This window comes from Actinoplanes sp. M2I2, assembly GCF_023544445.1.
Taxonomy (GTDB): domain Bacteria; phylum Actinomycetota; class Actinomycetes; order Mycobacteriales; family Micromonosporaceae; genus Actinoplanes.
The window spans coordinates 338380-384950 of sequence record NZ_JALPVJ010000010.1 but is presented as its reverse complement, the minus strand read 5'-3'; the positions used below and the strand labels follow the sequence as shown (position 1 = coordinate 384950).

The following is a 46571-nucleotide window of genomic DNA, read 5'->3' as shown; positions in this document are numbered from 1 at the left end:
CGCGCCGGCATGCCGCCCACCGGGCCCGGCCGCCCGGGCGCCGCGCCCGCCGGTCCGGCCGGCGCCCAGGCCGCGCGCCGCCCGTCGGCCGGTGGGCGGATCGAGATCCTGGCCATCGGCTCCTCGACCGGCGGCCCCGACGCGCTCACCAAGGTGCTGACCGGCATTCCGGCCGATTTCCCGGTGCCCATCGTCATCACCCAGCACATGCCGCCCGTCTTCACCAAGATGTTCGCCGAACGGCTCGACCGGAGCACGCCGCTGCACGTGGTCGAGGCCGGCGACGGGATGGAACTGACTCCCGGCTGGGCCTATGTCGCGCCGGGCGACCAGCACCTCGTCCTGCACCGCCGGGGCACCGCCACCCTGACCCAGCTCAGCGGCGCGCCCCCGGAGAACTCCTGCCGCCCGGCCGTGGACGTCATGTTCCGGTCCGTGGCAGCGCTGTACCGCGGATCGGCCTACGCCGCCGTGCTGACCGGAATGGGACACGACGGACGGGGTGGTGCGAAAGTGCTGAGAGACGCGGGCGCCGAGGTGCTGGCACAGGATGAGGCCACCTCGGTGGTGTGGGGCATGCCGGGCGCTGTCGTCGGGGCGGGGCTGGCGGACGAGATCCTGCCGCTCGAGCGGATCGCCGCGCACCTGGTCAGCCGGATCAAGACCGGCCGATCGGCGGCGGTGGCCCGATGACGCTGACCCAGTCCGAGTTCGTCTTCGTCTCGCAACTGGTGCGGCGGGAAGCCTCGATCGTGCTCGCCCCGGGCAAGGAGTACCTGGTCGAAGCCCGGCTCATCCCCGTGGCCCGGGCAGTCGGGGCGGCCGGGGTGAGCGAGTTCCTGGCCGACCTGCAGCGCCGGCCCGACCCGGCCAAGCAACGCCGGATCATCGACGCGCTGACCACCAACGAGACGTCCTGGTTCCGCGACCGGGAGCCGTTCGCGGCCCTCAACGACGTCGTCCTGCCCGAGCTGATCAAGTCGCGCTCGGCCACGCGCAAGATTCGGGTGTGGTCGGCCGCGAGCTCCAGCGGTCAGGAGGCGTACAGCCTGGCCATCACGATGCAGGAGAAGCTGCCGCCGGGCTGGAGCTACGACATCATGGGCACCGACATCTCGACCGAGATGGTCAAGCGGGCCGAGACCGGTGAGTACAGCCAGGTCGAGATCAACCGCGGTCTGCCCGCCGCGCAGCTGGTGCAGTACTTCGAGCGGGCCGGCGCGCACTGGCGGATCAACGCGGCGCTGCGCCGCAACGTGTCGTTCCGGCTCATGAACCTGACCACGCCGCTGCCGGCGATGCAGCCGTTCGACGTGATCTTCCTGCGCAATGTCCTGATCTATTTCGACGTCGCCACCAAGCGGACCGTCCTGCAGAACGTGGCGAAGCTCCTGCGCCCGGACGGCTGGCTGTTCCTGGGCGCGGCCGAGACCACGATCGGGATCGACGACAACTACGAGCGGGTGGCCGCCGGCCGCACCTCCGCCTATCGAGTCCGCACCGGGACGCCCGCGGGCGCCCCGAGAAGGGGATGACGCCGATGCGCGCCATGGTGATCGACGATTCCCGCGCGATGCGCATGATCCTCAAACGTATCGTCACGAAGCTGAATTTCGAGGCGGTGGAGGCGGGCGACGGCAAGGAGGCGGTCGATCTGCTGACCGCGATGACCGAGGTGCCGGAGCTGGCCCTCATCGACTGGAACATGCCGAACATGAACGGGCTCGAGTTCGTCATGCACGTCCGGGCCGACCCACGCCTGCGCGAGATGACGCTGGTCATGGTCACCACCGAGAGCGAACAGAGCCAGATCGTCCGGGCACTCGCCGCGGGCGCGCACGAATACGTGATCAAACCCTTCACCGAAGGGGCCATGATCGAAAAACTGGCCCTCCTGGGCCTCGTCCCGACCGGAGCGAACTCATGAGCGTCGAAGTCGAGGTCAACGAGAACGACCTCGCCGAGATGGTGGAGCAGGTGTGGGAGTCGTATCTGGATCCCGAAGGCGTGAGCCCTCTGATCCCGACCTACGACGAGAACCAGCCTTCCGAGGTGCACTCCTCCGTCTGTATCACCGGTTCCTGGACCGGGCACGTCGTCTACGCGTCCTCGACGCGGGCCGCCCGCCGGGCCGCCGGGGCCTTCCTGGCCATGGAGCCGGACGAGGTGAGCGAGGAGGACATGTCCGATGTGCTCGGCGAACTCGCCAACATCATCGGCGGCAACGTCAAGGCGATGCTGCCACCCGGCGCGTTTCTCTCGCTGCCGCAGGTGGTGCTCGCACCCGAGACGACGGCCCGCTATCCGAGCGCCAGCCGGATCAGCGGGGTCTACGGGCTCTGGGACGAGGAACCGGTGTCCATCTCCATGTGGCACAGCCGCGGCGACACCAGCAGCACCACCAACACCACCAACAACAACAAGGAGGGCGCGGAATGAAGATTCTCATCGCTGACGACAGCCGGGTGATGCGGCAGATCGTGATCCGCACCCTGCGTCAGGCCGGGTTCGGCGATCACGACCTGATCGAGGCGGCCAACGGGCGCGAAGCGCTCGACATGACCCAGTCGGAGAGTCCCGACCTGGTGCTGTCCGACTGGAACATGCCCGAGCTGACCGGCATCGAGGTGCTGCGGCACCTGCGCGCGGCCGGCAACGACGTCAAGTTCGGATTCGTGACGTCCGAGAGCACGCCGGAGATGAAGGAACAGGCCGAGTCGGCCGGCGCGCTGTTTTTCATCGTGAAGCCGTTCTCGGCTGATCGATTCGATGAGGTATTCGCTCCTATTCTGGGATGATTACGACATGTCCGACGTCTCGGTTCTTCCTGGCACTCCGGCCGTTCGCAACCTCTTCGAGGATCTGCTCGGCCGGGAGGTGACCGTCAGCCCCGGGGAGCCCATCAGCGCAGATGAGATTCCCACCTCGACGGTCGCGATCTTCACCGACTCCGCGCAGAAGGTCTACGCCGTCCTCGGCATGGACCTCAAACTGGCCGCCAACGCCGGCGCCGCGCTCGGCCTGCTGCCGGCCGGCGCTGCCGAGGACAGCATCGACGAGAAGCAGCTGTTCCCGAATCTCGCCGAGAACGTCGGCGAGCTCTGCAACGTGCTGACCAGCCTGCTCAACCGGGAGGGGAGCCCGCACATCAAGCTCTACCAGGTCGTCTATCCCGGTGAGCCGCTGCCCGGCGACGCCCGGGCCCATCTGATGGCGCTCGGTCGCCGAGTCGACCTCCTCGTCGAGGTCAACCGGTACGGCAAGGGGAAGTTCAGCCTCTCCCTCGCACCGTGACCTCAGTTCTCCGCAAAGTTCGGGTCTGCCCTGGTGGCAGGCCCGTTCTTTTTTGGTTCTAAGCAAATCGCCGATCCGGTCGAACCTGAGTACGAGCCTGCTAACGGACGGGAGCACTCCATGACCTCGCCGATTCCCGGATTTTCCGGTGCCAGTGCCGCAGCCGCCGCCACCGGCGCCACCGGTACGGAGAAGGAGAAGAGCAAGACCCTCGGCGATCGGGACACCTTCCTCAAGCTCCTGGTGGCCCAGCTGAAGTACCAGGACCCCAGCAAGCCGGCCGACTCGACCCAGTTCCTGGCCCAGACGGCCCAGTTCACCCAGGTCGAGAAGCTCGAAGGCATCGCCGACATGCTCAAGGGTCAGCAGTTGATCACTGCCAGCTCGCTGGTCGGCAAGACCGTGGAGTTCATGGACCCCTCGGGCGCCCGGAGCACCGGCGTCATCTCGGCGGCCAAGCTCAACGGCGACAGCGAACCGATGCTTCGGATCGGGACCACGGAAGTGCCGCTGTCCAAGGTCACGGAAGTCCAGGAGATCAAGCCGGACGCGACCGACGCGAAGCCCAAGCCGTAACCCTCAACCGCTGTAGTCCTCAACCGCAAAGGATCCATTCATGCTGCGTTCCCTCTACTCCGGCATCAGTGGCCTGCACGCGCATCAGCAGATGATGGACGTGACCGGTAACAACATCGCCAACGTCAACACCGTCGGCTACAAGGCGAGCTCGGTCCAGTTCCAGGACACCCTGAGCCAGATGACCGCCGCGGCCGGCGCCCCGCAGAACGGCGGCGCCGGCACGAACCCGGGCCAGGTCGGCCTCGGTGTGCGCAACGCCGGCATCACGTCGAACTTCAGCCAGGGCTCGGCCCAGACCACCGGCAAGGCCGGCGACATGATGATCCAGGGCGACGGCTTCTTCATGACCCGCCGGGGCAACGAGGAGCTCTACAGCCGGGCCGGGTCGTTCTTCTTCGACGCCAACGGCACGCTGGCGACGGCGACCGGTGATCCGGTCCAGGGGTGGACGGCCGACGAGAGTGGCGTGGTGAACCCGGCCGCCAAGCCGGGCGACATCAAGATGCCGCTGGGCAAGAGCATCGCGCCGGTGGCGACGAGCACGGTCGAGATCAAGGGAAACCTGACCAACGACCTGCCCGAGGATGTCACCGACCCGACCACCATCCCGGCCATCGAGATCCCGTTCAAGGCTTTCGACAAGACCGGCAATCCGATCAGCCTGTCGGCCAAATTCTCCCGGACCACCGCAGACCCGGAGGCCTCGCTTCAGGAATGGACCGTGACTCTGACGAAGTCGGGTGATGCCGGGCCCGCTACGCCGGTCACCGCGACCATCCAGTTCCAGGACGGTAAGCCCGTCGCCACGCCGCCGGCGACGAAGGCGACATTGTCGTTCACCGGGGCCGCCACGATCGACCCGAACCTGAGTGACACGTTCACCTTCGACGCCGGGGACATGACGATGTACCACGGCCTCACCGAGGCCCGGGTCTCGGACTCGAACGGCAACGCGGCCGGCACGCTGGCCTCGCTGTCGTACACGGTGTCGGACACCGGGCAGATCATCGGCGCCTTCAGCAACGGCCAGAAGAAGGTGCTCGGCCAGGTCGCCCTGGCCACGTTCAAGAACGTCAACGGTCTGGAGAAGACCGGCGACTCGCAGTGGCGGGCCACCGTGAACTCCGGTCTGGCCCAGGTCGGCCAGCCCACCAGCGCGGGGCTCGGCCAGGTGATCAGCGGCGCCCTCGAGATGTCGAACGTCGACCTGGCCCAGGAGTTCACCAACCTGGTCGTGGCCCAGCGTGGCTTCCAGGCCAACTCCCGCATCATCACGACCTCCGACGAGATGCTCCAGGAGCTCGTCAGCATGAAGCGCTAGCCGTAACAGCAGTCCGGCCGCCGGCCGGGACAGGTGCCTTCGCGCCTGTCCCGGCCGGTGCCGTTTTCCGGAAAGTCTGCACCCGTACGGCCACCGGTTGGATCTCATCGGCAACCGGGATCAGGCCGAAACACATATCGAAGGGCCACGGACGGCCCGCCAGCCAGGACCACACCACCACCCAAGGACGGATGTTAGTGATCCTCGTAACCCGCATCAACGGTGCCGTGTTCGCCCTGAATCCGGACCTGGTCGAGCGTGTCGAGTGCACGCCCGACACGGTCATCACGCTGGTGGACGGCACCAAGTACGTCATTGCCGAGTCCGTGCCCGAGTTCATCGACTCAGTGCGGCACTACCGCGCCTCACTGATCGCCCAGGCAAGTCGCCTCGAGGCCGAGCCCACCAACACCCACTCCTCCGCCACGTCGTCCGACGACGACAACGACGCTAAGGTGCTCCCGCTGCACCGGAATGGACGCTGATGGACATCTCAACCATCGTCGGTGTAGTCGCCGGCCTCATCATCATCTTCACGGTCCAGATCCTCGAGGGCGGTTCGCCGGCCTCCATCATCCTGATCCCCTCGATGCTGCTGGTGTTCGGCGGCGCGTTCGCCGCCGGTATGGCCGGTGGCGTGCTGAAGGACGCGACCGGCGCCGGCAAGACGCTCCAGAAGGCGTTCCTCGCCAAGGTCGTCCCGCCCACCAAGCTGGTCGACGAGGTCGTCAAGCTGGCCGAGCGGGCCCGCCGCGAGGGTCTGCTGGCCCTCGAGGACGCGGTCAAGACGGTCGAGCACCCGTTCCTCAAGCGCGGTCTGCAGCTGGCCATCGACGGCACCGACCCCGACGAGCTGCACGACATCCTGCACGCCGAGATCGCGGCCAAGAAGAAGGCCGACAAGGCGAGCACCAAGCTCTTCGAGAACATGGGCGGCTACGCCCCGACGATCGGCATCATCGGCACGGTCATGGGCCTCGTGCACGTGCTCGAGAACCTGAACAAGCCCGAGACGCTCGGCCACTCGATCGCCGCCGCGTTCGTCGCGACCCTGTGGGGCGTGCTCAGCGCCAACGTCGTCTGGCTGCCCGTCGCCGCTCGTCTCACCCGCCTCAGCGCGATCGAGGCCGAGGAGATGGAGCTGGTCATCGACGGTGTCCTCGCCATCCAGGCCGGCTCGAACCCGCGTCTGGTCGCCCAGAAGCTCCGCAGCCTCCTCCCTCCGGACGAGGCCAAGAAGGCCGAGACGGCCGCGACCACGAAGAAGGCGGCGTAAAGCATGAGTTCCGGCGGCGGCAAGCGCAAGCAGCGCCATGAGGAGCACGAGGAGCACGTCAATCACGAGCGCTGGCTCGTGTCGTACGCCGACATGCTCACCCTGCTGTTCGTTCTCTTCGTGGTCCTGTACTCGATGAGTGACGTCAACATGAAGAAGTTCGCCCAGCTGGCGTCCGGCTTCTCGTCCGGGTTCGGCGCCCAGAGCGTCGCCTTCCAGGGCCAGACCGGCCCGATGGACGGCTCCGGCAACAGCGCGCAGATCGTGAAGATCGACCCGGGCGCCAACCCGGGCGACGGCAAGGCCGGCTCGGGCAGCATGACGTCCGAGCAGCAGGAGGCGGTCAAGGCCGCGATGGCGGCCGAGAGCCGGCAGGAGGCCTCCAAGAACGCTCAGGCCGCGGCCAAGGAGGCCGAAGACCTGAAGAAGGTCGAGAACAAGATCTCCGACGCGCTCGCCAAGGAGAAGCTGCTCGGCTCGGTCAAGTTCACGATCGACCGGCGTGGTCTGGTCGTCACCGTCCTGACCAACGAGGTCGTCTTCGCCGGCAACCGGGCCGACCTGCAGCCCGGCGGCAAGAAGATCCTCGACGCGGTCGCCCCGACGCTGGCCAAGCTGCCCAACCGCATCGAGGTCGACGGCAACACCAACCAGCTCAAGGCCAAGACCACGTTCTACCCGAGCGGCTGGGAGCTCTCCGCGGCCCGCGCCTCGACCACGGTGCGCTACCTGGTCGCCCGGGGCCTGGCCAAGGACCGCATGAGCGCCGTCGGCTTCTCCGACACCAAGCCGCTGATCGACCCGTCCGACCCGCGGTCGATCACCATGAACCGCCGCGTCGACGTGGTCGTCCTGACCACGCTGACCGCCGACCAGGCCGCGCTGCTGCCGGCCGCGTCCGGCGCCGACAGCAAGCTGCACACCGGCGAGACCTCGGCCAAGGCCGCCGAGGCCGCCAAGGCCGCTCAGGAGTCCGGCACTTCCGCCGAAAGCACCACCGAGTCCGGCACCACCACCACTGACAACTCGCACGACTGAAGGGGGAGCTCCCGATGAGCAAGGACGAGACGACCACCGCGGCCGAGACGCCGAAGAAGTCCAAGAAGATGCTGATGATCATCGTGATCGCCGCAGTCGTGCTGCTCGGCGGTGGAGGCGCCGGCGCGTTCTTCATGCTGAAGGGCGACAGCGCCGAGGCGGCGGCCCCCGAGAAGGGCGCGGTCACCGCGATCGACGAGGCGCTGACGATCAACCTGGCCGACGGCCACTACCTCAAGCTGGGCTTCTCGCTGCAGCAGACGGCCGACGCCGGCACCGAGGAGGTCGACGTGAGCGAGGCGCTCGAGCTGGCGATCGACGAGTACACCGGCAAGTCGGTCGCCGAGCTCTCCACCGAGAAGGGCCGCGAGGAGGCCAAGGCCGACCTGACCAGCAAGATCGTCAAGGCCTACACCGAGCACGACAAGAAGATGGTGATGGGGATCTACTACACCCAGTTCGTCACCCAGTAACCGAATAGGTCAGATTAGCTCGGGCGGGCGGGTTCACTCCGGTGAACCCGCCCAATCGTCTGTAAGCGGATAAAAACGCCCCTCCGGCTCAGCCGTTCCGGAAACGAGCCGATGGGGACGACGTGACCAACGCCGCACGTACCTCGGGCCGGATCTCGCGCCGCGGCCATGGCGGCGGGCCGGCGCCGTACGACTTCCGCAAGCCCATCAAACTGTCCCGGGAACACGTCCGCACGCTGCAGATCGCGTTCGAGACCTACGCGCGCAGCTGCGGCACGTTGCTCACGACCCGGTTGCGGGCGGTCAGCAACGTCGCGCTCGCCTCGATCGAGCAGCTGAACTACGACGAGTACGTCGCCTCCCTCAACAACCCCACGGTGCTCGCCGTGGTGGTGCTCGATCCGCTCCCCGGATCGGCCCTGATGGAGGTCTCCACGTCGGCGGCGATGACCGCGATCGATCACATGCTGGGCGGCCCCGGCGGACCCCAGCCGGAGCGGCCGCTGACCGAGGTCGAGATGCCCCTGCTGCGCGGGCTGCTGGAGCGGATGCTCGGCGAGCTGCGGTACGGCTTCGAGACGCTCGTCGACATCCACCCGAAGCTCAAGGACATCGAGTACAACGCGCAGTTCCTCCGCGCCCACCAGCCGGGCGACGCCTGCGTCATCGCCTCGTTCGACGTCAAGATCGGAGCCGAGGAGACCTCGCACACCATCTGCCTGCCCTTCAACACAATCCTGCCGGTGCTCTCGCGCACCGAGACGGTGGTGCTGAGCGAGGCCGAGCGAGCCGCCAAGGACATGGCGCTGCGCAACCTCACCGCCGGGCTCTCCTCGGCGCCGCTCGACGTCGCGGTCCGATTCCAGCCCATTCGGATGCGGACCGATGACATCGTGGACCTGAGGCCCGGTGACGTCGTCCCGTTGGGTCACCCGACCAGCCAGCCTCTCGAGGTGACTGTCAACGAGACCGTTTTTGCCCATGCAGTTCCCGGTAATCAGGGGGCCCGGCTCGCCTGCCTCGTCGTGCCCGCCCCCAAGGAGTCCTCGCCCAAGGAGTCTGGTCGCCCATGACCGCGCCCACGATCACCGCGCCGCAACTGGCGCTCGCCCGCAACGCGGCCGAGGCCGCGCTCGGCGTCCTGCCCACCAGCCGTCCCCTGGTCGCCGCCGAGCCGATGACCGCGACCTCGGACGCCCTGACCGAAGGCCAGGCGGTCACCGCCCGGTTCAGCGGCGCGGCCTCCGGCGAGGTGGTCGTGGTGGTCGGCCAGGATCTGGCCGACGCGCTGCGGGAGAGCCCGCTCGGCGAGCTCGACCTGACCGCGGCCGTGCGGCCGGCGCTCGAAGCGGCGGCCCGCGTCTTCGGCCCGGTGGTGCTCGACCCCGGCGTCGTGATGGAGCCGCAGGTCGCGCTGAGCGCCCTGGCGGCCAAGGACGACGCGGTCGCCGTCCCGCTGGTCGAGGGCAACCAGATCCGTGCCGTGCTGGCGCTGGCGCTCAACCCGTGGCCCAGCGGGGATCCCGGAATGGGAGGCAACGTGGCCCGCCGGGAGGCGTCGCCGCCGGCGATGCAGTTGCGCGGCGGGCTCGACATGCTGCAGGACGTCGAGATGGAGGTCTCGGCCGAACTGGGCCGCACCCGGATGAGCGTCCGCGAGCTGCTCTCGCTGACCCCCGGCGCGATCGTCGAGCTCGACCGGGCCGCCGGCAGTCCGGCCGACCTGCTGGTCAACGGCCGCCTGATCGCCCGCGGCGAGGTCGTCGTGGTCGACGAGAACTTCGGCATCCGGGTCACCGAGATCGTCGCTCCCGGCACCGAGCGGGAGTAACGGCCTTGTTCGAGCTCGTGCTGCGGGTCGGTTTCTCGCTCCTGGTCATCCTCGGCATGATGTGGGGCCTGGCGAGGCTCGTGCGCCGTCCGCTGCTCGGGCGCGGACACGGGTCCCTGGTCGTGCTCAACCGTCAGCAGCTGTCCCGGGGCGCCGCGGTGGCCGTGGTCAAGGTGGCCGACCGGGCGATGATCCTCGGCGTCACCGACCAGCAGGTGAGCCTGCTCGGCGAGGGCGAGATCGAGCTGTTCGAGCACCACCCGGCCGAGCATCGCGACCACCTCGCGGTGGACGCCGAGCTCGCCGCCGAGCTCGCGAACGGCCCGGGCGACCTGCCCGGACGGCACCCGGCGGCGCCCACCGGCGGCCGGCTCGAAGGGTCGATCCTCTCGCCGCGCACCTGGCGTTCGGCCATGGAGTTCCTCCGCGATCGGACCAGTCACCGATGATCAGACGCGCGTTGACGCTGTTGTTCGTGGGGATCGGCCTCGCGCTCGTGCTGCTGCCCGGCCCGGCGGCGGCCGATCCGGGTCGCTCACCGGCGCCGGCCCCCCGCGCCCCCGCGACCGTGGTCGTCGCCCTGCCTGAGCGGGCCCCGGCGCCGCCGACCCCGCCGGCCCGCCCCGGCCGGCCCAACATCAACGTCAACATCAACGGCACCAACCCGGACGGCAGCCGCCCGGCCACGTCGCTGATCATCATGCTCGGTCTGACCGTGCTCTCGGTCGCGCCGGCCGTCCTGCTGCTCTGCACGTCGTTCACCAAGATCTTCATGGTCCTCGGGATCACCCGCAACGCGCTCGGCCTGACCACGATGCCGCCCAACCAGGTGCTCGCCGGCCTGGCCCTGTTCATCAGCCTGTTCATCATGGGGCCGACCGTGTCGGCCATGAACGAGCAGGGGGTCCAGCCCTATCTGCGGGGCGACAAGACCCAGTCGCAGGCGTTCGAGGACGGCGTCAAGCCGTTGCGCGACTTCATGTGGCGCACCACCCGCGACGACGAGGTGGCGCTGATGCTCAACCTCGCCGGTGAGGAGCGGCCGCGGAACCGCGACGACGTGGAGCTGACCACGCTGATCCCGGCCTTCGTGCTGTCCGAGCTCCGGGCCGCGATGATCATCGGGTTCGTCATCTTCATCCCGTTCCTGCTGATCGACATGGTGGTCTCGGCGTCCCTGATGTCGCTGGGCATGATGATGCTGCCACCGGTGACAGTCGCTCTACCCTTCAAGCTTTTGTTGTTCGTGCTGGTCAACGGGTGGGGGTTGATCCTGACGGCGCTGGTGGCGTCGTACCGATGAACCTGAACGTCCCGATCGCCGAGATGCTCGCGCTGCTGCTCGGCGCGGCCCGGACCGGGGCCTGGATGATGATCTGCCCGCCGTTCAACTCGCGGCTGATCCCCGGCCCGGTCAAGGCGCTGATGTCGATCGGCCTGACGTTGCCGGTCTTCCCGCAGCTGCGCGGCGCGCTGCCGTCGCTGCAGACCTCCGACATCATCGTCAGCGTCGCGCTCCAGGTCTTCGTCGGCGCCGGCCTGGGTTTCGTGACGGCCATGCTGTTCGCCGCCCTGCAGGCGGCGGGCGACCTCATCGACCTGTTCGGCGGTTTCACCCTGGCCATGGGGTACGACCCGTTGTCGCAGAACCAGAGCTCGATCTTCGGCCGCTTCTACAACCTGGTCGCGGTCACCCTGCTGTTCGCCACCGACGGTCACCAGATGGTGCTGCGCGGCTTCCTGCAGTCGTTCAAGACCGTGCCGCTGGACTGGACCTTCTCGCCCAACGCGTTCAGCGAGCTGCTGCTCAAGGGGATCGGCGAGATGTTCCTGGCCGCCCTGCAGATCGCCGGGCCGCTGGTCGCCGTGCTGTTCCTGACCGACGTGGCCTTCGGTCTGCTCAACCGGGTCGCGCCCGCGCTCAACGCGTTCCAGCTCGGTTTCCCGGCCAAGATCTTCATGGTCCTGCTCATCTCCGGCATCGCGATCACGGCCCTTCCCGGAGTGCTCGACTCGCTCGTGGAGCGCGCCGTCAGCGCGGTGCTCCAGCTCAGCGGGGGGTGAGCCGAGATGTCGGGCGAGAAGACCGAACAACCGACACCCCAAAAACTCAAGAAGGCCAAGCGGGAAGGGCAGATCGGCCGTAGCCAGGACATCGGCGCCTGGTTCGGCATGCTGGCCGCGAGCGTGATGCTGCCGCGCACCATGGAGTCCGCGCTGGAGCACGCCGAGAAGCTGGTCGCCCAGGTGCCCGACGTCATCGCCGACCCACAGCCGGCCGCGGCGATGGCCCTGCTCAAGGAAGCCATGATGGGCACGATCTGGGCCGTGCTGCCGCTGGCTCTGACCATGATGGTCGTCGGCATCGCGTCGGCCGGGGCCCAGGGCGGCATCCGGGTCGCCACCAAGCTGTTCATCCCGAAGTTCAGCCGGCTCAACCCGTGGCCCGGCCTCAAGCGGATGCTCGGCCCGCAGGCCCTCTGGGAGGGCACCAAGGCGCTGGTCAAGACCAGTGTGCTGGCGGGCGTCCTCTACACCACCACCAAGAACGTCTTCCCGGCGCTGATGAGCGCCGGTCAACTCCCGCTGGCCGCGCTGCTCGGCACGGTCGTGGACGCGAGCCTCAACCTCATCCGGGCCGCCTCGGTGGCGGGCATCGCGATGGCCGCGGCCGACTACTTCGTCGTCCGCCGCCGGACCAACAAGCAGCTGCGGATGACCAAGGAAGAGGTCAAGCAGGAGTACAAGAACACCGAGGGCGACCCGCTGATCAAGGCGCAGATCCGGGCCCGGCAGATGGCCATGTCGCGCAACCGGCAGATGGCCGACGTGCCGACCGCGGACGTGGTGATGGTCAACCCGACCCATGTGGCGGTGGCCCTGCGGTACGAGCCGCAGAAGGGCGCACCCCGCGTGGTGGCCAAGGGGCAGGGTCCGCTGGCCACCAAGATCCGCGAGCTCGCGGCCGAGCACCGGGTCCCCATGGTCGAGGACAAGCCGCTGGCCCGGGCGTTGTACGGCGGTGTCGAGGTGGGCCACGAGATCCCCGCCGAGTTCTTCGGCGCGGTGGCCAAGGTGCTGGCGTTCGTGATGAGCCTGAAGGCACGTGGATCGGCGGCAGGCCTGCACCGCAACCCCAACTCCGCCTCAGAAGCCGCATAACTGAAAACTTGGGAGATTTCCTCACATAGGTCCCTCGTACGAGGGAAGATCCCCTTGTGGGTCAGCGCGCCCCCGCTCAGTGAAGGCGACGGATCGCCGAACAGAGAAACGCCAGGACGGCGACGACCGCGCAGGGATGGCTCCAACATCCACTCCTGGAAGGTGCCGTGAAGAAACGCAACATCAGCCGGCTTGCCGTACCCGTCGGGGTCATCGGCATCATCCTCATGATGGTCGTGCCCATGCCGACCTTCCTGCTGGACTTGCTGATCGCGCTCAACATCACCGCCGCCCTTCTCATTCTGCTGACCAGCATGTTCGTCCAGAAACCGCTGGACTTCTCGGTGTTCCCGGCGCTGCTGCTGGTCGCCACCCTGTTCCGGCTGGCGCTCAACATCAGCGCGACCCGGCTGGTGCTGCGCGACGGCGACGCCGGCAAGGTGATCCACGCGTTCGGCAGCTTCGTCGTCGGTGGCAACCTCGTCATCGGGCTGGTGATCTTCCTGATCCTGGTCATCGTCCAGATGGTCGTGGTCACCAAGGGCGCCGAGCGGGTGGCCGAGGTGGGCGCCCGCTTCACCCTCGACGCGATGCCCGGCAAGCAGATGGCCATCGACGCCGACCTGAACGCCGGCCTGATCGACGAGGACCAGGCCAAGGCCCGCCGGGCCGAGGTGGCCGCCGAGGCCGAGTTCTACGGCGCGATGGACGGTGGCTCCAAGTTCGTCAAGGGCGACGCCATCGCGGCCATCATCATCACGCTGATCAACCTGGTCGGCGGTTTCGCGATCGGCGTGGCCCAGCAGGGCATGGCCGCGGGCGACGCGATGAACCACTACAGCCTGCTGAGCATCGGCGACGGTCTGGTCTCGCAGATCCCCGCGCTGCTCCTCTCGGTCGCCACCGGTCTGATCGTGACCCGCTCGGCGACCTCGGGCGACATGGGCACGACAGTCACCGCCCAGCTCAGCCAGAACAAGCTGGCGCTGCGCATCGGCGGCGCGGCCGCGCTGGCCCTCTGCGTCATCCCCGGCCTGCCCAAGGTGCCCTTCCTGATCGTCGGCGTGGCGGTCCTGGTGGCCGCCCAGCGGATCAAGGAGCCCGAGCCCGAGGACGAGCTGGCCGCCGCGGCCGCCGCCGCCGAGACGGTCGACCTGCCCCCGGCCGACTCGCCCGAACAGCTGCTCGGCGAGATGCGGGTCGACCCGCTCGAGCTGGCGCTCTCGCCCGACCTGGTCGACCTGGTCGACGCCAGCAGCGGTGACCTGCTCGACCGGGTCCGCGCCCTGCGCCGCAAGATGGCCATGGAGCTCGGCGTGATCATGCCGCCGGTGCGCACCCGGGACGACCTCGATCTGCCCCTGTCCTCGTACGCGATCCGCATCTCGGGGGTCGACGCCGGCACCGGCGAGGCGCCGCCCGGCACGGTCCTGGCGATCGGCGACGGTCTGCAGGGACTGCCCGGCAAGGCCGGGGTCGAGCCGGTCTTCGGCCTCCCCGGTAAGTGGGTGCCGTCCGAACTGCACTACCAGGCCGAACTCTCCGGCGCGACGGTCGTCGACCGGGCCAGCGTGATCATCACGCACCTGGCCGAGGTGGTGCGCACCAACGCCAGCCGGCTGCTCGGCCGCGAGGACGTGCGGGCGCTGACCGAGATGGTCAAGCGGACCCACCCCGTGGTCGTCGAGGAGCTCACCCCCGCGGTGCTCAGCCTCGGCCAGATCCAGAAGGTCCTGCAGGCGCTGCTCGACGAGGGCGTGCCGGTCCGGGACCTGGTGCGCATCTTCGAAGCGCTCTCCCTGCGAGCGAAGGTCTCCGTCGACCAGGACAGCCTGGTCGAGTCGGCCCGTGCGGCGCTGGGTCCCGCCATCGCGGCCCAGTACACGACCGCCGGCCGGCTCACGGTGATCACGCTCGACCCCATGCTCGAGCAGCAACTGCTCGAATCTCTGCGGCCCAGTGAGACGGGTGCCTTCATGGCGATCGACGGCATGCGTGCCGAGTCGATCGTGAGTGAGGCGGCCCGGCTCACCGAGACCGCGGAACAGCAGGGCCTGGCCCCGGTGCTGGCCTGCTCGCCACAACTACGACTGCCCCTCATGCGGCTGCTGCGCGCCGGTTCGCGCCGGGTCCAGGTGCTGTCGTACGGCGAAATCTCTGGTTCAACAGCACAGATCGAGACGATAGGGGTGGTGAACGGTGCCTACGCGGGTGCTGCTTGAGGGACCTGCCATCGAGCCGCTGCTGGCTCAGGTACGCGATGAGTACGGCTCCCGTGTCCGGATCATCTCTGCCGACAAGGTCCGCAGTGGCGGTGTCGGTGGCTTCTTCGCGAAACAGCATTACGAGCTTTCCGTCGAAGTGCCGGACCCGAACGAGGACAGGAATGACATGGCACAACGCACGAAGACGGCCGACAGCGGTCAGCACAGCCTGGAACGGCTCCTGGAACGAGCGGAGTCGCAGGACCGGGTCGACGACCCGGCCCGGGGCGCCGGACGGCCCTTCGGCACGTCCTCGCCCCGGTCGGTGACGCCGGCGTCGTTCGGGATCTCCCGGCCGGCCGAGACCCCGTCGCAGCCGGCGCCCGGCAACAACTTCGGCGCCGACGAGGGCCGCAGCGCGGCGCTCGGCGACACCGGGGCCGCCTTCGCCGAGCTGATGGCCGGACTGGACGGCGGGACGGGCGATCGGTTCGCGACGCGGCCCAAGCCCACGCCGCGGGAGGACACCCCGACGGTACGGCCGTTCCGCCCGGCCGCGGCCGGCGAGGCGGCGATCAACGCCGCGCCACGGACGCCGGCCGCGCCGCCGTCGGTGGCGCCGCAGTCGCCTGCCCCGCCACCTGCCGTCGCGGCCGCGCCGGTCATGACGCCGCCACCGGCCCCGCCGGTGATGACGCCGCCGCCGGTCGCGCCGATCATGACGCCGCCGGTCGCTCCGCCCGCGCCGATGGCCCCGCAGGCGCCGATGGCGGCCCAGATCTCGCCGGCGCCCAGCCTGGCCGAGCGGATCGGTGGTCTGGCGGCCAGCACGGTCGAGGTGGACCCGCTGCCCGCGGTGCCCGAGCCGGCCCAGCCGGCCGCCGAGACGTACGGGTTCCGGCAGGCCGCGCCGGTCTCGGCGATCCCGGCCCCGGCCCCGGCCACCCGGCCGGAACCGGCCGAGGCCGACAACGAGCCCGTCGTCCGCAACCTGATGTCGGTGGGCATGCCCGAGTCGATGGCCCGCCAGATCACCGGCAGCGACACCTACGCCGGGGTGCTGAGCGTGCTGGCCGCCCGTCCCGCCGCGGCGGGAATCCCGGACGGCCCGGGCGAGATCCTGGTGCTCGCGGGCGACCTCAACCTCGGGGTGTCGATCGGCCGGCAGCTGCTCGAGGAGATCGGCGTCCCCGAGAACCACCTGCTGCTCGCGGCCCAGTCGACGGCCGGCACCGGGCTGCACTCGTCCCGCCTGATCTCGACGCCCGAGGCGGCCGAGCAGCGGGCCGAGAAGCTGCACAGCGCCGAGGAGCCGTGGGTCGTGGTGCTGGAAGCCCCGGTGGGCGGCACCGATCCGATCTGGATCAACGAGATGTGCGACGCGATCGGGGCCACCGCGGTGTGGGCCGTCGTCGACGCCACCCGCAAGACCGCCGACACGGCCCGCCACCTGCGGTCCCTCGGTGAGGTCGAGTCGCTGGTGGTGCACGGCGTCGAGCTCACCGCCGACCCGGGCTCGGTGCTCGGCCTCGAGCTGCCGATCTATTCGCTGGACGGCAAGCCGGCCACCCCGCACGCCTGGGCCGCCATGCTCTGCGCGCGGATCGCCTCCGACGTCATGCCGGTCGCCGCGATCCCGCGGCGGGTCACCCGCTCGGCACGGCAGTGATTCGTCCGTCGGTCCTGCTGTTCGCGCTCCTGATGAGCGCGCCGGCGCTGTACCGCTACGTTCTCGACGAGGTCGATCTCACCGAGGTACTGATCCGGTTCGTGATCGCCGTGCCGATCGCGGCCCTGCTGCTCGCAGGGTTGCGCTTCGTCACCGCGGGTTACGGCCGGCCGGAGGGGAAGCCGGCAGGCACCCCGGTGACACCGACTCCCGTGGACGTGCGAGACGCGGAGAAGCCGGTCTGACGGGCACAGTCGAAGAGGGGTGATCGCGTTCGCGCGGTCACCCCTCTTGGCATCCCGGTCGTCCGCCGGCGTCAGGGGTGGCGGTTCCCGTCCCGTACCCCGCGGTAGAGGCCCCGCCGAACGACCAGGGGTCGCACGACCCGGTCGATCGCCCAGGGCGGCAGCCGGACGGCCCGGCCGTTGGACAGGAAGAGCTCGTCCCCGTCCGGTTGTGCCCCCGAGGACGGAACCCCACCGCCGGGCCAGATCTTGGAAGGCACGCGTTCTCCGGCCGGTGAGGCCGGCCCAGCCCGATCGCCCACAGCACCGCGTCCGCCTCGGCGGCCGGCTGACCGGTGCTCCAGCGCACCGGGCCGTGGCGATCCGGTCGCCCGTGAAACCGGCCGGCACCGCCGAGGGACCGCCGCCGACCACGATGACCGAGCTGACGCCAGAAGCCGTTGGTGACCCCGGTCGCGATCACCAGGGCGTCGTACGGCTCGGTCCGGGTGACGCCGTTGCTCTCCCGGCGGCCTCAGGCGTGGATGTCGAGACGGCTGGAACCCGGCGCGGCCGGGCGGATCGTCGGCGCAGTGGTCTCGGCCGGCGTGACTCCCGTGTTGTCGCGCCCGCCGCCCCGGCCCGGCGCGGCGAACTGCTGGCGTGCCTGATCCTGTTGGGCGTTGCCCTGGCGCAGGTCCAGCGACGTGTTGCCGAAGCCGGCCTCGTCGAGCTGGCGCCGCAGGTCGTCGAGCGCGTTGCGCAGCGCGTCGTGGCCGGCGTCCGTGCTGCCGGTCAGCTGGACGTTGATGTCGCCGTTGCGGATCTCGGCCACCACCTGCACGGGGCCGAGGTCGACCGGGTGCAGGTGCACGGTCAGCCGGTGCACGCCGTCGGCGTCCAGCTTGAGCGGCACGATGCGCGTGGCCAGCTGGGCGGCCGGTGGCGCGAACGGCTGAGCCGGCGCGGCCGGAGCCGGAGCGCCCGCGGCCGGTGCGGCCGGTGCGGCTGCCTGGGGCCCGGTCACCCCGGCCAGGCCGGCCTGGCCCAGCGCCGAGGTCGCGGCGCCGTCGGGGGCCACGCCCGGAGCGGCGGCCGGGTTGACCGGGTTCGCGGTGACCGTTCCGGTGGTGGCGTCGGGTGCGGCCTGGTCCGGGAGCCCGGTCGGAGCCGGCGCGGGCGCGGCGCCCGGGTCGGCGGAAGCGCCGTCGGCGGGAACCGGCGCGGGGCCGGTAGGCGCCGGAGCGTCGGCCGGGGGAGTGAGAGTGAGGCCTGCCGGGCGGGGACCGGCCACCGCCGGGCCGCCGATGGTGGGCGGCGAGGTGACCGCGGCGGCCGCGTCGGCGGGTGCCGCCGGTCCTGCGGGAGTCGCCGTGCCGGTCGGGCCGGTGCCGGCAGCCGGGCCGCCGGCGGCGGTGGCGCCCGCGGCGCTCTGGGCGACGAGCGCCGGTGGGAGGGGCGTGCCGGTGCCCTGCGGCGGCGTCGCACCCGCGGCGGTCTGCGGGCCCGAGGTGGTCGGTGCGCCGGAGGCCGGGACTTCAGACGCGGTCGGAGGAGCGCCCGGTGTGAGGGGCCCGCCGGCCGGCGTGATGCCCCCGGCGGCCGGGGCGGCCGGGGCTGCCGGGGCGGCCGGCTCGGCCGAGGAGGCTGCCGGGGCGTCGGCCGGAGCCGGTTGCGGGATGACCGGCTGGACCGCCGCGGTCACGAGCGCCGGGGCCGCCGGGGTGGTGGCGGCCTCGCCGGTGGCCGGCTCGGTCTCGGTGGCTTCCGTCGACCCGTCGGCCGTACGATCGCCGGCCCGTGCCTCGGTGGGCCGGGTCTCGCCCTCGCCTCCGGCGCGTTCCGTGGCGGCCCGGTCCTCGGCTCGGGCGGCGCCGCGGTCCTCGGGACGGGTGGCGCCGCGGTCCTCGGGACGGGTGGCGCTTCGGTCCTCGGGACGGGTGGCGCTTCGGTCCTCGGGACGGGCGGCGCCGCGGTCCTCGGGACGGGTGGCGCTTCGGTCCTCGGGACGGTCGGTGCGCGGCCGGTCGGTGCCGGGCCGGCGGTCGTCGGCGTCCGCGCGGCGCTGCCCGGCCCTCGCCGCGCCGGCGGCCCGGTCGGCCGCCTCCCGTTGCAGGGCGCTGCGCCCGGCCGCGGCCCGCTCGGCTTCGGCCCGGCGATCGGCGGCCCGTTCGGCCGTACGCTGATCGGCGGCCCGGTCCGTGACCCGGTCGGTGGCGCGCTGATCGGCGGCGCGGTCGGCCGTACGGCGGTCGTCGGTCCGGGCCCGGCCGTCCCGGTCGAGCTCGGCCGACAGCGCGGAACCGAACTCCTCCGCGCCCTCGCCCTTCTTGCTGCCGGGGCGACGGCCGATGTCGCCCACCGACGCCCGATCGGCGCCGCTGACGGAATTCGGCATCTTCATGCGGCTCTCCTGCTCAGGTTGGTCGGACGCCCGGTCAGCCGCCGAGCGCGGCCAGGGCCTTCTGGACCTTCGGGACGTACGCCTGCGTCTCCGAGAACGGCGGGATGCCGCCGTACTTGTGCACCGCGCCGCCGCCCGCGTTGTACGCGGCCAGCGCCAGCGGCAGGGACTTGAACTCGCGCAGGTTGCGGGCCAGCAGCTTGGCCCCGCCGTTGATCGCCTGCTCGGGGTCGAACGAGTCGCGCACCCCCAGACCCCGCGCGGTCGACGGCATCAGCTGCATCAGACCCTGCGCGCCGGCCTTGCTGACCGCCTGCGGGTTGTAGCTCGACTCCACCTTCGCCACCGCGGCGAGCAACTTCGGTGAGACGCCGTAGCGGTTGCCGGCCTTGACGAACAGATCGGCGTACGGCACGCCGCTCAGCGAGCCGCTGCCCTGCAGGCTCGCCGGGCGCACCGCCGCCGCCGCGTTCTGCCCGGCCACCGCGGAGAAGTCCGAGACGACGCGGCGGATGTGCGTCGGCTTCTCGTACACGGTCTGGATCTTGACCTCGTCACCCGGCTTGGGGGCGGCGATCATCTTGTTGTTGCCCAGGTAGATGGCGACGTGGTCGACGGGGGAGTCGAACGCCAGGATGTCGCCCGGCTTGGCCTGAGCCAGATTGGCCACCGGCTCACCGGCCTTGGCCTGCTGATGCGACAGCCGCGGCAGCTTGATGCCCAGATCGCCGTAGGCGCGCTGCACCAGCGACGAGCAGTCCAGGCCGCGGTCCGGGTCGGTGCTCCCGAAGACGTACGGGGTGCCCAGGTACTTCTTGGCCGCGTCGACCACGTTCTGACCGGTGGCCTGGCTGTTCAGGCGCATCGAACCCGCCTGGCCGGTGGCCGAGGCCAGGGCCGAGGCGAAGGACGACGTGCCCGGAGCGGCGCGGTTCGTGGTCACCGGGCCGGCCGCGCCCGGCGCCGGGTTGACCGGCGTGAGACCCAGATGGCCCTGCAACTCCTGGATGCGGTTGAGCACCCCGGCGACACCCATCATTCGGCGGCTCCCCGCGCCGCGTTACGGGCCTTGCTGGTCATGGCCAGCTCGTCGAGGTTGGCCTGATCCTTGCGCAAGTCGTTGGCGCGAACCATGTCGGCGTGCCGCTCGGCCATCATCTCGACAGCCCGGCGGCGCTTGGCCGCGTCGGCCAGCACGGCCATCCGCTCGCGCTCCAGCTCCTCGGCCTCGGTGACCATCTTCTGCGCGCTCATCAAGGCGCCGGCCAGCGAATGGCGGGCCACGATCGAAGCCACCATCGCCCGGGCGGTGCCCTCGGTCGGTGCTTCGGCGCCGACCAGGTCGAGCTGCTTGCGGCGTACGAGGGCCTCGGCCTCCCGGATCTGGGCGCGGGACTGGATGACGGCGCCCTTGGCCGCGTCCTCCTGGGCCTTACGAGCGCGGAGCACGGGAGAGAGTCGGAAAAACCGGTTCACGTTCTGCCTCCTGGTGCGGCGGGCGGGTAAGCCCTCACTAGTCCGGTCGGCCCGGGCCCCGGATCGCTGAGCCCCTGCAACCGAGCCGCAACTGAGCACATGGCTGTGTCTATGGCCTCGCTTCGCTCGGCGTGCGATTCGCCTTGTAACCGGTGAGGGGCCGATCGGTTTTCCGCCGTCCGCAAACCCGGCGGACGTCGAAAAACCGAGCGTCCCCTCACCGGCGGCGAATCGCGGCGTGCTCAGCCACTTCCAACGTGTAAGGGCGAGATGCCGAGTCAGCGTTGGGGCGTTGGGCGTTCGAGCGGTTTTTCGCAGCGGTGGCGGATCGCGGCGTGTGCAGCCACTTCCAACGTGTAAGGGCGAGATGCCGAGTCAGCGTTGGGGGGTTGAGTGTTCGAGTGGTTCTTCGCAGCGGTGGCGGATCGCGTTGTCCGCAGCCACTTCCAACGTGTGAAGGGTGGGCTCTGTGGGTCAGGCTGCGTTTACCAGGGCGTGTAGGTGGGCCCAGGCTTCGTCTGCGGTTACTCGTTCGTCTAGGCCCTGGCGTAGGAAGGCGGTTATGTGTTGCCAGATGGCTGTGGCTCGGTCGGCGTCGGGGTTGGTGCCGGCTACGTAGGCGCCGATTTCTACGAGTTCTCTCACGTCTCGGTGGGCGGCCATGAGGCGGCGTAGTTCGGTGGCGTCGGCGCGTTGCTCGGGGGTGGTGATCCTGTTGGCTACGCGGGAGATCGAGTCGAGGGCCTGGATGCTCGGGAAGTGGCCGGCGGTGGCCAGCTTGCGGTCGAGCACGATGTGGCCGTCGAGGATCGAGCGGGCCGCGTCGGCGATCGGCTCGTTGTGGTCGTCGCCCTCGACCAGCACGGTGTAGAGGCCGGTGATGCTGCCCCGCGCGCCCGGGCCGGCTCGTTCCAGCAGGGAGGCCAGCATCGCGAAGACCGAGGGCGGATAGCCCCGGGTGGCCGGCGGCTCGCCCACGGACAGGCCCACCTCGCGCTGGGCCATGGCCGCGCGGGTCACGCTGTCCATCATCAGCAGCACGTCGGCGCCCTCGTCGCGGTAGTACTCGGCGATCCGGGTGGCCACCGCGCCGGCCCGCAGCCGCACCAGCGGCGGGGTGTCCGAGGTGGCGATCACCACCACCGAGCGGGCCAGGCCCTCCTCGCCCAGGTCGTGCTCGATGAACTCGCGGACCTCGCGACCGCGCTCACCGACCAGCGCGACCACGTTGAGCTCGGCCGAGGTGCCGCGGGTGATCATGGACATCAGCGTGGACTTGCCGACGCCGGAGCCGGCGAAGATGCCGATGCGCTGCCCGCGGCCGCACGGCACCAGCGTGTCCAGCACCCGGACGCCCAGCGGCATGGGCTTGTCGACGAGCTGGCGTTCCATGGCCGACGGGGGTGCCGCGTCGATGCTCACCAGCTGTCCCTGCAGCGGCGGGCCGCCGTCCATCGGGCGGCCCAGGCCGTCCAGGATGCGGCCCTGCAGGTCGGGCCCGACGGCGACGCGCAGCGGCCCACCCGTGCTGACGACCGGGGTTCCCGCCCCCAGCCCGGCGATCGGGCCGAGCGGCAGGCAGGAGAGCTTCTCGCCGTCGATGGCGGCCACCTCGGCGTACACGGCCTCCGGGCCCTCGCCCATCTGCAGCAGGTCACCGACCCGCGCGTCGACTCCGCTGACGGTCACCCGCAGGCCGACCGCCCCGACGACCTTGCCCCGGGTGAGCGGGCGGGCCGCCGCGATCGCCGCCGTCATCCGGTGGCGGAACACGTCCGTCATCTTGCGCCTCTTCCGTCTCGGTGAAGGGCCGCCCCGAAAGGCCGCGAAGCCGGCGAGCGAGAGCTCACAACAGCCGCAGAGCCTCCCGGGCGCGGGTCACGGCGGCCGCGATGGTGGCGTCCACCGTGGCCATGCCGGTCTCCGCGACCGCGTCGCCGGGCCGCAACGCGCCGTCCGGGCGCAGGCGCACCCGGCGTCCCTCGTACTCGAAATCCGTCTCGCCGGCCTCGCCGACCAGCGTGTGGTAGTCGTCCGGGTGCAGGCTGACGACCAGTGAGCCGGCGTCGGGGGTGGCCGCCAGGGCCCGGCGCAGCGCGGCCACGGTGCGGCCCTGCGGGTCGTCCAGGCTGCGCCCGACGATCGCCTCGGCCAGCTCGAAGGCGTGCGCCAGCAGCACTTCCTGCAGCTCGGCGAAGGTGGGCATGAGCTGGTTCTCGTGCTCGGTGACGGCCCGGCCGAGAGCGTTGACGGCCTGGGCCAGCGCCGCGGCCCGGCGCTGCTCGTGCGCCTGCTCGGACGCGCGGGCGCGGTCCTGCGAATTCTGGGCCGCGGCGGCGGCCTCGCGCTGGCCCTGGGCCCAGCCCTCGGCGTAGCCCGCGGTGCGGGCCTGCTGCCGGGCCCGGTCGAGCGAGTCGCCGTCGGACGGGAACCCGGTGCGCAGGTCGACGCCGAACCGCGCGGCGGTGGCCGAGTCGGCCACCGTGCCGCGCAGGACCGGACTGGTGCTCTCAGGCGATGAGCTCATCGGCCTCGCCACCGCGCTGGACCTCGATCTGGCCGGAGTCCTCGAGCGAGCGGATCACCGACACGATCTTGGCCTGGGCCTCCTCGACCATCTTGACCTTGACCGGGCCGAGCAGGTCGATCTCCTCGAGCAGGTTCTCGCGGCCGCGCTCGGACAGGTTCTTGGTGACCTTGTCCCGTACGGTGTCCGGCACGCCCTTGAGAGCGGTGGCCAGGTCGGCCGGCTCCACCTGGCGCAGCACGAGCTGGATGGCCCGGTCCTCGAGGTTGATGATGTCCTCGAACATGAACATCCGGCGCCGGATCTCCTCGGCCAGCTCGGGGCTGCGGGCGTCCAGGGCCTCCAGGATGAGCCGCTCGGTGGTCCGGTCGGCGCGGTTGATGATCTCGACCAGCGGCTGCAGGCCACCGACCGTGGAGAGCTCGTCGGGCTGGAGCACGGTCGAGAGCTTGCGCTGCAGGGCCTGCTCGACCTGGCGGATGACGTCGGGCGAGGTGCGGTCCATCACCGCGATCCGGTGCGCCACCTCGGTCTGCACCTCGATCGGCAGGCCGGCCAGGATCGACGACGCCAGCGCCGAGGGGATGTGCGCGAGCACCAGCGCGATCGTCTGCGGATGCTCGTACTGGACGTAGGACAGCAGTTGCCGGGGGTCGGCGTGGCTGAGGAAGTTGAACGGGATGTCGTTCATCGAGGCTTCGAGGCGATCCAGGATCAGCGCCGCGCGGTCCTTGCCCAGCGACGCCTCGAGCAGCTCGCGGGCGTAGTCCATGCCACCGGAACCCGCGTAACGGGTGGTGGCCATGGCGTAGAACTCGTCCATCACGTCGTCGACCTGGGTCGGTTCGAGCTTGCCGAGCCGGGCGATCTCGGCCGAGATCATCTCGACCTCTTTCTCCGACATCTGCGACATGATGTGCGCGGACTGTTCCTTGCCGAACTGGACGAGCATGATGGCGGCCTTGCGCACGCCCGTCATCGACATGGTGGTGAGCGCCGGTTGGGTCAACGCGTACTCCTCGGACCGTCAGCAGGAATCAACCCGCGGCGACCGGCTCGAGCCGGTCGCCGCCGGAAAGGTCAGCGCGTCGTGTCGGCGGCCAGCCAGCCGCGCAGAAGCACCGCCATCTCATCAGGTTGATCCTTGACCATCTGCTCGATCTCCCGCTGGCGTTCCTCGCGAGCCTGCACGTTCGTGTCGTCCCGGGCCATTCCGGCCTCCAGCATCTGGGCCGGGATCGCCTGGTTGAGCTCGGCCAGGCGCTGCGCCTCGAGGGCGGCCTGCATGTCCTCGAGGTGCTTGCGCTCCTCGGGGCTCAGCCCACGGCGCTTCTTGCTCTTCCGGCTGAACCGCCAGGCCAGGAACATCAGGATCAGCACCAGAGCGCCGAGCGCGCCGGTCTTGATCAGCGACATCTGCTTGGCCTGCTGGGCCGCGGCGGACGAAGCGGTCAGGGCCTCCTGGGCGGCCTTGGCCGCGCTCTGGTCGAACGGCATGGCCGAGACCGCGATCGTGTCGCCGCGGGTGCTGTCGATGCCGGCCGCGGCCGAGACGAGCTGCTGCACCTGAGCCGGGTCGATGGTGCCGGCCACGTTGCTGTTGAGCAGGACGGCCACGTTCAGCTTCTTGATGCCGCCCGGGGCGTTCCGCCGGGTCTCGTTGATCTCGTTGAGCGCGTTCTGGCGCGAGGAGGCGCTGTTCTCGTACTGGCCGGGTCCGTTGCTGCCGCTGGGACCGGCGATGTTGTCGGGGCCGAGCACGCCGCCGGCGGAATTCCCCTGGGCGTTGTAGGCCTCACGGGTGTTCTGTTCGGAGAGGGCGGGCACCGACGGGTCGGCGTTGTAGGTCCGGCTCTGCGTCTGGGTCTGGTCGAAGTCGAGCTGGGCGCTGGTCTGCACCACCGCGTTGCCCGGTCCGACCAGGCTCTCGACGATCTTCTGGAGCGAGGAGTTCATCCGGTTCTGGAAGGAGACGGTCTGCGCTTCCGTGCCGCTGTCCCCGCCCGTACCTATGGCCGCGCCGCCACCGGTGGAGAGGATCTTGCCGTCGGCGCCGGCCACGGTGATCTCGGTGGGATCGAGGCCCTCGACGCTCGAGGCGACCAGATGGACGATCGCCTGCACCTGGTCGCCGCTCAGCGGCTGGGTCGAGCTGGAGGCGACCAGCACCGAGGCGGTCGGCTTGTCCTGCTCGTCGGCGAAGACGTCCTTCTTCGGGATGACGAGGTGCACGGTGGCCGCCTCGACACCCTCGATCGACTTGATCGTGGTGGAAAGCTCTCCCTCGAGCGCCCGCTGGTAGTTCGTCTGCTGCATGAAGTCGCTGGTGGTGATGCCCTGCTGGTCGAGCAGCGCGTAGCCGGTGCCGGCGTCGCCCGGCAGGCCCTCGCCGCTCAGCGACAGACGCAGCTCGTTCACCTGGTCCTGGGGCACGAGCACGGTCTGGCCGTCGTTGGCCAGCTCGTAGCTCGTATTGGTCTTCTTCAGCGACTCGACGATGGCGCTCGCGTCCTTGGACGAGAGGTTGTTGAACAGGATCGAGTACGAGGGCTTCGACGCCCACGTGGCGAAGAAATACGCGCCGATGACGAGGGCGACTACTGCCGCGAGCGTGACGGCCTTCTGTCCCGGTGTGAAGGACCGGAACGTGTCCGTGACGCGGCGAACCGGAGCGGGAAGGCGGTCGGTCATCTCAGGCCTGCATCCTCATGATTTCCTGGAAAGCTTCCACGGCCTTGTTGCGAACAGCGAGCGTCAGCTGCTGGCCGAGCTGGGCTTCGTTGGCTGCCATGGTGTATTGCGCCGGGTCGTTGAGCGTGCCCTGGGCGACCTGGACGGCCAGGTCCTCGGCCTTGTGCTGCGAGGCCGAGACGCTTTCCAGGCCACGCGACAGCATGCTGGCGAAGCTCTCGTGCTCGCCCTGCGCCGCGGTGACTTTGCCGGGGCCGGCCAGGGCGTCGGCGCCGCCGAGGCCACTGATCGCGTCGAGTCCCGAGACCGGCGAGAAACCGCCGATCGGGCTGATCGGGGAGGTCATCGCCTACCTCACTTTCCGAGGTTGATCGCAGCGGTGTAGGAGTCCTTCGCGCGGTCCACGACCGCGAGGTTCGCCTGGTACGCGCGCTGGGCCATCATCATCTGGGCCATCTGCGAGCTCAGGTCGATGTCGGCCTTGCGCACGTAGCCCTGGCCGTCGGCGAGCGGGTTGTCCGGCTCGTGCACCAGCACACCCTCGGCGCTGCCGAAGGCCACGCCGCCGACCTGCGCGCCGTTGCCGTCCTGGGCTTCCTGCGCGAGCACGTACCGGGCCTGGAACGCCTTCTCCGAGGTCCGCACGGTGTTGTCCATGTTGGCGATGTTGTCCGAGACGGCGTCCAGCCACTTGCGGTAGACGGTCACGCCGGTGCCGGCCACGCCGATCGCGTTGAACGTGCTCATGCTCAGGCTCCCTTGATCGCGTCGCGCAGCATCGAGTACTTGTGGTCCATCGCCCGCAGGGTCAGCTGGTACCGCATCGTCGTGTCGATGTGGGAGAGCGTTTCCTCGTCGAGGTTCACGTTGCTGCCGTTGAGCCGGGTGGGCTCCAGCGACGAACGGGTCTGCGGCGCGACACCCAGCGGGGACATGCCCTTGGCGACGGCGCCGCGCAGCGCCTCCTCGAACTCGACCTTACGGGCCCGATAGCCGGGGGTCTCGATGTTCGCGATGTTGTTGGCGATGGCGCTCTGCCGTGCCGCGAGGCCGGTGGCCGCGACGCGGAGGGAGGACGTGGAGACGTCGTCGAACACAGCAGCTCCTTGTGGGTCGTTCCAAGGTTGCCGATCCGTGGCTTTCCGGTGAGCGATCCGTCGCTCGTACCATGCAGTTCGGCGGGTCCGGCGATCCGCTGAGTGTCAGACGGTTGCCAGCCGGTTGCACGAAAACGTCCCGGCCCCCCAGGTGGGGGAGCCGGGACGATGGTCTGTCCTTTACATGGCCCGATCGACGTAGACGGGGCGTTTGACGGCCTCGCCGGTCTCGATCTTCTTCGTCATCGTCATCTGCTGGCGGGTGGCGGTCATCCGCCGCGCGATCTCCTCGGCCGCCTGGAGCTGACGGGTGAGGATCTCGTCGGCCCGCGGCCGGAGCTCCAGCGGCAGCGCGCCGAGCTCGGTCGGCGGCTTCCAGAGACTGGCCGGCGGAGTCTCGGCGTGGCGGTGCTCGTCGTCCAGCATCGCCTCGACCGAGGCCACGTCGAGCTCCAGCTCGTCCAGCGCGTCGCTCCAGGCGTTCCGCCAGTCGCCGCCGCTCACGTCGTCCCCCGCTCGTCAGTGGGCGACCGCCGTGGCGGCCGCCTCTCGCCAGGCGTCGCGCAGCGGCTCGACGAAGCCGCGGCAGACGGCCACGCGCTCGGCGTCCTTGGCGATGTTGGCCCCGATCAGTTCGGTGATCAGGTAGGTGTAGAGGTTCGCCAGGCCTGGAGCACCCGACCAGGCTTCGACATCCAAGCTGACCTGCAGCTCCATGACGATCTCCTGAGCGTGCGACAGCTTCTCGTGCGCGTTCTCGATCTGCTTGGCCCGGATGGCTTCCTCGCCCTGGACGAGATCGAGGACGAGGCGGTCGTACAGCATCATCAGCAGCTTGGCCGGCGACGCGGTCTCGATGGAGTCCTGCAGGTAGCGGTTGCGAAGGTTCGGGGCTGTCATCGGTCTCCTAAGTCAGGGCCCTGCGATGGCTGGTCGGGGCGGTGGATCAGAGGCCGGAGAGCTGCCCGGCGAGCCAGGTGGACTGGTTCTTCAGCTTGCCCAGCGAGGTCTCGAGGTCGGAGTACTGCTTCTGCAGCGCGGTCCGTTTGGCCGCGAGCCGGAGGTCCCAGCTGCTGATCTGCGTGTTGAGTCCGTCGATCTCGTTCTTGCGACCGGTGATGACCGAGGTCACGTTGGTCGCCTGGTCGCCGGCGTACTTCTCCATCTGGTCGGCGAACTCGATGCCGGCCGCCTGGATCTGGGTCGGATTCTCGTTGTACGCGGTGGTGAACTTGGTCGAGTCGAAGGTCAGCCGGCCGGACCGGTCGAGTTCCACGCCCAGCTTGGACAGCGAGATCGAGATCTTCTCGAGGTTGGTCTTCGTGACCGCGTCGGTCGGCTGCGTCTTGTCGTACGAGGGATTCTTGTACGTCAGACCCAGGCTGATCTTGCCGAGCATGCTCTGCGAGATGTTGCGGACCGAGAAGTCGCCGGTCAGCGGCGAGCCCTTCTTGGTAGCCGCGTCGTACGCCGTCTGCTTGGCGACCTCGCTGAGCGTGCCGTTGGCCGCGTCCACCAGCGCCTGGATCTTGCTGGCGATACCGCTGACATCCTGGTCGGAGGTGACCATCACGTCGTTCTCGAGCTTCGAGACGGTGATCGAGACGCCCGGCATGAGCTTGGTGAAGGTGTTGGTGTCGCTGGTGACGGAGTAGCCGCCGTTCGCGGCGTTGTCGTCGCCGCCGCCGATGTCCAGCTGGGCATTGGCGGCGGACGCCACGTTGGTCAGGGGGGAGGCAACGCCGTCGAGCCCGCTGTCGATCCTGAACGCGGCCTCGGTGCCCGTCTTGGCTCCGCTGATCTGGAGAATGTCGCTGGCACCGCCGGTCGTGACCACGGTCGCCTTGAGTCCGATGCCGGCCGCGTTGATCGCGGCGGCGACGCCCTTGGCCGACTTGTCGTCGCCCAGCGTGATCGTGTTGACCTTGTCCTTGGTGCCGCCGTCGAGCGGCCCGGTGGTGATCTGGATGGTGCCGGAGCTGATGTCGCCGCTGGTGGGCACCTTGGCCGTGGTGATCTGGTTCTTGGCCAGGCTCTTGACGTTGAAGACGGTGGTGCCCGAGGCGCCGTTCGTGCCGGTCAAGGCGGTCGCCGTCACGGTGCTGCTGCTCGAGGTCGCTTTGACCGCGCGCCAGGTGCTCAGCTGGCCGAGGCCGTCCGCCGAGTTCTTGAGCGAGGTCAGTGCGGCGTTGACCGACTGGTAGGAGGCGATCGCGGTCTGCGCCGTGTTCACCTTCGACTTGAGGCGGTTCTGGGGTGCGGCCTCGACCTGCATCAACGAATTGATCATCGAGGACGTCTGAAGGCCACTGACCAGTCCGTCTACCGAGCTGCTCACCGGAGCCTGCCTTTCACTGCGGTTCAAAAGAAGCGGGGGCAGCCGCTTGTGACGGCTACCCCCACCTATTCGGTCGCTGGCGCGAGATATTCAGTTGCTGTCGGTGGCAGTTCGGTTAGCGCAGGAGCGAGAGAACGTTCTGCGCCGACTGGTTGGCCTGCGAGAGCATCGAGGTGCCGGCCTGGGTCAGGATCTGCGACCGGGTGAACGACACCATTTCCTGGGCCATGTCGGTGTCACGGATACGCGACTCCGACGCGGACAGGTTCTCGACGGCCACGTTGAGGTTGTTGATCGTGTGCTCGAAGCGGTTTTGCACGGCACCGAGCGTGGCGCGGCTCTCGGTGACCGACGTAAGGGCCTTGTCGAGGATCTTGATCGCGGCGTCGGGGTCCTTGGTGAGGTCGAGGGCCGCGGTGCCGAGCGACTGGGAGTCGACGCCGCCGATGGCGATGCCGATCTTCTGGTTGGCGTTCGCGCCGACCTGGAACTTGCCGGTGTTGCCACCGGTTGCCTTGAGATCGGCCGCGTCCAGGTCCATGCCCATGCCGGTGATTTCGCCGCTCGTGGCATCGACGCCGGCCGTGGTGGTCATGACCGTCACGGCGGGGTCCGTGCCGGTGATGCTGAAGTCACCCGCGCCGGCGATTTTGAAGGTGCTCTGGTTCTGAGCGTCGACCTTCGCCGACATCGTGATCTCGTTGCCCTGGAAGCCGGCCTGCTTGAGGGCACTCTCGAGTGCCTTGTTGACTGCCTTGGCCAGATCCTGTGCCGTGGCTCCGTCTTCGAGCTTGCCGACAGTCACCTTGATCGGGGTGCCGGCCGGGGTGCTCGTGCTCGAGATGCTGTTGCCCTGGGGGTCCTTGGCGGCGCCGCCGACCTGCTCCAGATTGAACTCGAACCCGCCGGTCATGGATGCGGGGATCTTGGCCGCCTGACCGGCTCCGCCGGGAGCGGTGGAGGCGGTGGCGCCGATTTGGCCGCCCGTAGCGGCCTTTGTCGCGCCGAACGTGCCGTCGAGCAGGTTCTGCTTGCCGAAGGCGGTGCTCTTGCCGATCCGGTCGAGTTCGGCGTTGAGCTGGCCGAGTTCCTTGTTGGCGGCTTCGGAGGCCGCGGAGTCGGTGGCGCCGGAGTTGGCCGCCTGCACCGACAGGTCACGCATGCGCTGCAGGATCGCGGTCGTCTCGTTGAGCGCGCCTTCAGCGGTCTGCGCGACGCTGACGCCGTCCTGCGTGTTGCGCACAGCCACCTTGAGGCCGCCGATCTGCGAACGCAGGCCCTCGGAGATCGAGAGGCCGGCCGCGTCGTCGGCGGCCCGGTTGATGCGGAAACCACTGGACAGCTTCTCCAGCGACTTCGACATCTGGCTGTCGGTCACCGACAGGTTCCGGTAGGCGTTCTGCGCGGCGATGTTCTGATTGATGCGAAGACCCATGAGTTGCTTCCTCCTTGAGGGGTCTGGGAGCCGGCCCATCCCTGGGGCCGTGGCGTTACGCCAGCCCGATCGGCGTGCTGCCGAGGGTTCATGAGAAGTCTCCGAGATTTCTTCGCCCATTTCCGGCGAACACGAAGAAACCCGAGACGACTTCACATGAACCCGGAATGCACCGGATCGGTGTAAATCCCTCAGCGGAGTCGCAGACGTGCCGACGTGTCCGAATGAGCGGGTTCGTCGTGAGGACGGGCCCGACCAGAGGCGAGACGGAGGACCAGGGTGAGCCTCACCGACCTGGCCAGCGTCCTGTGGCGTTCACGTGAGCTGCTCGAGATGCTGCTGTTCAAGCTCGAGGAGGAGCAGTTGCTCCTCGCGGCCAACCGCTCCCGCTGGCTCAGCCACGCCACCCGCGAGGTCGAGGTGGTGCTGGAGCAGATCCGGCAGACGGAGGTCATCCGGGCCGCCTACGCGCAGGACGTCGCGGTCGAGCTGGGGCTGGCCCCCGAGGCCTCGCTCGGCGAGTTGGCCGACGCCGCCCCGGCGCCCTGGTCCGACCTCCTGCATCAGCACCGCAAGGCGTTCCTGCTGCTGACCTCCGAGATCAGCGCGCTCGCCGACGTCAACCGAGACCTGCTCACAGCCGGTCAACGCGCAGCCCGGGAAACCATGCTCGCGTTCGCCGAAACTGTGGAAACCTACGGACCGCAGGGCCAGACCGTTTCCGGCGGCATCCGCCGCTCCAGCCTGGTGGATGAGGCGATCTGAAATGGCTAGCAGCTTCAGTGGTATCAACACGGCGCTCACTTCGCTCTACGCGCAGCGCCGCGGCCTGGATGTGACGGGCCAGAACATCGCCAACGCGAACACCGAGGGCTACACCAAGCAGCGGGTCCGGATGGCGTCGCAGACCGGCAGCCTGAACCCGGGTGTCTACGCCACGACCACGCAGGTCGGCAACGGCGTGACTGTCGCCGGCGTCGAGCGCGGCCGCAACGCGTACCTGGAGGAGCGGGGTCGCACCGAGCACGCGAACTCCGCCTACCTGGCCACGCAGAAGGCCACGTACGACCAGATCGAGAGCGTCCTGGCCGAGCCGAGCGACACCGCGTTGCAGGCCCGCCTGCACGACATGTGGGACGGCTGGAACGACGTCGCCAACAACTGGCAGGATCCGTCGACCCGCTCGTCGCTGCTCGAGAAGAGCCGCACGGTCGCGATCACGCTGAACGACACCCGAGCCTCGCTCTCCAGTCAGTTCGGCGCGAACCGGAACGAGATGAGCGCGTACGTCGACCAGGTCAACACGCTGGCCGACAACATTGCGCAGATGAACAACCAGGTCGTGGTGGCCCGGGCCGCCGGCCTGGAGACGAACGAGCTGCAGGACCAGCGGGACGTGGCCGTCATGCGGCTGTCAGAGCTGGTCGGCGCGACCACCGAGGCCAAGACCAACGGCTCGGTCAACGTCTACGTCGGCACGTCGCCGCTCGTCAGCGACTTCTCCACCCGCAAGCTGGAGCTCACCGGCCCGCCCAACCTCGACTCCTGGGACGCGAACACGCAGGTCGCGCTCAAGTGGAAGGGCACCGACACGACCGCCAACGCGGGCGGCACGATGGGCTCGATGCTCGACACGATGAACACCATCATCCCGGGCATCACCCGGCAGCTCGACGACGTGGCCGCGTCGCTCACGACGAGCGTCAACAACCTGGTCACCACCGGGTACGACGTCAACGGCGACCCGGGCACCGAGTTCTTCACGGGCACGACCGCGCGGGACATCAAGGTCGTGATCGAGAACCCCGACAAGGTGGCCTTCTCGGCCGGCAACCCCAAGGCGGTGCTGCCCGACATCGCGGCCATCGACAACGACAAGGCCGACGAGCTAGCCGCGCTGGGCACCTCGCAGAGCGGCCCCGACGCGATCTACCAGCAGGTGATCGGTCAGCTCGGCGTCGCTTCGCAGGCCTCGTCCCGGCGCAGCGAGATCCAGGATGCCGTCCGCGATCAGGTCGACACCTCCCGCGAGGCCGAGTCGGGCGTCAACCTCGATGAGGAGATGACCAACCTGCTGACCTACCAGCGGGGTTACGAGGCCGCCTCCCGGGTGCTGACCACGATCGACTCGATGCTCGATCAGCTGATCAACCGCACCGGCCTCGTCGGCCGATGAGCGCGCGACAGCCGGTCAGGAGACTCGCATGACCATTCCGAGCAGGGTCACCGACAGCAGCATGCGGCACCGCATGCTCGGCGACCTCAACCGCAGCATGGCCCGCGGCCAGAAGTTGCAGGAACAGATCTCCAGCGGCAAGCAGCTGAGCCGGCCGTCGGACTCGCCGACCGGGACGGTCACGTCGCTGCAGCTGCGCGGAGAGCTGCGTTCCACCCAGCAGTTCTCCCGCAACGCCGACGACGGACTGGGCTGGCTCGGCACCATTCAGGACAAGCTCGGCGACGCCTCGGGGCGGATCATCCGCGTACGGGATCTGACCGTCCAGGGCCTCAGCTCGGCCAACAACGCCTCGGCCCGGAACGCGATCGCGGTCGAGATCGACAACATCCGCCAGTCGATGATCGGCGAGGCCAACACCAAGTATCTCGGCCGGCCCGTCTTCGGCGGCACGACACCGGGCGCCGTTGCCTTCGACGACACCGGCAAGTACGTCGGGAACGACGGACAGACCACCCGTACGGTCGGACCGAACGCCAAGGTCCGGATCGACACGGCCGGCGCCGAGGCGTTCGGCGCCGAGGGCAGCGACACTCAGCTCTTCAAGGTCCTGAGTGACATTTCGACGGCGCTTCGCGGCAATGACGACGAAGCGTTGAACACTGCACTGGGCAACCTCGATACGGCCCACGATTTACTAAAGTCCACCCTTTCGGACGTTGGCGCCCGATATAATCGGATTACGCAGATGAAGCAGTCCGCTGATGACCATTTGCTCTCCGTGACGTCGCAGCTGTCCGACATCGAGGATGTGGACCTGCCCAAGGCGATCATGGAATTGCAGATCCAGCAGACGTCTTATCAGGCCGCCCTGGCCGCCTCGGCCAAGGTGATCCAGCCCTCGCTCATCGATTTCCTGAGGTGACCATGACTACTCGCACCGCGTCCCGAACGATTGAGGACACCATGATCGACCCGTCGCTGGGCCTGCCGACCATCACGATGGCGGTGCCCATGCCCGGTTTCCCGGCTCACCGGGAATTCGTCCTGGTGCGGCTCAACGAAGACGGCCTGCTCTACGCGTTCACGTCCACCGAGGACCCCGACCTGCGCTTCCTCGTGGCGCCGCCGGAGCCGTTCTTCCCGGACTACGCGCCCGAGATCGAGGCCGACGTCTTCGCCGCGCTGAACACCAAGGACGCGGACCGGCTTCTGCTGCTGACCGTCATCACGGCCGGCACCAACGAGACCACGGCCAACCTGATGGCTCCGATCGTGGTCGACCGCGACAGCATGCGGGCCATGCAGGTCGTGCTGAGCGGCTCGGGCTTCCCGGTCCGCGCGGTCATGAATCCGGTCTACTGATCTTCAGCGGGCGCGGTCGCAGGCTCGCGGCCGCGCCCGGCTCGCGATGCTGTCCGTCCACGGATGGAGGAGGGCACCGACGATGCTCGTACTGACCCGGCGCTCCGGAGAGAGCGTGATGATCGGCGACGACGTCGTGATCACCGTGCTCGAGGCGCGGGGCGACGTGATCCGGCTGGGCATCCAGGCTCCGCGTGACGTTCAGGTGCATCGCGAGGAGGTGTACCGGGAGCTGCAGGCCTCGAACCGGGAGGCCGCCTCGCCCACACAGGACGAGGTCCGGGCGGTCAGCGAGATGTTGCAGTCGCCGACCACCTCGGACTGAATGCTGTCCCGAATGCCCCGCCGCTGGCCGGCGGGGCATTCGTGTTTCTGGCGAATTTGGGCGAAAGCGCACCCCCGAGGCAGGAAGAACTGAAAGATGTTCATATCCGCTCAGGCGGTCCTGCTCCGGCCTCCAAGGGGGATCGATGTCGCGACTGGCGCACCTCGGTATCGCGAAACGGCTCAGCCTCATCGTGCTGGTAGGTGCCCTCATGCTGGGCGCGCTGGCCGCGATCACGCTGGTGAGCCAAGGTCGGCTGTCCGATCAGGCCGCCCACGTCTCGCGACTACAGGCGGGACTGGCCGCCCTCAATCACCTCGACACCCGGCAGAGCGAGCTGAAGTTCGACGCCGGCCGGGCCGCGCTCGGTGAGGACGTCAGCCAGGACGTGGCCGAGGACGTGCAGTCGGCGACCGAGGCCGCCGACGCCGTGGTCGCGGCCGGACTGCCGGACGACCTGGCCGCGACCTTCGCCGCCAGCCGACCGGACTTCGTGAGCTTCGGTAGTTTCATCGCCGACTTCGTCGCCTCGGCGAACCGCGACCGGGCTGGGACCCGCGCCCGGTTCGACCAGGTCGCCGAACGCAACAATGTCACCGACGACGTTCTCGGCGGCCTGGTCGACGAGGTCAGGGCCGCGGTCGAGACCGAACGCGGCGACATGGCGAGCACGGTCAGCCGTACCCGGACCCTCACGATCGTGGTCGCCCTGGTCGGTCTCGTGCTGTTGATCGGCCTGGCCATCCCGCTGGCCCGCTCGATCCTGGTGCCGGTGCGTCAGCTCGGCGCCGTCATCGACGCGGTGGCCCGGGGCGACCTGACCAGCCGCAGTGGCGTCACCAGCCGCGACGAGCTCGGCCGGATGGCCGCCGGGCTCGACGGCGCCCTGGAGTCGATCCGGGGCTCGCTCACGACGATCGGCCGGGACGCGGATGCGCTGGCCAGCTCGGCCGGCGAGCTGTCGGCGGTGGCGGCCCGGATCGCCGAGGCCTCCCAGCGCACCGACCGGCAGTCGGCGTCGGCCGCGGTGGAGGCCGACGAGATCTCCCGCAACGTGCAGTCGGTGGCGGCCGGCGCCGAGGAGATGGGCCTGGCGATCCGCGAGATCTCCCGCAACACCAGCGAGTCGGCCCAGATCGCCGCGACCGCCGTGACCGAGGCGGCCCGGGCCACCGAGACCGTCCGCCAGCTCGGCGACTCGTCGGCCGAGATCGGCAACGTCATCAAACTCATCACGTCGATCGCCGAGCAGACCAACCTGCTGGCCCTGAACGCCACCATCGAGGCCGCCCGGGCCGGCGAGGCCGGCAAGGGCTTCGCCGTGGTCGCCAGCGAGGTCAAGGACCTGGCCCAGGAGACCGCCCGGGCCACCGAGGACATCGGCACCCGGGTCGCCGCGATCCAGCAGGACACCGGCGGGGCGGTCGAGGTGATCTCGCGGATCAGCGAGGTCATCGCTCAGATCAACGACTTCCAGACCACCATCGCGTCGGCCGTCGAGCAGCAGACCGCGACCACCGGCGAGATGAGCCGCAGCATCGCCGAGGTGGCCAACGGCTCGGCCCGCATCGCCACCAACATCTCCGACGTCTCGAGCGCGAGCGCCGAGGCGGTGCGCGGCGTCGAGCAGACCCGCACGGCCTCGACCGGGGTGGCGCACACCGCCGACGAGCTGCGCAGCCTGGTCAGCGCGTTCCGGCTGTGAGACCGCGCACCCGGACTGCACCACCCCGTCACCGGGGCTGACAACACCGCGCCCGCATTCTCTTGGTCAGACGGGAAGAACCCGTCGAGCATCAGGCCGGGGAGAGACAGTGAGCGCGAATCGGGAATCGGTCATCGGCGTCATGAGCGCCGTCGACGCACTGGACCTGACCACCGATGCCCACGTGCACACCGGTTTCTCGGCCGGGCGCGACGCGATCGGGGTCGTCGTCTCGGCGGCCGACCTGGCCGGGCTCACCGCGATCACGTTCGCCGACCAGGCCGGCCCGGACACCACGTGGCTCTCCACCTACGCCGACTCGGTGCGGCGGGCTCAGCGCCGTACGGAGATCCGCCTACGCGTCGCGGCCGAGATCGAGGTCGTACGACCCGACGGCTGGCTCGCTCTACCGGCCGACCTCAGCCACCTCGAGCTCGTCTCGGTCGCCGTCTCCGGTCTGCCGCTGCACACCGGCGTCGCCGGACCGCGCGAGGTCCGGGCCATGCTGACCGCCGGCGCGCTCACCGCCGACCAGGTCGCCGAGACGCTGGTGACCGCGACGGTGCGCGGCCTCGAGCGGGCCTCCCGCTATGCCCCCACGCAGCTCGCGCGGCCGCTCAGCCTGCTCGCGCGGGTCGGCCTCGACGACGCCGTGCTGAGCCCGGACCTGATGGACGCCCTGGCCGGCGCCTGCCGCGAGACCGGCACGGTGGTCGAGATCAGCGAGGCCTGGCGGTCGCCGTCGGCCCGGATCGTCGCGCAGTTGCGTGCGGCTGAGGTGCCTTTGGTTCCCGCGAGTGACGCCCGGTACGCGACCGAGGTCGGCCAGTGGCAGTACCTCCGCCGGGTCTGACCGAAAACAGAACTCTGCCCGTAATCGCCTACGTACTCTCAGTGATGCCGACAGTCAGCGAAGGCATGGGAGAGATGCGATGAGCATGGTTCAGCAAGCCATCGAGGTCAGTGCACCCCTGCATACGGTGTACGAGCAACTCGCCGCGTTCGAGAACTACCCGCAGTTCATGAGCGGCGTGCGGGAGGTCACCGCGATCGGCGACGACCGCACCCATTGGATCATGGACGTCGAGGGGAAACGCCGCGAGTTCGACGCGCGGATCACCGAGCGTTCGATGGACGAGCGGGTTTCCTGGGCCACCGTGGACGGCCCGCTGCTCGCCGAGACCATCACGCTGCGGCCGATGGGCGAGACGAAGACCCAGGTGGTCGCTCAGCTCGAGGCCGACGTCGCGTTCCTGATGCCGAGCGACCGGCACGGCCAGGTGTCGCTGAACAAGCGGCTGAAGGCCGACCTGACCGCGTTCAAGGGGCTGGTCGAGAGCGGCGCCAGCACGAAGAAGCTGGCCCGGCCGGTGCCGTCGCCGGCCGCGATCGCCGCCCGGGCGCGCAGCCGCTCGCACCCCGGCGCCGGCTGGGGCACCAGCGCCGCCGAGCACAGCAACGCCAGCCGCGTCGACCTGCCCTATCACGGCCGGTCCGCCTCCACGATGGGTACGAGCGTGGACATCACCAGCGCCCCGGGCATCAGCAGCGCGCACGACCTCGACGACGTGCTGGCTCCCGGCCGGCGCATCGGCCGGGCCGGCGCCGTGAGCAGTGACCCGGGCGGCGCCAGCGCCCCGATGGGCGGTCGCACCACCCGCAAGGACGCGTGGGGCGACGGCATGATCAACGAAGAGGGCCGCGGCAGCGCCTACGACATGTGACGTGCTTCTGGGGCCGGTCCGCGGGCGGGCCGGCCCTTCGCATGTCACACCGGGGCGGCTTCCAGGGTCACGACCAGGCGGGCGCCGGTCGGGACGGCGTGCTCGTAACGGACCGTCCCGCCGTTGGCCTCGACCAGGTGCCGGACGATGAACAGGCCCAGCCCGGCGCCTCGCACGAAACGGCCGAACAGCGTCGGCAGCAGCTCCTCGGCGATGCCGGGACCGTTGTCCTGAACGGCCACCTCGATCTGCTCGTCGTGCCGGGCCGCGCTGACGATCACGGGCGTCATCCCGTACGCCAGGGCATTGTCGACCAGGTTCTTGAGCACCACGCGCACGTGGCCGCGATCGGCCAGCACCGACAGGTCGTCGCCGATCTCGATCCGGACATCCTCGGGAGCGCAGGCCACCGCTTCGGCGATCTCCTTCAGCGGCACGGGATTCCGCCGCGCGGTGACCGATCCCGTGTCCAGCCGGAACAGCAGCTGGAGATCGTTCATCATCTTGATCAGGCGCTGCGTGTTCTTGTCGATCTTGGTCGCCAGCTCGAGCCGGAGGTCGTCGGGCAGATCGGCCCAGTCCGCGTGCAGCAGTTCGGCCAGGCTCGCGATCGAACTGATCGGCTGCGCGACGTCGTGGGTCAGCATCGACGTGAGGTCGTTCTTGAACGTCAGGGCCGTCTCGAGCTTGCCGTGCGCCTCTCGCAGCCGGGCCGCCTCCGCGAGTGCAGCGCTGTTCTCCGACCGCAGATGCGCGACCTCGGTCAGCGCGGCGCTGTTCTCCGACCTCAGGTGGGCGGCCTCGGTCAGCGCGGCGCTGTTCTCCGACCTCAGGTGGGCGGCCTCGGCCAGCGCGGCGGAGTTGGCCGACCGTACCTCTGCGGTCTCGGTCAGCGCGTCGGTGTTCGCCGTGCGCAGTGCGGCGGCTTCGGCATGAGCGGCTGCCCGGCCGTCGGCGAGACGCGCGCCGGCCTGGTTGAGGCCGCGGATCGTCCGGGCGAGCAGAACCAGTGCCGCCAACGCGACCAGGGTCACGGCGGAGGCGGCGATCTGGCGGCGGAAGGCCGCGACGCAAACGGCGGCGGCGAGGACGAAGAGCGCTGTGGCGGAGCCGTGCACGACCCGGCCGGCGTTCCGGCCGACCACCGGCAGCGCCCCTAGAGACAGGGCGATTCCGGCCGGGACGAGCGCGGCCGCCGGTACGGCGAAGAAGCCGTCCGGCGGATCGCCTCGGAGTGACATGAGCAGGGCCGCGACGCCGACGAGGGCGACCGCGGCTCCGGCGCTCCCGGCGATCAGCCGGGACGGCCTGCCCAGATCACGCGCCGCATCATGCACGTAATCCCCTCAAGAGCTGAGGAAAAGAGCATAACGCGATGTATGCGGGTCAAGCGGTTACTTTCCGGCCCACTCGAAACCGTCCTCCAGGACGATCCGCTCGGCGACCCGGACGATGTCGTCACTGTGCTGGTTGGCGTGGTGACCGCAGAACGCCAACTCGCCGCCGCTGGTCAGCGTGACCACCAGCTTGGCGGCGGCGCTGCAACGGTCGCAACGCTCGGTCAGCGCGGCAACGGTGGTGATCTCGGGCGACAGCAGGCTGGACATATCGCACTCCTTGCTCAGTGGCGGTGTGTGGCGGTACTCCGTGTTGATCGGCTCCGTGCCACACCGCTTTAGCTGTTCTCTTCGATCTTCCAGGCCCTTCGTGCGGCCCCGAAGGCGTCGCAACCCGGGTGCAACCGGGCCGCTCCACGAATGCCCTAACCACATAGCGCCATGCATATTCCAACGCGTGAAGTAGGCGACAGGCATGGTCTCGGGCACTGATGCGGCAAAGGCCGGACCGTGCAACCTGCTGCCGATAGCGTGGGACCGGCAACCGGTACGGAACGTGACATCCGAACCACAGGAGGATCCATGTCGCAGGCGCCCGCTTCCGAGACGCGACCCACGGTTCTGGTCGTCGACGACGAGGAGGACCTGCGCGAGATCATGCGCCGGATGCTCGAGCGCCGTGGCTTCGACACCCTGATCGCGGGCGACTCGCAGCAGGCCATCACCGCCTGCCGTGAGCACCCCGGTGCCATCGACATCCTGGTCACCGACCTCGGGCTGCCCGGCGTCTCGGGTGGCGAGCTGTCCCGGTCGGCCACCCAGCTGCGACCGGAGATGAGCGTCGTCTACATCTCCGGGCTGCCCAAGGAGATCGCCGTGGCCGACGGGCTGATCGGCGAGGACGCCCTGCTCGTCAAGAAGCCGTTCAGCAGCGAGGTGCTGGTGAAGACGTTGCGCTCCGTGCTCGACGGCTCGTAACCGGCGCAACCTCTCCGCACCGGCTCGTCCACCTCGGCCGCACCTGCCACCCGGGAATCTGGGTGGCAGACGTTACTCACCCCCTGAGGTCGGGCCGGTCCGCTGCGGAGGACCGGCCCGACTTCGTCTTTTCCGGTCAGTCCTCCAGGCGGTCAGTCCTCCAGGCGGTCAGTCCTCCAGGCGATCAGTCTTCCGGGCGGTCAGTCCTCCGGGCGGTCAGGACGGGTACGGCACGGTCAGCTCGCCGAGTCGCCAGCGAGCCGGGCCGTCGATCACCGGCCGGCCCTCCGACCGCAGCCGCCGGCAGGTCGCCAGCCAGCGTTGCCGCGGCCCGAACGGGGTCGCCTCGGCCTCCCAGGCCCGCCCCAGCGCCCGCAGCAGGTCGTGCACCGGCTCACCTGGCACATTGCGGTGGATCAGCGACTTGGGCAGCCGCTCGGCGAACGTCGCCGGATGATCCAGGTCGGCCAGCCGGGCCGAGAAGGTCAGCGTGCCGGGGCCGCCGGCTTCGACGACGACCCAGGTGGCGATGCGGCCCAGCTCGTCGCTGGTGCCCTCGACCAGCACCGCGCCGGTCGCGGTCATCGCCGCCCAGGCCCCGGGCACCTCGTCCTCGGAGTACTGCCGCAGCACGTTGAAGGCTCGGACCACCACCGGTCGCAGCCCGGCCAGCTCGAAGCCGCCGCGCCGGAACTCCAGGTGCGGGGGATCGGCGTACGGCTGAGCGGCCGCGACCCGTACGGGATCGATCTCGAGACCGACCACGGTCACATCCGGCCGGACCGCCGCCGCCAGGCGGGCCCGCAACTCCACGGCCGTGACCGGGGTGGCGCCGTAGCCCAGGTCGATCACCAGCGGGTCGGTCGCGTCGCGCAGGGGATCACCGCACCGGTACGCCACGTAGTTGTCCACGCGGCGCAGCCGGTTGGGGTTGGTCGTCCCCCGGGTGATCGCGCCGACCGGGCGCCGCGTCGGCCGCGACATGCCCTGCCCTATGCCTCGGCCCCGGTGCGGCCGGTCACGGCGCCTTCTCGCGGTGGACCTTGTGCTGGGCCGCCTGTGCGATCGGGCGCACCACGATGCGGTCGAGGTTGACGTGATGCGGGCGGGTCGCGGCGAAGGCGATGATGTCGGCGATGTCGTCGGCCACGAGCGGTTCCCGGACACCGTCGTAGATCGCGTCGGCCCGGGCCTGGTCACCGCCGAAACGCTTGAGCGAGAACTCGTCGGTGCGCACCATGCCCGGGTCGATCTCGACGACCCGCACCGGCTTGCCCGACAGTTCGAGCCGCAGGGTGCCGACCAGGGCGGTCTGGGCGTGCTTGGCCGCCGTGTAACCGCCGCCGCCCTCATAGACCGTGAACGCCGCGGTCGAGCCGACCGTCACGATCGTCCCGTTGCCGCTCGCCTCCAGGGCCGGCAGCAGCGCCTGGGTGACCCGCAGCGTGCCGAGCACGTTGACGTCGTACATCGATTGCCAGTCGCCGGCCGAGCCGGACGCGACCGGGTCCAGGCCGAACGCCCCGCCCGCGTTGTTGACCAGCAGCGTCACCGGCCCGCCGAGCGCCTCGACGGCCGCGGCCAGCGACGCGACGGCCTCGGCCGACGTGACGTCGCACTCGACCGCGGTCGCCGCCGGACCGATCTCGTCGACCAGGGCTTTCAGCCGGTCGGCCCGCCGCGCCGCCGCGACGACGTGGAATCCCTCGGTGGCGAGCCGGCGGGCGGTGGCCGCCCCGATGCCGCTCGACGCACCCGTGATCACAGCGATGTTCTGCATGCCCCCATCCTTCCCGATGAGATGAGTCACCCCCGGGCGGCGGGATTGTGGTTCGGCGCACCACGGCGGGGAAGATTAACGACGGCGCAACAATCCCCGTGTCACCCGCCCAGGAGGAACAACCGTGGCAGAATGGCCGACCCCCCGGCGCATCGCCACCCTCTCGGTTCACACGTCCCCGCTCGAGCAGCCGGGCACCGGCGACGCCGGCGGCATGAACGTGTACATCGTCGAGGTCAGCAAGCGGCTCGCCCGCCTCGGCGTCGAAGTCGAGATCTTCACCCGCGCCACCCGCGGCGACCTGCCCCCGATCGTCGAGATGGCCCCGGGGGTCACCGTCCGGCACGTGACCTCCGGGCCGTTCGAGGGACTCTCCAAGGAAGAGCTGCCGGCGCAGCTGTGCGCCTTCACGCACGGCGTGCTGCGGGCCGAGGCGGCGCACCCGCCGGGCCACTACGACCTGATCCACTCGCACTACTGGCTGTCCGGTCAGGTCGGCTGGCTGGCCCGGGAACGCTGGGGCGTGCCGCACGTGCACACCGCGCACACCCTGGCCAAGGTGAAGAACAGGCTGATCGCGGCCGGTGACCGGCCCGAGCCGAAAGCCCGCGTGATCGGCGAGGAGCAGGTGGTCGCCGAGTCCGACCACCTGGTCGCCAACACCCGCTTCGAGGCGCAGGATCTGGTCGCCTACTACGACGCCGACCCGGCTCGCCTCGCCGTCGTGCAGCCGGGCGTCGACCTCGACCGGTTCCGTCCCGGGCCGGCCGACCGGGCGCGGTTCGGGCTGCCCGACCGGGGCAAGGTGATCGCCTTCGTCGGCCGCATCCAACCGCTCAAGGCGCCCGACGTGCTGATCTCGGCGCTGGCCGAGATGCGAGCGCCGGACACCACGCTGGTCATCTGTGGCGGGCCGAGCGGCACCGGGCTCGACCGGCCGACCGCGCTCATCGAGCTCGCCGACTCGCTGGGCGTCCGCGACTCGGTCGTCTTCCTCCCGCCCCAGGACAGCGCCGGGCTGGCTGCCCTCTACCGCAGCGCCGACCTGGTCGCCGTGCCCTCCTACAACGAGTCGTTCGGGCTGGTCGCCCTCGAGGCCCAGGCCTGCGGCACGCCGGTGGTCGCCGCCGCGGTCGGTGGGCTGGTCACCGCCGTACGGGACGGGTTGAGCGGGGTTCTGGTCGACGGGCACCATCCGGGCGACTGGGCGCGGGTGCTCGACGGTCTGCTCGCCGAGCCGCGACGGTTGCGGCGGCTGTCGGCCGGGGCGGTCGCGCACGCGTCCGACTTCTCCTGGGACCGGACGGCCGAGGGGCTGGTGCGGGTCTACCGTGAGGCCGTGACCGAGCACCGCGCCCTGATCGCGAAGCGCCTGGAGGCGTACGCATGGTGACCGACCTGATCGAGCGGACGCTGACCGCCCGGGAACTCGAGTGGGAGTCCACCGGCGAGGGCTCGTACGTCGTGACGCTGCCCGGCACGCACAAGCTCAAGACGGCGTGCAATCTGATCGTCGGCGAGCACGCGCTGCGCGTCGAGGCGTTCGTGATGCGGCGTCCCGACGAGCACCACGAGCAGCTCTGGGCCTGGCTGCTGCGGCGCAACGCCCGCATGTACGGGGTGTCGTTCTCGATCGACGCGGCGGGCGACGTCTATCTGACCGGGCGGGTGTCGCTCGGCGGCCTCGACGAGGACGAGCTCGACCGGTTGCTGGGGGCCGTCCTGACGTACGCCGACGAGTCGTTCGACACCATGCTCGAGATCGGGTTCGGTTCGTCGATCCGGCGCGAGTGGGAGTGGCGGGTCAAGCGCGGCGAGTCGGTGGCCAATCTGCAGGCGTTCAAACACCTCGCTCCGTCGGACGAATCCTGACCGTCCATTTCGGTGGATGACCCGGAAAGGCGTAAACGGGTGTCGGCCCGGCGCGACCGGGTAATTGAGGGGTGATAGGAAACCGCCGATGAATAAGAGGTGAAACGGCGTGGCCGCCACGAAGACCACCAAGAGCCGGAACGACACCCCCAATACGCCGGACGTGAGCGAGAGCAAGATCGCTCGGATGAAGGTCGACGAGCTGCGGCGCGAACTCAAGAGTCGCGGCGTCAAGGGGACCGAAGACCTGAAGAAACCCGACCTGGTCAAGAAGATGATCAAGTCTGAGGTGTCGGCGTCGAAGTCTCCCGCTTCGAAATCCCCGTCGTCGAAGTCCACGTCCTCGAAGTCTCCCGCTTCGAAATCCCCGTCGTCGAAGTCCACGTCCTCGAAGTCTTCGGGTTCGAAGGCGTCGGGTTCGAAGTCGTCGGCCAAGGGCGGGAAGAACCCGACCAGCCACAACGACACCCCGAACACGCCTGAGGTGAGCGAGAGCAAGATCGCTCGGATGAAGGCGTCGGAGCTGCGCACCAAGCTGGCGAAGCTCGGGGTCAAGGGCGCCGACGACATGAAGAAGCCCGAGCTGGTCGAGCGCTATGTCAAGGCTGAGCTGAAGTCGGCGCGGGGCAACAAGGCCTCCTCCGTCAAGGCGTCCAGCTCCAAGGCTTCCAGCTCCAAGGCATCGACCTCCAAGGCTTCCAGCTCCAAGGCGTCGAGCCCCAAGGCCTCCACCTCCAAGGCGTCGAGCCCTAAGGCCTCCGCCTCCAAGGCGTCGAGCTCCGCTTCGAAGGCTTCCACTTCCAAGGGCGCGACCTCCAAGGCGAGCGGCGCAGCCAAGGCGAGCGGCTCTTCCGCGCGCAGCGGCGCGGCGAACGGCAGAGCGGCGAACGGCGGCGCGAAAAGCAGCGGCGCGGCGAAGAGCGGTGGCGCGGCGAAGAAGAGCACGGTTGCGAAGTCGGGCGCTGTCGTGAAGAGCGGCGAGAAGGCGGGCGGCAAGCGGTCCGGCAAGAATGCCTCGCGCTCGCTCGACTACTCGCAGGAGATCACGTCGACCTCCGACAAGCCGGAGCGCAACGGTCGCAGCCTGGTCACCACCGACCACGACGTGATCCGCCAGTGGGCCAAGTCGCGGCGCGCGGTGCCGTCGACCGTGGCCGGCACCCAGCACGACGGCCATCTCGGTGTGCTGCGTTTCGATTTCCCCGGCTACGCGGGTGACGGGCTCGTCGAGGTCAGTTGGGCGGAATGGTTCGAGGCCTTCGACAAGCGGCGGCTGAACTTCATCTATCAGGAGCGGCGGTCGGGCGGCGAGCGCAGCAACTTCTTCCAGCTCGACAACCCCGACGAATAGACGAACGCCCGAACTGTCTTGTTTGTCCGAACCAGATGTGGGACAGGTCATCCGCCGATCGGCTAATAGTGGGTGACTGTGATGGTGCAGACAGATGGCAGACAGCCAGTTGGCTTGTCTGCCTTGACTGCCGCAACTAGCGTAATCAATGGACGTCGGACCGTTAGTTCGGGGAACTGGTTGATCGGAGACGATCGCCGCGGCCGGCGTTTGGGGACGGGTGGCATATGCCGTTGGGGGACGGCGCGACCCGAGACCGGCGGTTAGTGCGGGCGACGCCTATGGGGATGGGCGTCGTCCGCCGCCGCCGGCGCCAACAGGACGGCCTGCGGGCCGTCCTTTTTTCGTGCGGCGGTGAGGTCCTGCGGCGGTCAGCGCTGCGCTCGGTGGCCCCGGAACTGGCCGAGAGCACGATCGAGCCTCGCGGGCTCGAGCCCCAGGACGATCCGCTCTGGTGGGGCGCCAGCGCCGTGGTCGACGGGCGCTACGTGGTCAAGTTCGCCTGGGCCGAACCGCCCGCACGACGTATCTGCCACCAGGCCCGCGTGCTCAAACTGCTCCCGGCGGCCGCGCCGCGGTTGCCGTTATCGATCTGGAGACGGCAGGCCCCGGCGAACCCGAATTCGACCTGCGATGCCTGCCCGGTGACTGCGGCCCCGAGCTGTTCCTGGCCGCGGTGAAGCAGTACGAGCAACTCTCCGGCACGACGGTGGAGGTGGACCGGATCATGGCCTGGCACGTGCGCACCGTTCTCGGCGACGCGCTGTGGCGGGCCGAGGCCGGCGTCGCCTTGCCGGACGGCCGCACCCCGGCCCAGTGGGTGGACGACCTGGACGCCAGATTCGCCGTGCTCGGGACATTCGGCCAGGGCGCGTCTGTGTTCGGGCCGCCGGCCGGTCAAATTCCCGAGGCGGGACAC

Annotated in this window: 54 protein-coding genes (1 of these 54 running past the window's edge); 35 read left to right on the top strand and 19 right to left on the bottom strand. The window is 69.6% G+C overall.

Translation table 11 applies throughout. The features are described from left to right. The 21 genes from HJC40_RS23015 to HJC40_RS22915 form a co-directional block, all read left to right on the top strand. The coding region (locus HJC40_RS23015) for a CheB methylesterase domain-containing protein (RefSeq protein ID WP_250003437.1) at positions 1–693 on the top strand (693 nt) is incomplete at its 5' end. Next, complete coding sequence (locus HJC40_RS23010) at positions 690–1535, top strand: protein-glutamate O-methyltransferase CheR (RefSeq protein WP_250003436.1); 846 nt, start codon at positions 690–692, stop codon at positions 1533–1535. The genes HJC40_RS23015 and HJC40_RS23010, both read left to right, overlap by 4 nt. 5 nt (positions 1536–1540) lie before the next feature. Next, positions 1541–1927, top strand: coding sequence for a response regulator (locus HJC40_RS23005; RefSeq protein ID WP_250003435.1), 387 nt, complete (start codon positions 1541–1543; stop codon positions 1925–1927). Beyond that, a complete protein-coding gene (locus HJC40_RS23000; protein ID WP_250003434.1) occupies positions 1924–2439 on the top strand; it encodes a chemotaxis protein CheX in 516 nt (171 codons plus the stop codon). Before HJC40_RS23005 ends, HJC40_RS23000 begins: the two co-directional genes overlap by 4 nt. Next, positions 2436–2798: a response regulator gene (locus HJC40_RS22995; RefSeq protein WP_284043546.1), complete on the top strand. Its 363-nt coding sequence runs from the start codon at positions 2436–2438 to the stop codon at positions 2796–2798. The genes HJC40_RS23000 and HJC40_RS22995 overlap by 4 nt, the downstream gene beginning before the upstream one ends. A gap of 7 nt (positions 2799–2805) precedes the next feature. Beyond that, positions 2806–3294 carry a hypothetical protein gene (locus HJC40_RS22990; RefSeq protein WP_250003432.1) on the top strand — a complete coding sequence of 163 codons (489 nt, stop codon included), beginning with the start codon at positions 2806–2808 and terminating at the stop codon, positions 3292–3294. Between the two features lie 120 nt (positions 3295–3414). Further along, on the top strand, positions 3415–3870 hold the full coding sequence (locus HJC40_RS22985) for a flagellar hook assembly protein FlgD (protein ID WP_250003431.1): 456 nt from the start codon (positions 3415–3417) through the stop codon (positions 3868–3870). 40 nt (positions 3871–3910) lie between these two features. After that, complete coding sequence (locus HJC40_RS22980; protein ID WP_250003429.1) at positions 3911–5194, top strand: flagellar hook protein FlgE; 1284 nt, start codon at positions 3911–3913, stop codon at positions 5192–5194. A gap of 191 nt (positions 5195–5385) precedes the next feature. Then, positions 5386–5679 (top strand): flagellar FlbD family protein, encoded by a 294-nt coding sequence (locus tag HJC40_RS22975; protein ID WP_250003426.1) that lies wholly within the window; start codon positions 5386–5388, stop codon positions 5677–5679. After that, a complete protein-coding gene (locus tag HJC40_RS22970) occupies positions 5679–6470 on the top strand; it encodes a flagellar motor protein (protein WP_250003424.1) in 792 nt (263 codons plus the stop codon). Before HJC40_RS22975 ends, HJC40_RS22970 begins: the two co-directional genes overlap by 1 nt. 3 nt (positions 6471–6473) lie before the next feature. Next, positions 6474–7508, top strand: a complete 1035-nt coding sequence (locus HJC40_RS22965) for a flagellar motor protein MotB (protein ID WP_250003422.1) — start codon at positions 6474–6476, stop codon at positions 7506–7508. 14 nt (positions 7509–7522) lie between these two features. Continuing rightward, entirely contained in the window at positions 7523–7981 is a 459-nt protein-coding gene (fliL, locus tag HJC40_RS22960) for a flagellar basal body-associated protein FliL (RefSeq protein WP_250003420.1), read from the top strand. A gap of 122 nt (positions 7982–8103) precedes the next feature. After that, on the top strand, positions 8104–9054 hold the full coding sequence (locus HJC40_RS46200; RefSeq protein ID WP_250003418.1) for a flagellar motor switch protein FliM: 951 nt from the start codon (positions 8104–8106) through the stop codon (positions 9052–9054). Then, a complete protein-coding gene (gene fliN, locus HJC40_RS22950) occupies positions 9051–9812 on the top strand; it encodes a flagellar motor switch protein FliN (protein ID WP_250003417.1) in 762 nt (253 codons plus the stop codon). The genes HJC40_RS46200 and fliN overlap by 4 nt, the downstream gene beginning before the upstream one ends. 5 nt (positions 9813–9817) lie before the next feature. Next, positions 9818–10261, top strand: a complete 444-nt coding sequence (locus tag HJC40_RS22945) for a flagellar biosynthetic protein FliO (protein WP_250003416.1) — start codon at positions 9818–9820, stop codon at positions 10259–10261. Then, complete coding sequence (gene fliP, locus HJC40_RS22940) at positions 10258–11115, top strand: flagellar type III secretion system pore protein FliP (protein ID WP_250003415.1); 858 nt, start codon at positions 10258–10260, stop codon at positions 11113–11115. The genes HJC40_RS22945 and fliP overlap by 4 nt, the downstream gene beginning before the upstream one ends. Further along, entirely contained in the window at positions 11112–11876 is a 765-nt protein-coding gene (locus tag HJC40_RS22935) for a flagellar biosynthetic protein FliR (RefSeq protein ID WP_250003414.1), read from the top strand. Before fliP ends, HJC40_RS22935 begins: the two co-directional genes overlap by 4 nt. A gap of 6 nt (positions 11877–11882) precedes the next feature. Further along, on the top strand, positions 11883–12974 hold the full coding sequence (locus HJC40_RS22930; RefSeq protein WP_250003413.1) for a flagellar biosynthesis protein FlhB: 1092 nt from the start codon (positions 11883–11885) through the stop codon (positions 12972–12974). Positions 12975–13141: 167 nt separating this feature from the next. After that, positions 13142–15196, top strand: coding sequence for a flagellar biosynthesis protein FlhA (gene flhA / locus HJC40_RS22925; RefSeq protein ID WP_250003412.1), 2055 nt, complete (start codon positions 13142–13144; stop codon positions 15194–15196). A gap of 169 nt (positions 15197–15365) precedes the next feature. Further along, entirely contained in the window at positions 15366–16847 is a 1482-nt protein-coding gene (locus HJC40_RS22920) for a hypothetical protein (RefSeq protein WP_250003410.1), read from the top strand. Further along, positions 16844–17092: a hypothetical protein gene (locus HJC40_RS22915; RefSeq protein ID WP_250003408.1), complete on the top strand. Its 249-nt coding sequence runs from the start codon at positions 16844–16846 to the stop codon at positions 17090–17092. Before HJC40_RS22920 ends, HJC40_RS22915 begins: the two co-directional genes overlap by 4 nt. Before the next feature lie 71 nt (positions 17093–17163). On the opposite strand, the gene HJC40_RS22910 is transcribed toward HJC40_RS22915, so the two are convergent. The 15 genes from HJC40_RS22910 to HJC40_RS45405 form a co-directional block, all read right to left on the bottom strand. After that, a complete protein-coding gene (locus HJC40_RS22910; protein WP_250003406.1) occupies positions 17164–17352 on the bottom strand; it encodes a hypothetical protein in 189 nt (62 codons plus the stop codon). 254 nt (positions 17353–17606) lie between these two features. Further along, complete coding sequence (locus HJC40_RS22905; RefSeq protein WP_250003404.1) at positions 17607–19475, bottom strand: flagellar hook-length control protein FliK; 1869 nt, start codon at positions 19473–19475, stop codon at positions 17607–17609. A gap of 34 nt (positions 19476–19509) precedes the next feature. Beyond that, the gene (locus tag HJC40_RS22900; protein ID WP_250003402.1) at positions 19510–20514 is read right to left on the bottom strand and encodes a transglycosylase SLT domain-containing protein; all 1005 of its coding nucleotides are present in this window, start codon (positions 20512–20514) and stop codon (positions 19510–19512) included. Next, positions 20511–20924, bottom strand: a complete 414-nt coding sequence (locus HJC40_RS22895; protein ID WP_250003400.1) for a cell envelope biogenesis protein TolA — start codon at positions 20922–20924, stop codon at positions 20511–20513. The genes HJC40_RS22900 and HJC40_RS22895 overlap by 4 nt, the downstream gene beginning before the upstream one ends. Positions 20925–21425: 501 nt before the next feature. Further along, a complete protein-coding gene (locus HJC40_RS22890; RefSeq protein WP_250003398.1) occupies positions 21426–22733 on the bottom strand; it encodes a FliI/YscN family ATPase in 1308 nt (435 codons plus the stop codon). A gap of 64 nt (positions 22734–22797) precedes the next feature. Continuing rightward, positions 22798–23478, bottom strand: coding sequence for a FliH/SctL family protein (locus HJC40_RS22885; RefSeq protein WP_250003396.1), 681 nt, complete (start codon positions 23476–23478; stop codon positions 22798–22800). Beyond that, positions 23462–24487, bottom strand: coding sequence for a flagellar motor switch protein FliG (gene fliG, locus HJC40_RS22880; protein WP_250003394.1), 1026 nt, complete (start codon positions 24485–24487; stop codon positions 23462–23464). The genes HJC40_RS22885 and fliG overlap by 17 nt, the downstream gene beginning before the upstream one ends. A 71-nt stretch (positions 24488–24558) precedes the next feature. Beyond that, positions 24559–26169 carry a flagellar basal-body MS-ring/collar protein FliF gene (gene fliF / locus HJC40_RS22875; RefSeq protein ID WP_250003392.1) on the bottom strand — a complete coding sequence of 537 codons (1611 nt, stop codon included), beginning with the start codon at positions 26167–26169 and terminating at the stop codon, positions 24559–24561. A 1-nt stretch (position 26170) separates the two neighbouring features. Then, positions 26171–26515 carry a flagellar hook-basal body complex protein FliE gene (gene fliE / locus HJC40_RS22870; RefSeq protein WP_250003391.1) on the bottom strand — a complete coding sequence of 115 codons (345 nt, stop codon included), beginning with the start codon at positions 26513–26515 and terminating at the stop codon, positions 26171–26173. An 8-nt stretch (positions 26516–26523) separates the two neighbouring features. Next, a complete protein-coding gene (locus HJC40_RS22865; RefSeq protein WP_250003390.1) occupies positions 26524–26916 on the bottom strand; it encodes a flagellar basal body rod protein FlgC in 393 nt (130 codons plus the stop codon). A 2-nt stretch (positions 26917–26918) separates the two neighbouring features. Next, positions 26919–27266 (bottom strand): flagellar basal body rod protein FlgB, encoded by a 348-nt coding sequence (locus HJC40_RS46195; protein WP_250003389.1) that lies wholly within the window; start codon positions 27264–27266, stop codon positions 26919–26921. A 180-nt stretch (positions 27267–27446) separates the two neighbouring features. Beyond that, the gene (locus HJC40_RS22855; RefSeq protein ID WP_250003388.1) at positions 27447–27770 is read right to left on the bottom strand and encodes a hypothetical protein; all 324 of its coding nucleotides are present in this window, start codon (positions 27768–27770) and stop codon (positions 27447–27449) included. Between the two features lie 15 nt (positions 27771–27785). After that, positions 27786–28166, bottom strand: coding sequence for a flagellar export chaperone FliS (fliS, locus tag HJC40_RS22850; protein ID WP_250003387.1), 381 nt, complete (start codon positions 28164–28166; stop codon positions 27786–27788). A 46-nt stretch (positions 28167–28212) separates the two neighbouring features. Beyond that, the gene (gene fliD / locus HJC40_RS22845; RefSeq protein ID WP_308200933.1) at positions 28213–29604 is read right to left on the bottom strand and encodes a flagellar filament capping protein FliD; all 1392 of its coding nucleotides are present in this window, start codon (positions 29602–29604) and stop codon (positions 28213–28215) included. Positions 29605–29719: 115 nt separating this feature from the next. Next, the gene (locus HJC40_RS45405; RefSeq protein ID WP_308200932.1) at positions 29720–31195 is read right to left on the bottom strand and encodes a flagellin; all 1476 of its coding nucleotides are present in this window, start codon (positions 31193–31195) and stop codon (positions 29720–29722) included. A 123-nt stretch (positions 31196–31318) separates the two neighbouring features. Between HJC40_RS45405 and HJC40_RS22830 the strand changes: the two genes are divergently transcribed. The 8 genes from HJC40_RS22830 to HJC40_RS22795 all read left to right on the top strand — a co-directional run bounded on the left by HJC40_RS22830 (position 31319) and on the right by HJC40_RS22795 (position 38334). Beyond that, the gene (locus HJC40_RS22830) at positions 31319–31804 is read left to right on the top strand and encodes a flagellar protein FlgN (RefSeq protein ID WP_250003385.1); all 486 of its coding nucleotides are present in this window, start codon (positions 31319–31321) and stop codon (positions 31802–31804) included. A 1-nt stretch (position 31805) separates the two neighbouring features. Continuing rightward, complete coding sequence (gene flgK / locus HJC40_RS22825; RefSeq protein WP_250003384.1) at positions 31806–33215, top strand: flagellar hook-associated protein FlgK; 1410 nt, start codon at positions 31806–31808, stop codon at positions 33213–33215. A 28-nt stretch (positions 33216–33243) separates the two neighbouring features. After that, on the top strand, positions 33244–34140 hold the full coding sequence (gene flgL, locus HJC40_RS22820) for a flagellar hook-associated protein FlgL (protein ID WP_284043544.1): 897 nt from the start codon (positions 33244–33246) through the stop codon (positions 34138–34140). A gap of 2 nt (positions 34141–34142) precedes the next feature. Next, positions 34143–34580 (top strand): flagellar assembly protein FliW, encoded by a 438-nt coding sequence (fliW, locus tag HJC40_RS22815; RefSeq protein WP_221378486.1) that lies wholly within the window; start codon positions 34143–34145, stop codon positions 34578–34580. Positions 34581–34662: 82 nt separating this feature from the next. Next, positions 34663–34905 (top strand): carbon storage regulator CsrA, encoded by a 243-nt coding sequence (csrA, locus tag HJC40_RS22810; protein WP_284043543.1) that lies wholly within the window; start codon positions 34663–34665, stop codon positions 34903–34905. A gap of 145 nt (positions 34906–35050) precedes the next feature. Further along, entirely contained in the window at positions 35051–36610 is a 1560-nt protein-coding gene (locus HJC40_RS22805) for a methyl-accepting chemotaxis protein (protein WP_250003380.1), read from the top strand. A gap of 109 nt (positions 36611–36719) precedes the next feature. Next, positions 36720–37463 (top strand): hydrolase, encoded by a 744-nt coding sequence (locus HJC40_RS22800; RefSeq protein WP_250003378.1) that lies wholly within the window; start codon positions 36720–36722, stop codon positions 37461–37463. A 79-nt stretch (positions 37464–37542) separates the two neighbouring features. Further along, on the top strand, positions 37543–38334 hold the full coding sequence (locus tag HJC40_RS22795; protein WP_250003377.1) for an SRPBCC family protein: 792 nt from the start codon (positions 37543–37545) through the stop codon (positions 38332–38334). 44 nt (positions 38335–38378) lie between these two features. On the opposite strand, the gene HJC40_RS22790 is transcribed toward HJC40_RS22795, so the two are convergent. Both HJC40_RS22790 and HJC40_RS22785 read right to left on the bottom strand, forming a co-directional pair. Continuing rightward, a complete protein-coding gene (locus HJC40_RS22790) occupies positions 38379–39671 on the bottom strand; it encodes a HAMP domain-containing sensor histidine kinase (RefSeq protein ID WP_250003376.1) in 1293 nt (430 codons plus the stop codon). Between the two features lie 57 nt (positions 39672–39728). After that, positions 39729–39941 (bottom strand): hypothetical protein, encoded by a 213-nt coding sequence (locus HJC40_RS22785; protein WP_250003375.1) that lies wholly within the window; start codon positions 39939–39941, stop codon positions 39729–39731. A 312-nt stretch (positions 39942–40253) separates the two neighbouring features. Between HJC40_RS22785 and HJC40_RS22780 the strand changes: the two genes are divergently transcribed. After that, on the top strand, positions 40254–40649 hold the full coding sequence (locus HJC40_RS22780) for a response regulator (protein WP_250003374.1): 396 nt from the start codon (positions 40254–40256) through the stop codon (positions 40647–40649). A 216-nt stretch (positions 40650–40865) separates the two neighbouring features. On the opposite strand, the gene HJC40_RS22775 is transcribed toward HJC40_RS22780, so the two are convergent. Together HJC40_RS22775 and HJC40_RS22770 are read right to left on the bottom strand one after the other, a co-directional pair. Further along, the gene (locus HJC40_RS22775; protein ID WP_250003373.1) at positions 40866–41633 is read right to left on the bottom strand and encodes a class I SAM-dependent methyltransferase; all 768 of its coding nucleotides are present in this window, start codon (positions 41631–41633) and stop codon (positions 40866–40868) included. A 34-nt stretch (positions 41634–41667) separates the two neighbouring features. Beyond that, positions 41668–42429: an SDR family oxidoreductase gene (locus tag HJC40_RS22770; RefSeq protein WP_250003372.1), complete on the bottom strand. Its 762-nt coding sequence runs from the start codon at positions 42427–42429 to the stop codon at positions 41668–41670. Positions 42430–42553: 124 nt separating this feature from the next. Between HJC40_RS22770 and mshA the strand changes: the two genes are divergently transcribed. The 5 genes from mshA to HJC40_RS22745 form a co-directional block, all read left to right on the top strand. After that, positions 42554–43822, top strand: coding sequence for a D-inositol-3-phosphate glycosyltransferase (mshA, locus tag HJC40_RS22765; RefSeq protein WP_250003371.1), 1269 nt, complete (start codon positions 42554–42556; stop codon positions 43820–43822). Further along, positions 43816–44301: a YbjN domain-containing protein gene (locus tag HJC40_RS22760; RefSeq protein ID WP_250003370.1), complete on the top strand. Its 486-nt coding sequence runs from the start codon at positions 43816–43818 to the stop codon at positions 44299–44301. Before mshA ends, HJC40_RS22760 begins: the two co-directional genes overlap by 7 nt. A gap of 109 nt (positions 44302–44410) precedes the next feature. Then, complete coding sequence (locus HJC40_RS22755) at positions 44411–45652, top strand: hypothetical protein (protein ID WP_250003368.1); 1242 nt, start codon at positions 44411–44413, stop codon at positions 45650–45652. A gap of 287 nt (positions 45653–45939) precedes the next feature. Further along, positions 45940–46332 carry a hypothetical protein gene (locus HJC40_RS22750; protein WP_250003366.1) on the top strand — a complete coding sequence of 131 codons (393 nt, stop codon included), beginning with the start codon at positions 45940–45942 and terminating at the stop codon, positions 46330–46332. Continuing rightward, positions 46329–46571, top strand: the 5' portion of a protein-coding gene (locus HJC40_RS22745) for a hypothetical protein (protein WP_250003365.1). 36 nt of this gene lie beyond the right edge of the window; only the first 243 of its 279 coding nucleotides appear in the window; it begins with the start codon at positions 46329–46331; its stop codon lies beyond the right edge, outside the window. The genes HJC40_RS22750 and HJC40_RS22745 overlap by 4 nt, the downstream gene beginning before the upstream one ends.

Bases quoted from the DNA above. Each gene is read 5' to 3' on its own strand.
- HJC40_RS23010 (WP_250003436.1), top strand. From the start codon at position 690: ATGACGCTGACCCAGTCCGAGTTCGTCTTCGTCTCGCAACTGGTGCGG.
- HJC40_RS23005 (WP_250003435.1), top strand. From the start codon at position 1,541: ATGCGCGCCATGGTGATCGACGATTCCCGCGCGATGCGCATGATCCTC.
- HJC40_RS23000 (WP_250003434.1), top strand. From the start codon at position 1,924: ATGAGCGTCGAAGTCGAGGTCAACGAGAACGACCTCGCCGAGATGGTG.
- HJC40_RS22995 (WP_284043546.1), top strand. From the start codon at position 2,436: ATGAAGATTCTCATCGCTGACGACAGCCGGGTGATGCGGCAGATCGTG.
- HJC40_RS22990 (WP_250003432.1), top strand. From the start codon at position 2,806: ATGTCCGACGTCTCGGTTCTTCCTGGCACTCCGGCCGTTCGCAACCTC.
- HJC40_RS22985 (WP_250003431.1), top strand. From the start codon at position 3,415: ATGACCTCGCCGATTCCCGGATTTTCCGGTGCCAGTGCCGCAGCCGCC.
- HJC40_RS22980 (WP_250003429.1), top strand. From the start codon at position 3,911: ATGCTGCGTTCCCTCTACTCCGGCATCAGTGGCCTGCACGCGCATCAG.
- HJC40_RS22975 (WP_250003426.1), top strand. From the start codon at position 5,386: ATGTTAGTGATCCTCGTAACCCGCATCAACGGTGCCGTGTTCGCCCTG.
- HJC40_RS22970 (WP_250003424.1), top strand. From the start codon at position 5,679: ATGGACATCTCAACCATCGTCGGTGTAGTCGCCGGCCTCATCATCATC.
- HJC40_RS22965 (WP_250003422.1), top strand. From the start codon at position 6,474: ATGAGTTCCGGCGGCGGCAAGCGCAAGCAGCGCCATGAGGAGCACGAG.
- fliL (WP_250003420.1), top strand. From the start codon at position 7,523: ATGAGCAAGGACGAGACGACCACCGCGGCCGAGACGCCGAAGAAGTCC.
- fliN (WP_250003417.1), top strand. From the start codon at position 9,051: ATGACCGCGCCCACGATCACCGCGCCGCAACTGGCGCTCGCCCGCAAC.
- fliP (WP_250003415.1), top strand. From the start codon at position 10,258: ATGATCAGACGCGCGTTGACGCTGTTGTTCGTGGGGATCGGCCTCGCG.
- HJC40_RS22935 (WP_250003414.1), top strand. From the start codon at position 11,112: ATGAACCTGAACGTCCCGATCGCCGAGATGCTCGCGCTGCTGCTCGGC.
- HJC40_RS22930 (WP_250003413.1), top strand. From the start codon at position 11,883: ATGTCGGGCGAGAAGACCGAACAACCGACACCCCAAAAACTCAAGAAG.
- HJC40_RS22920 (WP_250003410.1), top strand. From the start codon at position 15,366: ATGGCACAACGCACGAAGACGGCCGACAGCGGTCAGCACAGCCTGGAA.
- HJC40_RS22905 (WP_250003404.1), bottom strand. From the start codon at position 19,475: ATGAAGATGCCGAATTCCGTCAGCGGCGCCGATCGGGCGTCGGTGGGC.
- HJC40_RS22900 (WP_250003402.1), bottom strand. From the start codon at position 20,514: ATGATGGGTGTCGCCGGGGTGCTCAACCGCATCCAGGAGTTGCAGGGC.
- HJC40_RS22890 (WP_250003398.1), bottom strand. From the start codon at position 22,733: ATGACGGACGTGTTCCGCCACCGGATGACGGCGGCGATCGCGGCGGCC.
- HJC40_RS22885 (WP_250003396.1), bottom strand. From the start codon at position 23,478: ATGAGCTCATCGCCTGAGAGCACCAGTCCGGTCCTGCGCGGCACGGTG.
- fliF (WP_250003392.1), bottom strand. From the start codon at position 26,169: ATGACCGACCGCCTTCCCGCTCCGGTTCGCCGCGTCACGGACACGTTC.
- fliE (WP_250003391.1), bottom strand. From the start codon at position 26,515: ATGACCTCCCCGATCAGCCCGATCGGCGGTTTCTCGCCGGTCTCGGGA.
- HJC40_RS22865 (WP_250003390.1), bottom strand. From the start codon at position 26,916: ATGAGCACGTTCAACGCGATCGGCGTGGCCGGCACCGGCGTGACCGTC.
- fliS (WP_250003387.1), bottom strand. From the start codon at position 28,166: ATGACAGCCCCGAACCTTCGCAACCGCTACCTGCAGGACTCCATCGAG.
- flgK (WP_250003384.1), top strand. From the start codon at position 31,806: ATGGCTAGCAGCTTCAGTGGTATCAACACGGCGCTCACTTCGCTCTAC.
- flgL (WP_284043544.1), top strand. From the start codon at position 33,244: ATGACCATTCCGAGCAGGGTCACCGACAGCAGCATGCGGCACCGCATG.
- fliW (WP_221378486.1), top strand. From the start codon at position 34,143: ATGACTACTCGCACCGCGTCCCGAACGATTGAGGACACCATGATCGAC.
- csrA (WP_284043543.1), top strand. From the start codon at position 34,663: ATGCTCGTACTGACCCGGCGCTCCGGAGAGAGCGTGATGATCGGCGAC.
- HJC40_RS22805 (WP_250003380.1), top strand. From the start codon at position 35,051: ATGTCGCGACTGGCGCACCTCGGTATCGCGAAACGGCTCAGCCTCATC.
- HJC40_RS22795 (WP_250003377.1), top strand. From the start codon at position 37,543: ATGAGCATGGTTCAGCAAGCCATCGAGGTCAGTGCACCCCTGCATACG.
- HJC40_RS22785 (WP_250003375.1), bottom strand. From the start codon at position 39,941: ATGTCCAGCCTGCTGTCGCCCGAGATCACCACCGTTGCCGCGCTGACC.
- HJC40_RS22780 (WP_250003374.1), top strand. From the start codon at position 40,254: ATGTCGCAGGCGCCCGCTTCCGAGACGCGACCCACGGTTCTGGTCGTC.
- HJC40_RS22775 (WP_250003373.1), bottom strand. From the start codon at position 41,633: ATGTCGCGGCCGACGCGGCGCCCGGTCGGCGCGATCACCCGGGGGACG.
- HJC40_RS22770 (WP_250003372.1), bottom strand. From the start codon at position 42,429: ATGCAGAACATCGCTGTGATCACGGGTGCGTCGAGCGGCATCGGGGCG.
- HJC40_RS22760 (WP_250003370.1), top strand. From the start codon at position 43,816: ATGGTGACCGACCTGATCGAGCGGACGCTGACCGCCCGGGAACTCGAG.
- HJC40_RS22750 (WP_250003366.1), top strand. From the start codon at position 45,940: ATGGGCGTCGTCCGCCGCCGCCGGCGCCAACAGGACGGCCTGCGGGCC.